Here is a 57,671-nt window from a genome sequence, read left to right as displayed (position 1 = left end):
AACACCTATCGTTATTACTGTAGCCAATCCTAGCGGCGGTATTATAGTCGTCCCTATCTCTACACCATCTAAAGACAGTGATCCTGATCAACTAGATGAAATCACGGTTACACTTAAAAATATCAACAATCCGAACGCATCGGACAAAGACATCCAGGATGCAATCAACACCGCATCTGAACAATTAAATCAAGTTTTAACAGGGCTATTTACGCTTACAGACCCAGATAAATCCAAGCAAGCCCTGCAGTCAATTCTGGATAATATCAATTTGATGGCTTCTGCGGCTTCTAAAGTGAGCGGCCTAAAGACTTCCTCCGCAATGACTGATAAAATTATACCTTTGGCTGGTTCTGTGAGAAAATTAACGAACGATCAGGGTCTACCCGAGGATCCAAAGCTTATTACAACTGTCACTGAACTTGCAAATTCAATCAATCAAAAAGCTGGAACCCTAGATTCTACGCAGTTAAAAATGGATACCAGCGGAAAAGAAACCAAGATTGTTGTGGACTCTGATGCTTTGCAGAAACAAATTCAAAGTACAGATGAAACGACAACGACACTTTCAAATTTGCTGAATCAAAATCATTTTTCAGATTTGGCCAAAAAATTGGAAAAACAAGTGATTGTTAATGTGCCTAAAGATACAGCAGTTGGAGACATTACGAATGTTACGCTTCCTTCCTCTAATTTAAGTGATCTGAAGACGAAGAATGTAAACTTGGTTGTCAACATTGATGGTGTCGTTTTAAAATTTAGCCCTGATTCCTTACCAGTTGTCGATTCCAATAAAGTGAAATCGATCGAAGTCAAAGTAAGTCAACCAACTGATTCTAAATCTTTACTAGATAAAAAGCCGACAAATGCAGATACGATAAATGTACCTGTGAATGATTTTAATTTATCTTCCACAAAGAATGACAATACCGAAACGCTGTTGAACAATCAGTTTGGCGATAAGGTTGTCGTCAGTATGTCGTTAGACGGAGTAGATAAATCAAAAGTAGACGTTAATAAAATTGCGCCGCAGTATTTTAACCCTACGACAGGGAAATGGGAACTTATTCCAGGCGGCAAGTATAATGAAAAAACGAATTCCATTGAATTTAGCGTCAGTCACTTCAGTACGTACACATTGATGCAAATTAATAAATCGTTTAACGATGTGAAGGGACGTTGGTCGGAAACTTACATTTCTCAAGCTTTTGCCAAAGGAATTGTAACTGGCCGCAGCGACTCATTATTTGACCCGGCGGCAAACGTAACCCGTGCTGAATTTGCGGTCATGCTGTCCAATACGCTTGGTCTTTCTTCTAGCTCTTCAACTGTGCCATTTAAAGATGTTGCAAAAGATGCATGGTATGCCAATGGAGTTGCATCCGTATATAAGGCCGGTTTCATTGACGGAATTACTTCAGAGCAATTTGCACCGAATGCAAAAATTACCCGTGAACAAATGGCAACAATGATCGGGCGTGCTTTGGAAAAAGTAAAAAACACAAAATCTGTGGCTAATACAGATTCATCAATAATACTGACTTCATTTAGTGACAGAAATGTAATTTCAGACTGGGCAACCAATTATATGGCACTTAGCGTACGGGAAGGCTTATTGAGTGGAACCTCTGATACGACATTATCTCCGTCCCAAGTGGCTTCTCGCGAGCAAGCAGCAAAAGTAATGTTGATATTATTTGAAAAATAATGGCTAATCGCTTAATTTGCCAGTAACTAGGTTCGAACGAAATTGCATATAAAGAGGAAAGCACCTACATCAGGTGCTTTTTTTCTTTTAGCGTAAAGGGGTATAAACTGCGGTTAGCGAATAGGTTGATAAGAGATGGAATAAGTTGAGAGGTGATACGGTGGTGTATAAACAACGTGAGCAGGTGCTCTCAAGTGTTGTCACGCCCAATGGAGAATTGAATGCTGCAATGATTATGGGGCGAGAGCCCGTGTATATAGGCAGAAATGGCAGGGTGATTGAGCGATTCTGGGTGGATATCGATGGTCAGCGAGAATCGTATATATTTAAGCCCGTAACGAATGGAACGACGACAGGTCGTGAGAAATGGATATACGAACAATTGCTAGGTTCTGTACCTGTGCGGTTTCCTAAGCTTTATGTTACTGCTGAGCAGGAAGATCCTGAAAAGTTTTGGACGATCTATGAAGATATGGGCGAGATGTCGCATCAATTAGCGGATGGTGATTATGTCGTTGCTGCCGCGAGTATTCCCTTATGGCATAGTCTTCCACTTCAGATGATACCTTCGCATTTCACAGGGGATAAACGAGATCTGACTAATTTGATGCAAGAGGTTTTGGATGGGTATCACAACACGGGTCAGCGATTGTTAACGCTATATTTAGATGGGGAAAAGATTGCAGCTATCAAGCAACTCATTACGACATGGAACGGAAGCTTAGCATCTGAAATTGTTATTTCACATGGTGATTATCATCAGGGGAATTTAGGTCGGAAAGAAGCTGAGTTTATTATTATAGATTGGGAGTTCGTACATCATAATTCCGTGTATTGGGACTTGTATTGTTTATTAGATATGATCCATCCTGATTTTCCGAAAATGATTAGCTCCACCACTCGTCTTGCAGCGCTGCAGGCGTATGTGAATCAAAGAGCTTCGCTAGGCTGGGTAGCCGATTCTGCGGCTTTCATTGCTGATTACCACCGTTATACGATTGTTCATTCGCTCTGGATGCTAGAATTAATCGAACAGGATTTACAAAAAGGACAGTGGGAAGCGTCCAAATTACTCCGCGCTCAACAAGAAACGATGCATTCCCTTGCAGAATGTTTAGCTTATTGTCAGGAAGTTTAATTAACTTCTGTGGAATTAGGACTTCTGACCCCGTCTTTACTTCCACTCCGAGGCGGAGGTATTACGAAGCCAACATTTGAATCCATTAAGGCGGATAAAGAAGCCCGATTGTCTCAGCTTCAGTCAGTAACAAGTATCGCGCTGCGAGCACTCTATGATCAATATCAGATTTCACATGATGCGAGTTTAATCTCGCAAGGTTTAACTAAACTAGCCCAAGTAGATAGTCAATTTAATCAAATTATGAGTGAAACAAGCGCGAAGCGCCCATTTTTTGGGCATTTGTTCACCGAGTAGGCATTCGCACACATACAGTATAGAAGAAAATCAAACTATACGAAGAATGTGAGTGATTCCGATATGACGAAGAAAGAAGATCAAGAATTACGTCCGCCGGTAGGAGGGCACGTTGGCGGTATTGGGCATGGACCGGGAGGTATTGGTCACGGCCCTGGTGGGCTAGGTCATGGTCCTGGCGGGATTGGGGGCATTGGAGGCATTGGAGGTCCAGGTCACTTCCCAGGTGGACCAGGCCACTTTCCCGGGGGGCATGGACACTTTCCTCACCACGGCGGTGGTTTTAATAATTTGCTGCCATGGGTAGTGGCCCCATTGTTATATGGTGCGGCGACACAACCTTACTATCCATATCCATACCCATATCCATATCCACCCTATAATACATGTCCATATCCACCCTATTGTCCACCCTATTATCCACCGTATCCAGTAGTCTAGGAACGGTTACGGATTTCAACAGAGTTAAACTCAGAGCTGTCTTAAAGTAGGAAATCACTACTTTCTAGGCAGCTCTTTCTTTTCCCTTATTTAGAATTATTATAAAATGGATTGACTTTCTATTTATTTTATTTATAATAATTATTATCTGATATCGATTATCAATGAAATGAAAGCCGTACGGAAGGAGTGCATCGCCATGTATGATGTCATTATAGTTGGAGCTGGACCCGCGGGAGCTTCTGCGGCGATTTATACAGCAAGAGGGAATTTGAAAACATTAGTTATCGACAAAGCACCGAATACAGGAGCTTTGGCCATTACTCACAAAATTGCGAATTATCCGGGTGTGCTTGGCGAGTTATCGGGTAAGGATCTGTTAGATACGATGCGCGAGCAAGCAAAAGGGTTTGGGGCCGAATTCATCCAGACGACAATTACGGATGTGGATGTAGAAGGCGAAACGAAGTACGTGTATACCGCAGATGGGATGTATGAAGGCAAGTCTATTGTCATTGCGACAGGATCGAAGGGACGCAATCGCATGCTGCCTGGCGAGGAAAATCTAATGGGACGTGGCGTAAGCACGTGTGCCACTTGTGATGGTGCTTTTTTCGAAGGGAAGACGGTCGCTGTGATCGGAGATTCCGAGGAGGCGCTGGAAGAAGCGCAAGCATTAAGTAAGTTTGCGAGTCAAATCCATTTTGTCGTACCGCGTCCTGAGCTGCAAGGCGTTCATCACGTTCCGGAATTGAAAGGCACGAATATCCTCTATAAAACAAAGCCGCTTGAAGTACTGGGAGACAAGCAGGTACAAGGTCTCAAAATTCGTACAAGCTCTGGCAGCGAGGAAGTGCTGGACGTAGATGGTGTATTCGTATTCCTATCTGGCAGTAAGCCAGGTACGGATTTCTTACAGGATCAAGTGCCGTTAGACGAAGAGGGCTTTATGATTTTAGATAGCTCGATGCAGTCGCCGGTTGCAGGTGTTTTTGGAGCGGGAGAAGTCAGACGTACACCAGTTAAACAAGCGGTTGTTGCCGCTGCGGATGGTGCGATTGCCGCCATGGCTGTTGATAAATTCATTAATAAACGGGCTCAATTGATTCCGCAATACAAATAATTCAAACCTACTAGGAGATGACCGCCAATGTCTAACGTTATCGTATATTCCAGTTCCAACTGCCCATATTGCCAACAGTTGAAGAAATATTTAACAGACCAGAGTGTCGCCTATGAAGAAAGAAACATCGATCTCAATGATCAATTTGGACAAGAACTGCACGATATGGGCTTAATGTCATTGCCTGTCACCGTAATCGGAGAACACAAAATTCTAGGTCTCAACGTCACCAAACTCAAAAAAGCACTAGCTGAAATCGCTAGCTAAATCACTCATATCCACAAAGGAGATAATACCATGACACAGCAACTAACCGTTCAATCCAACCATACCTTTGCTAAAATAGGGCTGCCTGCACCGAATTTCTCACTTCTTTCGACGAAAAATATGGAAACGCTCGAGGAAAAAATCTCGTTGGAGGACTACCGTGGCAGATGGCTCGTATTCTTCTTCTGGCCATTCGACTTCACATTCGTGTGTCCGACGGAAATAACGGCTTTCAGTGACCATTACGAGGCATTCCTTGACCTCGATTGTGACATCGTTGGCGCGTCGGTAGACAGTGTCTACACGCATCGTGCTTGGACACAAACACCGCGCGATCAAAGCGGGATCGGCCCAGTGAAGTTTCCTTTGGTCAGTGATTTCTCCAAAGAAACGGCACGTGCTTATGGCGTCCTAGACGATGAAACAGGTGCTGCGCACCGCGGCTTGTTCATCATCGATCCAGAAGGCGTGCTGCGCTATCAAGTGGTCACGGACATGAATGTAGGCCGTTCGGTTGACGAGACACTCCGCGTGCTTCAAGCGCTTCAAGCCGGAGGTCTGTGCCCAGCGAATTGGAAGCCAGGCGATCGCACATTGTAAGCTATTGAAGCCCCAATCGACGTGATGTCGATTGGGGCTTTCCTGTATTCTGACGCCCATTTGAAGTATAATATAACGACTACAGGTAGATAGTGAGGTCGGGTGCAGCATGGCGTCCATAGCGGACAAGGTTTTTATGGGTTCTTTGATTTTGATGATGGTATCCGTGGTGATCAGCGGGGTTGGTTTTCAATTCGTGAATTGGAAATCCCAAGTCACAGATGAGTTGGAAGAAGAAACGAAAACGAGCAGCAATCGGAAGAAATCCGTCATGGATCGCCAAGATAAAAGTCTGAAACGAATCGGTCGTTCCTACTTATTTTGGATATCTCTAGCGGGTATGCTAGTATCCATTGGGCTTAGTTATTTATAACTAATGATTGTAAGTAACGGACATAAAAGGCGTTATATAGGCAAAATGAGACGTTTTGGAAAGCTAACGGACACAGAAGATGCTATTTAGTAGAATTCAGTCGTTGATCATGTTGTTTTGCCCCAATAGAGGCGCTGATGTCCGTTAGCTTCTGAAAAGAACAATTTGGGCTGGAATAAGGTCCGTAGTGTCCATTAGAATATGCAGATGGTGGGAAGATAGACGGAATTGTAACATCAAAAAACACGCCGAATTCGGCGTGTTTTTTTGCTGTGGTCGAACCTATCCCCATGTTATCCAGAATCCCGTGCGATGAAGCGGGCGGATATGATGATTTTCTCCGTTTGCCTACCGGGGTGGTTCAGTCGGTATAGCAGTGTTTCTACGGCTCGAATGCCGAGGGATTCCTTACCTAACTCAATGGTGCTCAAGGGAGGATTCGCATAGGCGGCGGGTTCAATGTTGTCTAAGCCAATCACTTTAACGCGGCCTGGCACGTCGAAGCCATTGCGTTGTAAGAGGGGCATCAGAGCAAGTGCCAGATGATCGTTCGCACAAATAAAACCATTTGGTACGCTATCCTGCGTCAATGCCGCCACTTTGCGTTCCAGTTGGTGAAGCATGCGATGCTCGCCGTAAGCGATTTGCCATTTCTTTAAATGATAGTGCTCAGCCGGTCCGGCCATATCCTCTAATGCCATGCGGCAACCCCACCATCGCTCTTTGAAGCTAACGGCGAAATGATCGTCGCCAATGAAAATAATGCGTTTCGCTCCAGCGGATAGCAGGCGTTGACAGGCCATTTTGCCAGCATCCATATTATTATTCAGCACACTATCCACCTTGATAAGCGGTTCACTATGGTCAATGAGGACGAGCGGAATCCCACTTTGCTTCAACGAAATGACGGACTGCGCGGGAAAAGTTCCTGCTAACAGCTGTCCCATACAATGCGATGGATCGAGATAGGATGGCATTTGCAGTCCAGGCTGGTGGTTTGGTGCGATGGGGACGATGAGATGCTCGTAGCCTGACGCTTTGCTGGCTGAGGCAATACCGGTGAGAACCTTTCCCCAGAAAGGGTTGTCCTGCAAAGAGGCAGACTGAATCCAGACCAAAATATAGGGGGTAACCTCTGCCGCTATGTTCAGATCTTCGTTAGTACCCTGGCTGGCTGCATGAGGGATCTTCTGCATGGGTTGAGCATGAGCGTGTTGGACCCTATAGCCCATGGCTTTCGCCATCTCTTGAATACGAAGCCGATTCTCATCGCTAACGCCTGATTTACCTGATAAAGCTTGAGAAACGGTGAACTTGGACATACCAAGTCGGTCCGCGATTTGCTGCATCGAAACTTTTTTGCTCATCATAGACACCCTTTTATGTTGAAAATACGTTATTATCCTAATAAACCTAACAAATCTATTGTTCCTGATCAGAGAGAGATTGTCAATGTCCGCTTATCTAGTGGGTTTATTTAAAAAAATGATTGACCTCTAACAAGAAAGTGAGTAAATTATGTGCATGAATATTACTTGTTAGGCTAACAAAAATAACAAAATATTAAAAGTTGTCTTTATACCTACACACCCACTTGGAGGATGAGAGCATGCTTACTACGATTATTTTTTACGATGCCACGTTTCCTTACGAAGGAATTCGCCCTGATGACAAGGCTGTTGCACAGTTAAGAGAAATTGGACGATTGGTTGGGGCGAATGAGCTAGAAGATGCGCTGCAGCAAGGAGCAGATAACTTCATTCATTTACATGGACGGTACTTTCCGAAGTCAGCGTGGAATGCCATTCTTGCTCATACTCGCAAAGGCAAAGGATTGGTACATGTGGGCAGCGCCCCTTTCCGAGTACCGGCTTTCCTAGGTTCAGAAGGGTGGGAGTTGGAGATTGAACAGACGGCTTACCATCAGCAGCTTCAGATTCATGAAATACTGCCTGTTGATTCATCACCAATTGCTAGCTATTCCGCGCATGCGGAGTTACCGCTACTTGCTGGCAAGGAAAATCTCTTCCCAATTCAACCTACAGTTGGATTCGCATTGCATGTAACACGTGCCGATGATCACCCGGGTCAAATTGGTTCAAGCGGTCCCATGGATGCTCACATCACGCCTTTACTGAAAGGGATATCTAATGAAGGTCGTGAAGTCGCGGCACCTATCGTGCTGCTTGAGAATACGAAGGGCGCGTTCGCGGGGAGCCGCCTCATTTTCGCCAATGTGGTAACGGATGAAACTTTCTGGGGTAACGGAGGAGCCGCGTTAGTCGGAGAGTTAGCTGCGTTCACCAAACGTGGTGTTACGGAAATCTGGTTCAAGCCGAACTACGCTTGTTATGATCCCGGCGACCGTGCAGCCTTGACCGTTCAATTGCAGACGCTTGCGAATCGTACGGATGCTATTTCGGAGAATGTGTCATGGACGTTCCATGTTCAAGTGATGAAAGAGGGGGTTGTGACCCCGATCTGGACGACGGAATTCCAAATGAACGCATCACGAGAGCTCTCTTTTAAAAAGGTAAACCTACCTATTGATATCGAAGCGGGTTACTATACAGCGGTTTGTAAAGCGGTTGCCAACACGGGGGAAACGCGCACGTTGAACCAAGGATTTTGGGGTTACGATGCTGATCTGCTTCGTGAAGGAACGCCGATGTCCTGTGATCGCGACTACTTCTGGAAGGACGGACGTCCGCTTCCCATCGTTGGGATGACCTATATGACGAGTGATGTGGCGAGGAAGTTCCTGTTCTTGCCAAACGTTGCCGTGTGGGATCGCGATATCGCGCAAATGGTCAAAGCAGGCATTAATTTGCTGCGTACTGGCGTTTGGTCGGCGTGGCGCCAAATCATGTTCGTAGACGGGCACCCATATGAGGAAGTGCTGCGCAGCATTGATGCATTCATTTTGACATGTAAAAGACATGGCATTGAAGTCACTTTCAATTTCTTCTCGTTTACACCGGAGCTGTGGGAAGGCGTGAATCCGTATTTGGATCCACGCAGTGTGGAAGCGCAGAAACGGTTTATTTCCTCTGTGGTGTCCAGGCATAAAGAGACGACGAACGTGCATTGGGATCTGATCAATGAGCCGTCGATGTTTAATCCGAATAAGCCTTTTGCTGGGCCTCAGTCTGCTCATGATCCATTCGAACACGAAGCATACGTGGCGTGGCTAGAGCATCGTCATGGGGATATTCGCAAGCTGCAAGAGCGTTGGAATATGACGCCTACGGAGCTGCCTAGCTTTGCTAGTGTCCGTTTGCCGGATGTTTCCGAAGTGAACATGAACACCACGGAAACGGTGGAGAAAAAGGGTGCACCATGGCTGGACTACACGCTATTCACCATGGACATGCACAATCGTTGGGCGAAGGAATTGATTGCCACGATTCGCAGCATCAATCCAGCTCAGCTGGCGACCGTGGGCCAAGATGAGGGTTTGGGCGCGCAGCGGCCATCGCCTTTCTTTTACGCAGAAGCTGTGGACTATACAAACGTGCATACGTGGTGGTTGATGGATCAACTGGTGTGGGACGGGATTTTCTCCAAGGCGCCAATGAAGCCAAGCTTAATTCAAGAGACCGGCATTATGTACGTGGAAACGGCGGATGGGCGCGCGAAGCGTTCGGAGTACGAGCTGCGTAACATTTTGGAGCGGAAATATGCATATGCGTTCTCGACAGGGGGAGCGGGCGCTGTTCAATGGATTTGGAACATTAACTTCTACATGAACAATATCAATGAGTCGCATATCGGAGCGCTTCGTGCAGATGGGACGGAGAAGCCGGAGGCTGATGTATCCTATGATTTCGGTGCGTTCATGGGCGAGATTCGTGACCTCTTCGTGGGTCGCAAATTAGAGGATATCGTTGCTATATTCCCGTATTCAAATGACTTTTCCACGCGAAAATTTACCGCTGACGCAACGGCTAAGCTTACACGCACGCTAGCGTATGGGATGAACGTGCCGTTTCGCGGCTTGAGCGAGTATCACTTGGAGGCATTGGCGTCTGATCAGCCGAAGCTGATTATCGTGCCGAGTGCACATAATTTCAGCGATGCTGCCCTAGTGGAACTTACGACGCATGTGCGTGAAAACGGAGGAACGCTGCTCTTCACGGGTCCGCTTGGATTGAATGAATATTGGGCGCCGACAGCTCGATTGACTGAAGTTGTTGGCGAAACGGTGCTCAGCAATATTTTGCGGGAAGAGGCGATGGTTCTAGAGGGCGAAATGTACCCGGTGTCCTTCGGTGGTGCTCGCATCGCTCAGCTTAATAAAGAGGTTGCGCTTTCCGACGACGGGGGCTGGAACTCTCAGCATGGCGTTGTACGCAGCTATGAGCTGGGGAAAGGGCAACTGATCTGGTGCCCACTGCCGGTTGAGCTGAACGAGCGTGGCGATGTACTAGAAAAGCTGTATGCTTATGCCATGAAGCAGGCTGGTGTTGAGGCGGAGCTTACTTGGGCGAAGGGCGGACAGCTGCCTGGTGTTTACGGGCGTAAGCTGAGCTTCGATGCTGGCGCGTTGTTTATCTTCGTTTCGGAGTACGGCGTTGACACGGAGATCGAAGTGACCGATCCGGTAACGGGTCGCAGCTATGCCTTCGAGCTGGAAGCAGAGCGTACCGTGATGTTCGCAGCGAACAGTGCAGGTGAACTGTTGGCTGTGTATCGACCTGAGCAGGTTCAGGTGGAGCTGAAATAGCAGTAGCTGGATGAAATAGAGGCTAGGATGATAGCGAAGAAGATGAAATAAAGAAGAGGGCTGTCTCAAAGTAGCTATTTCTACTTTGGGCGGCCCTCTTTGTGTAGGGATAAGAGTGGTTTACCACTCTTATTATGAAGAATTAGCTGCTTTTGGGTGAAATAGAGGTGGTCAACCACTTCTATTGGTCGGACTTGCCCTAAATTTGCGCCTTCTCCTGATAGTTAAGAGTGGTTTACCACTCTTATTATGAAGAAATAGCTGCTTTTGGGTGAAATAGAGGTGGTCAACCGCTTCTATTGTGTGTCTATGAGGTATTATCCCCTTAAATAAAAAAAGGCGCCGTCCCTCGAGGTAAATTCACCTTTTGGGACGGCGCCTTTTTGTTTGCGTGGGGCCTGACCTCGCCAACACGGTCAATCCGGTTAAGTAAAATTTTCTTTACAGGATTCCTTCCGTTTGTTAAAATTGCAACAATCTATTGTTAACCTAAAATAATTATTTTTGGTTAACAATTAAATGAATGACGGATGGTGATACCTTTTGTTAACGGATTATGAACGGCTTGCTGCCTTGAATAAGGAACATTTATGGCATCCTTTTACGCAAATGAAAGACTACAATAACGCTGATCCGCTTATTATTGAGCGTGGTGAAGGCGTCAGGCTATATGATGTCCATGGACGAGCTTATTTTGACGGTTTTTCATCCGTTTGGCTCAACGTACATGGACACAATGTACCTGAGTTAAATCAGGCGATTACGGATCAGTTGGGTCGCGTCGCTCATTCCACCCTGCTCGGAATGGCCAATATACCAGCGATCGAGCTTGCGGAGAAGTTGGTGGGGATTTCGCCGAAAGGGTTAAACAAAGTGTTCTACTCTGATTCAGGAGCGACCGCTGTCGAGATCGCGATCAAAATGGCGTTTCAATACTGGCATAACCAGGGAGCGCGGGGTAAAACGAGGTTTATCACGATGAATCAAGCGTACCACGGAGATACCATTGGTGCGGTAAGCGTCGGTGCAATTCCTCTCTATCATGAGGTGTTCCGCCCTATGTTATTTCCTTCGCACGTCATTCCATACCCTTACGCTTATCACCATGAGGGCGATGAGAAGAAGGTATTGGAAGCTACGCTAACTGCTCTGCGTACATTACTTGAGACGCGGGCGGATGAGATTGCGGCGCTCATTGTGGAGCCCATTGTGCAAGGGGCAGGAGGCATCGTTGTCATGCCGCCGGGCTGTCTGCACGAAATGTCAGTGCTATGCCGAAAACATGGCGTACTGCTTATCGCTGACGAGGTGGCGACCGGTTTCGGTCGGACGGGTGCTATGTTTGCTAGTGATCTCGAAGGCGTGTCGCCTGACTTGATGGTGGTCGGGAAAGGGCTTACCGGCGGCTATTTGCCTGTAGCAGCGACGCTTGCGACGGATGAGATCTACAACGCATTTTATGCCGATTACCAAGAGCAGAAGACTTTTTTTCACGGTCATTCCTACACGGGCAACCCGCTTGGGTGTGCTGTTGCTTTAGCTAGCTTGAAGCTGATGGAGGAGCGCAGCATGATTGAAGGCGTAAGAGCAAAGGCAGCATTTGTCGAGCGTAAGCTCGCCGTCCTTAAGGATCGCCCGCACGTCGGTGAAATCAGGCAGAAAGGATTGATGATCGGAATCGAGCTTGTACGCGATAAGGCTTCACGCGAGCCATATGATTGGGCAGAACGAATCGGCGTGCGCACAAGTCTGCGTGCCAGAGAACTCGGAATGCTAACAAGACCGCTTGGCAATGTGATTGTCTTCATCCCTCCGCTTGCTAGTAATGAAGCTGAGCTTGATGCTATGACTGATATTTTAATAGAATCCATCATTAGCGTTACAGAAGGCGGTTCAATGACATGAGCAGAGTGAGGGATGAATCAATACGGGGTTTATTTGTGACCGGGACAGACACTAGCGTTGGGAAGACAATTGTCACTGCGGCCATGACTGCTGCGCTGCGCGCCGAAGGATTGAATGTCGGTGTCTGGAAGCCGGTTCAATCCGGCGCACGGCTTGGCAGTGGACTGACCGATGCTGAGCGGCTGCTGCAGATCACGGGGATCGCTGAACGACCCGAGACTGTGGCGCCATTTACATTCGAAGCTCCGCTTACACCGCTGCTAGCCGCTAGACAGGCGGGTGTGACCCTTACACTTCAGGAGCTGATTGCAGCAGGTATACCTCTCGCTAAACGTTACGATTCGCTGCTCATCGAAGGCGCAGGCGGTGTCGCTGTACCGCTTACTAACGACGACCTTATGGTGGACTTGATCTCAGAGCTTCGGATCCCTGCGCTGATTATAGCCCGTTCCAGCCTCGGTACGATTAACCACACGCTTCTGACTGTGTCATTCCTGAGGAATCGCGGAGTTCCGATTTCAGGTATTATCATGAATGACGGCGAATGGACGGAGCCGCCTGATGACCCGAGCATGGCTACCAATGCGGAGCTCATCGAACAGTACAGCGGTCTTAAGGTCTTGGGGAGGTTCCCCCGCTTGCCCGCCGATTCTAATTCAGAAATGTGGATACATATCGTTCGCCAAACCATACAATTGGGGCCTATCAGACAGGCATTAGCCGGTCAAAAGCTATAGATACTGCATATGAAGAAGGTTTTCTCACGGAAAACACTTAGGAGGATAATTGAAATGAACACAATTATTGTTGATTTGAAATGGCAATCACTTGCTCAAAAAGCGTTACAAGGAGAATGTTTAACCGAAGAGGAAGGGCTCGCTGTACTAGAAGCCGACAATGATGAGGTGCTGCTGCTGCTGCAAGCTGCCTTTCAGGTGAGGAAACATTTTTTCGGTAAAAAAGTGAAGCTGAACATGATCATCAATGCCAAAAGCGGCCTTTGCCCAGAGGACTGCGGCTACTGCTCGCAATCCATTGTTTCGACGGCACCGGTTGCCAAGTACACCCTGCTTGATAAAGATACGCTGCTTGCCGGGGCACGTGAAGCGTTGGCACGCAAAGCGGGTACCTATTGCATCGTAGCGGCTGGGAAAGGCCCGACAGACAAGGAACTGGATCAAGTCGTAGACGCAGTTAGAGAAATACGTGAAACGATGCCGCTCAAAATTTGCGCATGTCTGGGCATTCTGAAGGGCGATCAAGCCGAACGTCTTGCAGAAGCAGGCGTACATCGCTACAACCATAACTTGAACACCAGCAAAGCCAATTACGCATCCATCACAACGACCCACACCTACGACCAACGGGTTGAAACCGTGGATAAAGTAAAGACACAAGGCATGTCCCCCTGTTCCGGTGTCATTATCGGTATGGGTGAGACCAATCAAGAGATTGTTGAAATGGCTTATGCACTACGCGAACTCGATGTGGATTCGATTCCGATTAATTTCTTGAATGCGATTCCGGGAACCCCGCTAGAACACGCAGGCCGCACGCCTTCGATGAAAGCGTTGAAGGTACTGGCCCTGTTCCGTTTCATTTGTCCGTCCAAAGAAATTCGCGTAGCGGGCGGGCGTGAGGTCAACCTTCGCAGCCTACAGCCTCTGTCGCTGTACGCTGCAAATTCACTCTTTGTAGGGGATTATTTAACAACAGCAGGTCAAGATGTTTCGGCTGATCATCAAATCATTGAAGATTTGGGCTTTGAAATCGAATTAAACGCCCTTTAAGGTTGTGACGACCATGAAATGGATTGAAAAAGAACTTGAGTTACTAGCTGACGCCTCGTTGGAGCGCTCCTTGCGTACATGTAGTCCTGTATGCGAAGCTCCAGGCTACACAATGCGTGGCGAACGAAGGCTGCTCAACCTGTCCTCCAATGACTATCTTGGACTCGCGGGGCATCCTGCCATTATTGAAGCGATGCGCGAGAAGCTGCTCACAGAAGGTGCTGGCTCAGGCGCTTCGAGGCTTGTAACAGGCAATCGCCCGCCCTACGATCGGCTTGAAGAAGAGGTAGCCAACTGGCAGGACCGTGAAGCAGCGCTTGTTTTTGCAAACGGCTATATGGCTAATTCTGGTGTTATTGGAGCGTTAGTTGGCAGAGGCGATGTTGTTTTCAGTGATCAATGGAATCATGCGAGCATTGCGGACGGCATTATTTTGAGTCGAGCGGAGCACGCTAGGTACCGTCATAATGATATGGCACATTTGCGTGTGTTATTGAATAAGCACCGAGATAAACGACGAAAGTTGATCGTAACCGACGCTGTCTTCTCTATGGATGGCGATCAGGCGCCATTGCGTGAACTGGTCGCGCTTAAACGCGAGTTCGGAGCCATGCTGATGGTAGATGAGGCGCACAGTGGTGGGATTTACGGGAAGCGAGGAGAGGGATTATGCCATGAGCTCGCAATCCAGGATGATGTGGATATTCATATGGGGACGTTCAGCAAATCGTTCGGTGTCTACGGCGCATACATCTGCGGTAGTCGCACGCTAATTCGATGGTTGGTGAACAAAGCCAGGCCGCTCATCTATTCGACCGCGTTGCCTCCTTCTATTGTAGCTGGTATTTCAGAGGCGTTAGTATTGGTGCAAGCTGAACACTGTCGCAGAGAAAGGTTATACGCGATAAGCAGGTTATTTCGATCCTTGCTTGGGGTATCTGGTTTCCAAATTGGTACTGGCGACTCTCCGATTGTCCCCGTGATCGTCGGCGATAACGAGACGACCTTACGTTTCAGTAGTGAACTTGAAGAAGAAGGTATCGCAGCAGTAGCCATACGTCCACCAACTGTCCCTGAGGGCACTGCTCGTATCCGCTTCTCCTTGTCAGCCGCCCACACGGAAGAGGAACTGACGGAGGCAGCCGCACGAATCCGTAAGATCGGAGTACGACTAGGAGTGGTGAGGCTATGATGACATCAGAGATCCACGAAGTGAAAACTCGGAAAGAGAGAACTACTACCATCATGTGGCTGACAGGCTGGAGTATGTCGGATAAGATTTTCGATAGGATGCGAGAGTTATTACCTGACTTTCATCATATTTCAGTTGAATACAGTGAGGCTGGTTCTCCTGAGGAAATGCTGCTCCTGACTGAAACGGCCGCCCAAAACATCCTGTCTTCGAATGGATTAGCTCCTCTTACGAACGATGTTCGAGGCAGGCTTTTGGTCTGCGGTTGGTCACTCGGCGGACTATTAGCACTGAGATTAGCGGCCAAAGGTTACGGGGATGGACTTGTGTTGTTTGCGGCAAACGCTCGTTTCACCCGGCCTAAGGAAGAGATGGATCTAGGTTGGTCCGTTGCTTCCATTAGACAGATGATGATCGAGCTTAAGAAGAACCCGCAAGATGTTGAAACCAAATTTCGTCAGAACTTGTTTACAGAAGCTGAAAAGAGAGCCGGTCTTGGAAGTAGTCTCCCATTCATCGGTAGCTGGACAATCGCGGGACTCATTTCGGGTCTCCAGATTTTGCGAAGTGAGGAAGTCTTGTCTGCGCTGCCGACTATCGACTCTCCGGTTCTTGTTGTTCATGGCACTGCAGATAAGATATGTCCTTACGGCGCTGCGCTAGAGCTTCTAGCAGGCTTGCCTCAAGCAGAGTTACTTACAATTCCTGATTGTGGGCATGTACCGTTTTTGGAAAGGGAAGCAGACACAGCTGATAAACTGAGGAGATGGTGGCATGAGCGCTAGAATATCTGCGATTCAGCGTCAATTTAACCGTAGTTCAAGAGGGGCGTACGACAGTCATGCTCATGTGCAGCGTAGTATGGCAGACTTGCTTGTTAAATCCCTCGAAGGGTGGGTAGTCGATGGCGACACAGACGGGCTCAACCTTCTTGAGATCGGCTGCGGCACGGGTGCTCTGACCGAAATTTTGCTGAACGAGTGGTCGTCTTCAGTGTCTATTACTGCACTTGATATCGCACCTGAGATGATCAAAGTGGCTGAACAGCGAGTCCTATCTGGTGGTGAGGCAAACCATTTGGAGTCCTACAAAAGCCCTTCGGCTCGCTTGCAATTTCTTCATGCTGATGTTGAGGGGTGGGCGCCTGATGCTCCTTCGGCCTCATTTGATCTCATCGTCTCTAACGCCTGCTTTCAATGGCTGAGTAATCCAGGGCAAACGCTAGGCCATCTTCGGCGGCTACTTCGCCCTGGAGGCCTGCTTGTATTCACCACCTTCGGACCCGATACGTTTCATGAGCTGCACAAGTCATTTGATGAAGTTTATCGAGCTAGCGGCATGGAGCCTCAGCGACATGGCTTATCCTTTCAATCGGCTGATCAGTGGAAGGAGTGGCTTAAGGAGGTTGGATTTTCAAATATCCAATATGAACGTGAGGTTCGAAAGGAAAAGTATAGTTCCGTTAGAGATTTCCTCTTTTCGGTAAAAGCAATGGGAGCTAGCACTTCAGAAGCTGTTACCTTGCATGGTATCAGCACGCGACGGCTGTTCGCCAAGATGTATCAGGAATACGAGTATAAGTTCAGCATACAGGGCGGCATAGTCGCTAGTTATGAGCTTCTATTAATCCAAGCGTCGGCCGATGCGTAGAAAAGCAGGGTTCATGCTACGAAAAAAAGACCGCATCTATAATAGAAGTGGTCTCCTGGTATATTTCTGTTATTTGCTTAAAAAGGACTATCTGACTTACGCGAGCATTTAAACAATCTCATCAATGCAATGGCTGCAGACGAGCTTCCCTTTGAAATAGGTCATATCCTCGAAGTTACCACAAAAAACACAAGCAGGCATATACTTCTTCAGCGTAATACGCTCCGGATCCACATAGACCTCGATGGCGTCACCGATATCAATGTGTAGTGTTCGTCGCAGCTCAATTGGTAAAACAATCCGGCCCAACTCGTCTACTTTCCTTACAATTCCCGTCGATTTCACACGATAGCCTCCTTTAATCATTAACGAAGCAGCCTCACATCTGTGTAATGATGTATTCCACATTTGTACTCAAATACCTTTTATTTACTGCCAGTCATTTTGAAATAAAAGGTAAACTTTGCTTGCTTTCCATAGGATTCATATAATAGAGAAAACATCGTTAACTGGTTGTGGGTTACATGTTAGCAGGCAAAGGGGAGCCGTGTATGTTGAATCCAGTGAAATTCAGTTTGATCGGCGGAGCAGGCTTTCGAGCGCAATATTATCTTCGGGTTGCTCAAGCTCTTCCTGAACAGTTTCAAATATGCGGGATGGTGGTAAGAAACGAGTCCAAAGGTAGGGACATGGAAGCGAAATGGGGAACTGCTACCTATCGCACATTGGAGCAGCTTCTGGCAAATGAGAAACCAGATTTTGTCGTTGTATCCGTTAACGTTACAGAAGCCATGGACTATGTATGGCAATTAGCTGAACTAGGAATACCAGCCTTGCTTGAAACACCACCAGCTCCCGATCTGGCAGGACTAGAGCTGCTTCATCAGCAATTAACCCTGAACGATGCCCGAGTTCAAGTGGCAGAACAATACCAATTTCATCCAATTTAAGAAGCGCGGCATGCGCTGATTCAGTCGGGTCAATTAGGAAGAATTACGGAGACGACGGTGTCAATCTCTCATCTCTATCATGGGGTAAGCTTAATTCGTAGAATGCTAGGGGTTACCTTTGAGGAAGTTACAATTCGAGGGATGCGTTTTGAATCCAATTGGGTTCAGGGTCCTACGCGAAGCGGGCCACCGATGGAGGATAAACAGATCCCTTTACAAAGAGATTTGGCATGGTTAGATTTCGGCGATCGTCTGGGGATTTACGATTTCACAAGTAACCAGCATCGCTCATGGGTGCGTTCCAATCATTTATCGGTTAGAGGAGAGCGCGGGGAGATTTTCGACAACCGTGTCCTTATTCAACAAGATTCTTGCACGGAATTGCGGATGGAACTTCAACGAATGAACCGAGGAGAATTGGAAAACGCGGAGGGCTATTATCTAAAAGGTATCATTTGTGGAGAACGCTGGGTGTACGAGAATCCGTTTGCGCCGGCAAGGCTGTACGATGATGAAATTGCGATTGCGAGCTGCCTGCAGAAAATGGGGGCATATACACGGGGAGGGGCTAGCTTCTATAGTCTTGCTGAAGCGTCACAAGATCACTATCTAGGCTTGATGATAGAGAAGGCGATTCAAACAGGGGAAACGATTACAGCAGGGCCCCGCTGCTGGGCGGCTAACACATAGATGTGTTGCATGCCAGCAGCCAATGAACCCATAGACACGAATGAACTACTCCACTAATTTTACATCAACAATCACTTCTAAATCTTGTGCGCCCGAGCCCCGATAGACGCCTTTGACAGGTACGATATCGTTATAATCGCGACCGTGTCCTAGCTTGATATAGCGCCAATTAACTTCACAGTTGTTCGTTGGATCATAACCGAACCATCCTGCGCCAGGGATAAGACATTCCACCCATGCATGGGAGGCTTGTGTGAAATCTGCACTGCCTCCTTGCAGGTCGCCAACGAAGTGATAGCCGCTTACGTATCTGGCAGGAATGCCTTTGTCACGGCAAATGGTGATCATGAAATGAGAGTAGTCCTGACAAACACCACGACGAAGCTTCAACATCTCGCCTACGGTTGTCTGCACGGAGGTTGCCGAAACGTCATAAGTGAAGTCCCGATTGATGGTGGTATAAATGGTTTTGAGCAGATCATATAAAGCAACTCCATCATCGGAAATGGCGTCGGAATACACTTTCAACTCCGGCGTTAGTCCGGTATAGCTGGTGGGTAATAAATATTCGGCATATTCATTCTGGAAGTCATCTCCGAATCTCGAAGCTTTATCCTCATAGGAAGAAGGAACGGCTACAGGATTAGCATCGTTATCTTGCGTAACGACCGTGGAAACCATTTTGATCGTGAGCTCACGATGGAGCTTGTTGACCGTAAACGCATGGACGCGATTATGGAAATAATCCGAATAGGTGAAGAATGCGGACACAGGCTCGGTTGTGATCGCATGGTGGTAACAGGACTGCCGATTGTCCGTTAACGGGGTTAAGCGAATCTCATTGACACTGTCCTGTGCGGAATCGGTGTAGGAATAGCGAGTAATGTGCGTGATTTCCAGCTTCTTCATGCGATAACCTCCTCCCGAGAGGGAAAAAAGACTAGAGACATCCTAGACCCCATAAGGTTGCAGGAGTCGAGAAGTGTTTGTAATGTTGTTTCTAACTTGCCGGATTTGAGTTCATCCTCATCCATGCAGGCTAAGTTCGCCTTCACTTTCTCAGCTAGTTTGGCCAGCTTATGCACCGCGTTGTTGAGTTCAGGATCATCCAATTGAATCCCCTTGAAGGATCGCTCCAAGGACTGTATGGAGAAAGCGACCGAACGGGGAAAGGTCTCATTTAACATTAGAAATTTAATAATGCTGTTCAAATTTACCGTATCTGCGTATTCTTTTCGATACGATTCGTATCCACTTACGGATTTCAATACCGCAAGCATGAGCGGATAGGAAGAAAAGTCCTCCTTAGCATATTCCGAACAGAGAGATTGAATCAAGCGAAGTAGATTCTCTGCACGTTCTAGATAGCGGCCAGCTTCGACGAAATGCCATTCGTTCTGACGAGGCATGACGGAAGTTGCAGCACCTTGAAACATGGATAGTGTATCTCGGATAAAGCGATAGAACAAATGAGGCGAATCGTTGGTGATATCGCGGACTTCTTTTTCCTTCAGCCATAGATAGAGACCGTTCATAATGTCCCATAGCTCGGAAGGCATCTTCTCCCGAATATTTCGCAGATTCGCACGTGCATGGTTGGTACAGGCGAGTAACGAGTTTGCATTATTTTTGTCCAGCGTAATGTACTGAAGCACGTGTTGTTCGGTAAAGCTGCCATACTGCTCAATAAACGCAGCACGATCGCCAATTGTATCGATTAATCGACTCCAGGACTGTGTCCTGCTGTCTTCCATGTCCTCACGGATATGATAGTACACGTCGATCAGCCTCGCGTGATTCTCAGTTCTTTCCGAATATCTCCCGATCCAGAATAAAGCTTCCGCTGTACGTCCCATCATTACCATATCGCTTGGCCTCCATTCGAATTATACTTCACGATTAACGAATGACCCACGTATCCTTGCAGCCCCCGCCTTGCGATGAGTTAACTACGAGGGATCCTTCCTTCAAAGCAACGCGTGTAAGTCCGCCTGGTATGACTTGAATGTCTTCACCTGCGATGACGAAAGCCCGCAGATCAATATGTCTAGCTGCCATCTGACCATCCATGATCACTGGCGCTCTGGATAGCTGAATCGTCGGCTGTGCGATATAGCGATCCGGATTGGCTATAATTTTGAGGCGGAAATCAGCGATTTCACTCTCAGAAGCTGACGGTCCAATGAGCATCCCGTAGCCTCCCGAAAGGGAGGTTTCTTTGACGACCATTTCATGCAAATGATTCAGGACATGCTCACGCTCCTCAGGTCGCGAAAGAATATACGTGGGCACATTGTTTAGAATAGGCTCCTCATTTAAATAGTAACGAATCATATCTGGCACATAAGCATAGATGGCTTTGTCATCGGCAACTCCAGTACCCGGTGCGTTCACAATGTTGATATTACCTGCGCGATAAGCGTTCATAATACCAGCAACACCCAGCATGGAGCTCGGATCGAAAGCGAGAGGATCCAAGAAATCATCGTCAATACGGCGGTAGAGAACGTCGATTTGGCGAAGACCCTTGATCCCGCGGATGTATACCTTATGATCAATGACGACGAGGTCGTGCCCTTCAACCAGCTCTAACCCCATTTGCTGAGCGAGGAACGTGTGCTCGAAGTATGCGGAGTTATAACAGCCTGGTGTCAACAGTCCGATAACCGGATCTGATTTGCGAGAAGGACTCAGTTTACGAAGTGCGGTTAGAAATACATTTAAGCTATGCTCAATATCTTGAATGGAATGACTGAATACGAGTTCAGGGAATAAGTGCGTCATGATGGATCTGCTTTTATATAAGTAAGAGAAGCCCGAAGGGGAGCGCAAATTATCCTCAAGAACGAAGTATTCACCATGTTCATCTCGAATCAAATCAATCCCAGAGGCCGTAACGTAGACATCATTAGGAATGGAAAGGCGCATCATCTCAGGTCGAAAATAACAATTAGAAAGTACCATTTTCCTGGGGATAATCCCATCTTTCAGGATGGCTTGCTCATGATAAATATCTTTGAGAAACAGATTAAGCGCCTTTACGCGCTGTTTAAGTCCCCGTTCGAGCTTAAGCCACTCATCCTGCGGAATAATTCTAGGGATGGGATCGAAGGGCAGTGTGCGCTCCAGAGCTTCATTTTGATCAGGGCTATAAAGGGTGAACGTAATGCCTTCTTCCATCATTCGTTTCATCGTCGCTGACTGACGTTTGCTTAGATCACCTGCTTTCATCGACATGAATTGAAGGAAGGTACTTTGATAATGAGGGCGAACCGAGTATGCGTTCATAAACATTTCATCAAAAAAAGGACGAGGATCATAAGGGGTAGTGACCAGATTCTCAGGTTTAGACATCGCAGCTCCCTGGTTTCATCAATATGCTTTCGGAAGCTACTTGAAGCTGATGGCCCGAAGCAGAAACCAGGCCTCCTTTCTGATCTAAGTTCTTTATTTGTTAGATAATATAACACTGGAATGACGAAGAGTTCTTGTTTTTCTTATATTGTAAATTTTTCAGAAAATTATGTCAATATAACTAACATATAAAAATACCGACATTCCTCGTAATATTTTTGTAAATGTTCGGAATTTTCACGAAAAATTCAGTTATTTGTCTTGCTTTGTCTCAGGATTCACTATAAAATTGTCGAATATGACGAACGTTAAATAAAGTCACATCAAATGTGATAAAGGGGTGTTGTGGTATGTTTGATTGGCTGGGATTTAAAAAAGGTCTGCCATTATGGTGGTCGTACAGACTAAATCGTCATATCAAAGAGGATGTTGAGCATATTTTCGAAGGCATTGCTCATACGAGAACGGAAATTTTACGTGGCTGGGCCCTTGCCTACTGGTCCAATTTGGACCGTTTGCTTGAACAGTTAGCATTGGCTGAACCACTAACAGAAGCGTTGCCGAAAGACGCATCGTTGGCTGGAAGAATGCTGGCAGCAACAATGAAGAGTGGAACTGATTTCTCGGAAGTATTTATTTTGAATGAAAAAGCTTCTGTCGTTTACTCTACACACCCCGAACATGTAGGAAGATCCTATGGGGCGGGGGGCGTCCTAGGGAAAGGGCTGGATGAATCGAGAAAAGGTGTAAAATGCTTATTCGGGCCATTCTCTGACCCGCTTACGCTCCAAATTGGTCCAAGCACTTCGCCATTTCATGATGCCATGACGATTGCTTTTATCGCGCCTATTATGGTAGATGGGCAGTGGAAAGGAGCGGTCTGCGGGCGAGTGCCGAACGATGTGCTCGGGGATTTGATTCAGCGTGAATCGGGACATGTGTATCCGGATTCGGGTGATAACTATTTATTTATGGCGAAGCCTGTTTTAAATAAACAGATCATTCCTGGTACTGCCTTATCGCGAAGCCGTTTCGAAGATTTGACCTTTACGCACGGGGATAATTTAAAGGATGGGGTTCGAACGGATTATGGTATCGTAGGTGTCAAAGAGCACACCGAGCTGGAACTCGTTTTCACGGATCCTGCGACGGGACAACTGCATCCAGGCGTAGCGGGAACGATTGCAAAGGGAAATAATTTATTCGTGGAATACCCAGGTTATTCCGATTATCGGCATATTTCTGTTATTGGAAAAGGTGTGACCTTCCAGCTGCCTCATTGTCCCGATGTGTGGGGGATGATGTGCGAAGGAGATTTGGAAGAGGTCTATCGCATTCGTTCTATTGATTGGAAAATGTTCAGCTTGCAAATTCGGTTTATTGCCCTCTTTATGATGCTATCGGCTGGAGGCTTCTGGCTGCTAAATGGACAAGTTTCCAATGTTCTGGGCTCTTCTATCATGGCAGGTGCCAGTTTACTCTTCGGTGGGATGGGTGCAAGCTTTATTAGGCGTAAAGGAAGTAAACCAATCACAAGACAGCTTGCTCAAATCAATAAATTTATCCGCATTAACGCAGAGGGTAAAGGGGATTTGACACAGCGTCTGAAGGTAGACGAATTCGCTGGTGATGAGACGCGAGATTTGGCCAAATGGATCAATAATATGATCGATTCCTTGGAAGGCATCATGCTGCAAGTGAAACAAGCGGCTGCTGAGGTACAGGTCAGTCAAGAACGGATGAATGACTCGACAGGCTCTACCGAGCAATCGACTGGACGGATGAGCACGAAGATCCATGATATGATTCGCTCGCTGCGGGGGCAGTTGAAGGATATTGATGTCGCGAAGGATGTTACGCAAAATATGAGCGGAACCTTACGCGAATTGGAACAGAAAGCTTCAGGTCAAATAGCTGTCGCTCAGGACGAGGTTGAACGAATCGGTCAAAAGATGACGGATATTTCCGCGAAGGTCGAGGAAACGAATCAGACCATTCAAACGTTCCTGCAAACGACGCAGGAAATTCCTAGGCTGCTCAAGGTCATCGAAGAAATTTCCGCTCAGACGAATTTGCTGTCCCTGAATGCGTCCATTGAGGCTGCGCGTGTAGGTGAGCATGGCAAAGGCTTCGCGGTCGTTGCTGGCGAGATTCGGAAGTTGGCTGATTTAACGAAGAAATCAACAACGGAAATTAATGAGACAATCGAGCACATTGAGCGTCATGCGAATGAAGCTTTCATCTCGATGGAAGAAGGCACGAAAGTCGTTCTGGAGGGGACGCAGATTGTAGCTGCAGCTTCTGAGATTCTCAGCAGTGCCAATGCCCACGATACCATGAAAACCCAGGTCGTGGAGGAAGTGGTCGCGCTGATGGAGAAGATTGCGGCGGTCAGCAAGGAGAACCGTCAAATCTCAGCGGAGGTTGAGCAAACTGTGAAGGAGCTTCTGCAGGACATGCATCATGTGCGTCAAACGACGGGCGATGTAGGGGCAATCACACAGTCTATGCTCTTGCTTGTGAATCAGTTTCATTTGACGGAGAGCCGTATTCGTTAAAAGGTTAATATTAGACATTCTTTCGCATGTTCATAGCCCCATCCCGCATACAATGATAATGCGGTATGGGGCTTTTTCTGCCACATACAAAGTGATGACGAGGAAGTAAGTTTTCTAACGAAAACTCGGAGCTAATGCTTACGAAGCGAGTTTCTAAAGAAACTTTAAGGAGGATGTCGAATGAATGACCGTTTGAGCATTCAAACGAATCGGGCAGAAAATGTGAGTCCTAGTGAATTTAGAATGCTAGCCCAGCGTTTGAAGGAGGAGCATGTGCAAATGCGTGAGCAGCTCTCCGACATTCGAACGCTGGCTGCGGCTTTGTACACCCTTGATGATTGCTCAATTGGAATGTGTCGGCTGATCGAACTTCAGGACGGAATACTATCCCTGGTGGAGGAGTTGGAGCAGCATTCAGAATGGGAGGAGCAAGTCTTATTCCCGAGTCTGCAGACCTATTTACATCCGACGATGGCCATCTCAGTGTCGCGATCCATGCACGTGCTGGAGCAGGATCATGATTTGGCCAAAAGAGTCGTACAGTCATACGTCAACGGTGTTAATGCTATGAGCGTGCCCATCGATATGGATTTCGTCCATGTGATGGCCTCAGAGCTATTAACCGCGTGTCTTATCCTGCTGAAGCACTTCACGTTGGAAGAGGAGCTTGTTTATCCGCTGATTGATCGGATTGTGGAACAGATAGCGGAGTAGAATTGGCGAGTAGCATGAACTGGAATAATGGGAAATCGTATGGAGTTGGTAAGAGAGCAGATTTGTTGGAGTGCGTTAAGGAGTAGGAGTAGCGGGAGTAATTGGAGCAGCAAGAGGAGCAAGAGTAGTGGGAGTACAAGAGTACTTAAGTAGCTAGACACATCAAAAATAACGCATCAAGTCAGTTGACTTGATGCGTTATTTTGAGTTGGCAAGAGGTGGAGAGGTGGTACCCTCACTCCAACGGAGCACCTAGCCGTAATTGTAATAACTAGAACATATACAGCTCCCCAATTTCTGCCTTCGGGCGCACACCCTCTAAGCCTCCAACGTGCTTAACGTTTTCTCCTCGCATTCCTTGGAACAGAAGCTGTCATGCTCCTCTTCACAAGCCTCGCAGCAAACATGCTTCAAATGGCAGGCATCGTTGGCGCAGTTAATATAGCGATCCTCTGCGGTTCCGCAGTGGTAGCATTTGCCTACAACGATATCTTCGTCTGTTCGGTTAATGGGCACGGAGATGCGTTCGTCGAACACATAGCACTTACCATCGAAGAGGCGGCCTTGCACGTCCTCGTCTTTGCCATAGGTGACGATACCGCCATCCAGCTGATAGACCTCTTTGAAGCCTTCGTTGATGAGGAAGCCTGATAGCTTCTCACAACGGATGCCGCCTGTACAGTAGGTGAGAATGGGCTTGTCCTTAAATTCCTGCAGATTGTTGCGAATCCACTCAGGGAATTCCTTCGTTGTTTCGACCTCAGGACGAATGGCGCCACGGAAATGTCCGATATCATACTCATAGTGATTGCGGCCATCGAGAACGATGACATCTTCATTTTTGAGTTTCTCATAAAATTCCTTTGGCTTCAGATGCGTACCCGTCAACTCATTCGGATTCACATCTTCCTCTAGACGGAAGGTGACGAGCTCCTTTTTCGGACGAACAAAAAGCTTCTTGAAGGAATGCCCTTCATGCTCATCAATTTTGTAAACCATATCTTTAAACAATGGCATGAGATTCATCATCGCCATGTAGGCTTCTGTTTGCTCTACGGTCCCAGATAGGGTACCGTTAATGCCTTCAGGAGCAATTAGAATGCGTCCTTTCACACCGAGCTTTTTGCAATAAGCCAGATGTTCTCGCGCCAATGCTTCGTGATCAGCAACAGCGACGAATTTATAATACAACAAGATGCGGTATGGAGCGCCAAGTTCAGTCATAACAATTAACCACCTATACGTATAAAATGACACACTCCATCAAGATGGAGTATACGCATATAGTGACATAAATTCATGTTTTTTTCAATCCAGTAGCAATTTTTGGATCGTTTGAAAAACGACCTTCACCTCATGCTTCAACGTTTGAAGCATATGGATCATACGGGAAGGATCCATATCAGCTCCTTGCAGCTCCCCTTGATCCTTTACATAGTCATCCAAAACAGTCGCCGCGGCGAAAACACCATTTGCGGAAAGGTTGCTGGATGAACCGCGTAGTCCATGTAACAGCCGCAAGGTTTCCTCGGTATTCCGTAAATGAATGGCAAGAGTCAATTGCTCCATGAGTGGTGCCGTTTGCTCTTGGAATTTGCGCAGCATCTCGCGGTAAATCTCCGTTTTGCCTCCAATGCGTTTGAGCGCTTCCGCGATATCGAGACCAGGCGCCCTGCGATCAGCGTGCAAATAGAGCATTTCTTCAATCACAGCCATCAATCGTTCGGGAATGATGGGTTTGGAAATCATTTCGTTCATGCCAGCCTCCATGCATGCCAATCGATTGTCTTGTGTCGAATCCGCTGTTAACGCGATGATGGGAATATGCACCCACTTCGGCTCAAGACGAATGCGTTTGGTCGTTTCAATCCCGTCCAACTCAGGTAAGTGGATATCCATCAGGATTAAATCAAACGTATTATTTTCTAAATCGTTTAGCGCTTCGAAACCGTTCCCAGCCAATTGGATGCGGCAGTTCAGCATGCTCTCCAAGAGAGAACGTGCAACGGTTTGGTTAATTTCATTATCCTCAACAATCAGAATGCGGAGAGGAGTACCTCCCATTCCAGCTAAAGGGAATAAAGATGATGCCATCTCACTGTCCTGCACACTTGGCTCCTGCGAATGAGAATGAGGATAAGCATAGGGATGATCCATCTCCTTTTCAGCATGAAGTGACTCTACCGTCCTGTATAACAGACTTCGAGAAATAGGCTTGACCAGAATGGCATCTGGGGCTGCTTCTACAGGAAGCTGCTCAAGCGCATCTCTACCGGATAAAGAGGTATAAATAATGGTTCTTATTCCCATACGTTTACAAGCTGCCAACATCGTCAGCCAAACGTCCTCCCCATACATATCATCCGCCTCCATATCAAGCAGGACGAGGTCACAAGGAATATGTTCAATGACTTGGAGAGCTTCCTTCCACGAATAAACGCCAGCAGCGTCCATGCATATGGACTGAAGGCTTTGGACAAGCACCTTATTGAGTGCAGGATGATCTTCGACAACAAGCATTGAAAGCGGCAGGGGCGTCAATGATTTGGTGCTGATCGGTAGGTATAAAGTGAAAGTGAGCATGACCTGAAATTCACTCCCTGTGCCCTGCATACTGGAAACAGCAATCGAGCCTCCCATGTTCTCAATAATGTTTTTGGAAATAACAAGCCCGAGCCCGGTTCCCCCATATTTGCGACTAGAGACTTCATCTCCTTGGACAAAAGGCTGAAATAAATTGGCCAGCTGCTTCTCATCCATACCAATTCCAGTGTCTGTGATACTGAAACGCAGGGTAACCTCACTCTCCTGCTGCATCTCCACTTGAACGCGTAAAGTGACCGTCCCTTGCTCCGTGAATTTGATCGCATTGCTGGATATATTCAAGAGCACCTGATAGAGTCGCAATGAATCACCGATAAGTCCGAGTGGAACTTGGTCAGGGATGTCGCAGATGAAATCGACCGGCTTGTGACCTAACAGTACGCTGAGTGTTTCACATACGCGATCAATCGTCTCGTCCAGCTGAAAAGGGTGATGCTCAATCACCAGCTTATCTACTTCCAATTTCGAGAAGTCCAGAATGTCGTTAATAATATGTGAAAGGGAGAGAGAGGAGCGTGAGATTTTACGGATATAATCCTTTTGTAATTCGGTCATGGCGGTTTTCTCAAGCAGATAGGAAAGCCCGACGATGCCATTGAGAGGCGTACGTATTTCATGACTCATCCGCGCAAGGAATACGCCTTTGGCCAAATTAGCCTCATCCGCTTCCTGCTTCGCTAGAATAAGTTCCTCTTTGGCATACACTTGATCTGTAATATCTCTCGTAATCGCCGAGAAATACAACTCCCCGTTATCTAGTGGGACATGGGGCACGATGATAAGCGAAATGATGATGCGTTGTAGTTTCTTGGTAATGATCTCTGCTTCGAACTCCCAGAAGCCATCTTGGATAGCTGTTTGAAGACCTGCCTCGAAATTAATGTCATTCACGATCTCGACTAACTCACGGAAATGAGTTCGCGTATACTGCGTATCATCTAACCCAATTGAATGCATGCCTGCTGGATTTATATAGAAAATATAGCCATCTTGATCAAAAGTGAGAATGGCATCCCGTGCGCTCTCCACGATGGTGAGCAGTCGTTCTTTCGTCTCATTGCTTTCCTTAATGTCACTGATATCCCGTGCAATTAGGACGTACCCTTTTAACTCACCATTCGGATGCGTGATGCAACTAACACTAGCTTGCACATAGATCCGAGTACCGTCTTTGTGATACCAGGTCCATTCCAAATCCTCTTTTAGGTGGCGCAAGGAACGGATCACAAGTGTCGTACAGTCGGCGGGGATCGATTCTCCTAGCTCTGCGGAATACTGTGCTGCTCTTTCGGCGAGCTGACTTCGATCTAACCAGAGCAAAGGAGAAGCGATTTTATGCACATCAGCTAACCGATACCCTAGCATTTCAGTGGCTCTACCATTGAGGTGGTTAATGAGAAAATTCGGTTCCAGGACGATCATGGCATATTGATTATGACGAATAAAAGCTTCAAACGGCTCGAAGAGCTCGCGGATATTCTCCATCATGCCATTGACAGAAAGGGCCAACGCGCCTAATTCGTCCTTACTGGTAAACACGATGGGCTTCGTGTGGAAATTACCGGCAGCGACCGCCTCGGTCACTTGAAGGATTTGTTTAATCCTTTTGATAATCAGGTTGTTCGTTGTGAGGTAAATAAGGAAGAAAATGATAAGCGCTGCCATCAGGATTAATCCCATTGTACACCAAAAGAGAGGGCTTGTAGGGGCTTCGATGACCGTAATCGGCATGGAATAGGCAAGAAACCAGTCTAGCTCCGGGATACGTGCATAGAACCATCTTGTTTTTTGACCGTCCAGAAAAGCTTCATCAATAAAGCCAGTTCCATTTTGTAATGCTTTTTGATATTCATTTTTGAGTTCAGGATATTCGGTGAAAATGTTCAATTTTAGAATGGTAGACGGATCGGTATCATAGAGGGTTAGGCCATTCCGATTGACGACCAGCTGCTCTCCATTTTCCTGCGGAGCCAGCAAATGTTCCTGAAAAGCAGGCGCTGCCTCCAGTGAAACATCGATGATACTAACGACCTTATGCTGATCATCAAATATGGGGGCCGTAATGGAGATGACGTAGATGCCATTCATTTTGCTTAAATAAGGATCGGAAATAAAGGTTTTCCCTTTCAGCGCTTGCTGAAATCGGAGCTCGTCCGAGATGGAGCTCGTAGTACCAGATGTAAATTGAAGGTTACCTGCTAGATCACCAATAGCCATGGTGTGATAGCGATTCCCATCTGTTTTTAATTCCTGCGTAAGGAATTGTAGACGTTCCGCTTGTGTGCCCTGTTTCATAATGCTTACCCGGCTTATGAGCTCGACTTCCGCTAAACGGATGGACAAGAAATCATACAAGTTTCGTGCGGAGTTCGATACGGAGGCTATGGATTGTTCGTTAATTTGCTGAAGAAGCTTATTACGCGAGAGTGTATAGTTAGTAATCCCTACGACGGCAAGAGAGACCGAGGTGATAAGAACGAGCCAGGCGACAAGTTTAAAACGTAAAGATGATGACATAAATAGCCTCCGGAGCATTGTAATTGTTAAAAAACCACATAGTTAATAATGAAATAGCGCAGAACAAATTGAATGAATTTAACCAATGATATATCCAACAGATGAAGGGTGTATACACAAGACTTAATTATATCATACATTTTATAGGGGGAATTCTGAAGTGCAGTTGACCGTTATTCAGACTTTTCTGAGGGCTGGTGCGTCTAGTTAGCGTGAAGGTTAGAACAAGAGAGAAAAACACGATAACTTAGAAGGAGCGAATAGGAAATGAAGAAAAATCCGTGGAACATGTTGAAAATGGGTGTTGTTGGTTGTGCTTTGCTTGTGGGTGTGAGCGCCTCTGTATGGTCAAATGCGAGCGTTGTTTCGGCAGATACTGTTGTAGCTATTTCTGCAACTACCGTTGCGCCAGTTGTCATTAAAGAAGTGGTGCTTACTTCTTCGAGTACAGATCTAACGACCAACATCAAAGTGCCACAGCTAACAGGTATGCTCGATACGAGATATCAGGATGAGCTGAATGACATGATCCTATCGCATGCGAACAAAGATTTGGCGGCATGGGAGAAGGATGCTTCAGAAGCTGCTGCAGCAGCGATAGAGAAGGGATATACGTACCACCCTTATGGACTTACGATTGTCTATACATTGAAATCTGATGGCACTGGCAATCCTTCGAGCGTTGTCTCCTTTACAGTGACTACGTACGGCGAAACTGGCGGCACGGGTATGCCGAGAGTAGATACGTATAATGTGCTGAATGCGGCAGCGGCTCAGCGTGTAACGCTACAGGATTTACTTGGTTCAGACTATAAGGCAACAATCGATACAGGCGTAGTAGCCAAAATGGATGAGAATTCACAATATTTCTTTAAAGATCAATTTAAAGGAATCAGCGAAGGGCAAGGCTTTTATGTGGAAAAAGGAGAAGCCGTTGTCGTGTTCCCGAAATACGCGATCGCAGCTGGTGTTGCAGGATCGCCGGAATTTCGCTTTAGCTTGCCTGAGAATTTGACGATTAAGCCAAATCCTGTTCCACTCCCTGGTTCCGAGAAAGTAAAGGTCGACTTACTGGGGAGCGAGGTTGTTGTAAATGCGGATGATGTTTCACTCGTTCCTTTCCGTAAAGTAGCGGAAGGACTTGGCTACACAGTGAAATGGAATCAAGATACGTATTCGGCCGAACTGACGAAAGGTGCGCAATGGACGAGTGTGAGTGTGGGGAAAGACAGCTATTTCTTCGCGAAAATGGCACCTGTTGCGCTTGGGGCTGCTCCAGTCATTCTCAACGATTCCTTGTATGTGCCTGTGAAATTTGTTACTGATATTCTTAAAGCTGATGTGACAACCGGTACAACGGGTCTTCATATCGAACAATAAGTCGTACCGGAAAAGTAAGTGAATCAAGGACGGTTGGTTGGTCATTAGACTAACCAACTTTTTTTATCGTATAGGAAAGTTATCCCTATTCAAGGGTGAATTATATATGATTTTAGGTGAATCGGAGGCTTTTCTCATACACGTATTTGTAAGCGTTTGCATATACTGTAACAACATGCGTGTAGGAGGTGTAATCGGTATGTATCTCAAAAATAGTTTGTCAGCACTCTTTGGCCTATGGTTTCTGCTCAGCCCTTGGGTATTCGGATTTGGAGATGTAACCAATGCGCTTTTCAGCTGTGCGCTGCTCGGAAGTCTGCAATTCGTAAGCTCGATGCTAGCTTTAGGTAAGACTGGGAAGCATATGTGGCAGAACTGGCTTTGTGTCGCCACAGGTGCTATTTTTATCGTATTCCCCAATGTCTTTCATTTGGATATCATGGCATTTTTCTCATTCGTTGCGCTCGGGTTTATGACTGTTCTCCTCAATTACGCCAATCTATTTCCGGACTCGCAATAAATGTGTAATCGTCCAGTTGAAAAGTGAAATTAATTATGTCATAATGAGTTTATCGAAATGATGTTATTGAAAATTGCCCTTTGGAAGGGCCTCTCTTTTTAACTTTTGATATTGTCATTATGATAAATTTAAATATACAATATAAGGAGTGGTGGACATGAGAGCGCTCATTCTTATTGATTACACGGTAGATTTCGTGGTGGGTAGACTTCCTTGTGGGGATCCCGCAGTTGCCATTGAAGCTCGTATGTGTGAGTTAACTGAAAGCTTTGTGAAAGAGCAGGACTTTGTCGTAATGGCTGTTGATTTGCATGAGGAAGGTGATCCTTACCATCCCGAAACGGACTTGTTCCCCCCACACAATATACGTGATACAGAAGGACGGGAGCTTTATGGCCGTTTAAAAGAGGTGCATGAAGATAATGCTGCATCCATTTATTGGATGGACAAAACGAGATACAGCGCCTTCTGCGGAACGGATCTTGAGCTAAAGCTTAGAGTTAGAGGGATTCAGGAGCTTCATCTAGCGGGTGTGTGTACAGATATTTGTGTCTTACATACTGCGGTAGACGCGTACAATAAAGGTTTCTCTCTCGTTATTCATGAGGATGCGGTCGCTAGCTTTGATGAACAAGGCCATGTGTGGGCACTAAAGCATTTTGTACATACACTAGGGGCTAGGGTTGTTAAAAATTGGAAAAGGTAACTAATACGCCATTGGATGAACTAATGGGCTAGTGAGAGGATGAATGCGATGAATTGGCATACCATGAACGCAATGACGAACTTGACGCTGCACACCGATAAATATCAAATTAACATGATGTACGCGCATTGGCTGCAAGGAACGCATAGGGAAAAAGCGGTTTTCGAGGTGTATTTCCGCAAGCTGCCTTTCGGTGGTGGATATGCCGTATTCGCAGGTTTGGAGCGGGTGGTTCATTATATACAAAACCTGCATTTCGGAGAGGAAGAGATCGCTTATTTGCGGATGCAAGAGGAGAACTACAAGGAAGAATTTCTTGATGCGCTTCGTGCGTTTTCGTTCAAAGGTGATATACAAGCCATTCCGGAGGGAACGCTTGTATTTCCGAATGTGCCGCTGGTTCGGGTTGTCGGCAGTATTTTCGAAGCGCAGCTGGTTGAGACGGCGATACTCAATTTCGTGAACTTCCAGACACTCATCGCGACCAAAGCTTCGCGCATGAAAGGCGTCGCTCCGCACGACGTGCTGATGGAGTTCGGCACTCGCCGCGCCCAAGAGGCTGATGCCGCCGTTTGGGGCGCAAGAGCGGCCTATATCGCGGGGTTCCACGCGACATCGAACCTCAGAGCCGGGATGCTGTTCGGCATCCCGACCAAAGGCACGCACGCGCACGCGTGGGTGCAGGCCCATGACACGGAAGCGGAAGCTTTCCGTGCGTATGCTGAGGCCCTGCCCGAGCAGGTGACGCTGCTCGTGGACACCTACGACACCCTGCGCAGCGGTGTGCCGAACGCCATTGCAACGGCGCGGCTGCTCGCGAGCCGCGGCAAGCGCTTGAACGCCATTCGCCTCGACAGCGGCGATTTGGCGTATTTATCCCAGCAAGCGCGGCGCATGCTGGATGAGGCGGGCTTTCCCGAGGTGAAGATTGTGGCATCCAATGACTTGGATGAGCACATCATCGCGGGGCTGAAAGCCCAAGGGGCTAAGATCGACAGCTGGGGGATTGGCACCCAGCTGATTACAGCCGCCGACCAGCCCGCGCTGGGAGGGGTGTATAAGCTTGTTGCCCGTGAGAAGGACGGCGAGTTCGTGCCTGTCATTAAGATATCGGGCAACCCGGAGAAGGTTTCGAATCCAGGCTTCAAGGAAGCCTACCGGATTATGAACAAGACGACCGGCAAAGCGGAGGCGGATTATTTGGCTCTGCAGGATGAGGTGGATATTCGGGAGGGGAAACGGATTAAGCTATTCGACCCCATCCATCCGTATTTGTTTAAATATATCGAGGATTATGAAGCGATTCCGCTCTTGAAATCGATTTTTGAGGAGGGGAAGTTGGTCTATGAGCTTCCAACCTTGGATGGTATTCGTGACTACCATGCGCAGCAAATGCAAACCGTTTGGCCGCAATATGTGCGCATGCTGAATCCTGAGGTGTATCGTGTCAATTTGAGCGCAGCCTTGTGGCAATTGAAAATGGATTTGATTCATACGCATCAGAGTTAAATCGGTGAGTCGTCTGTTGTCTGCCTGCTATTCCTACAATTTTGTGATACCCGACTTCAATGCTATGATTAGATGGAAAGAGCTACACGGTAAAGATGCGCTCATTCTAATCTTATTCCGATGGAGGTTGTTAGCAATGTCTACGAAAGCGAATCAAGCATTTACAGCTGGGGTGACGCTCAACAACGGTGTACATATGCCTTGGCTGGGTCTCGGTGTTTATAAAAGGAATGAAGGTCAAGAGGTTATCGGAGCGGTTCAAACCGCTTTGCAATTAGGCTACCGAAGCATTGATACGGCTGCGGTATATCGCAATGAAGAAGGCGTTGGCCAAGGTTTGCGCCAAAGCGGCGTGCCGCGTGAGGACATTTTCGTAACCACGAAGGTGTGGAACGCAGATCAAGGGTATGAATCTACGCTGCAAGCATTCGAAGCAAGCCGTAAGCGGCTTGGTTTGGAAACAATTGATCTCTACTTAGTGCACTGGGCTGTGTCCGCGACTTACCGAGAAACTTGGAAAGCGCTCGTCCACCTCTACAAAGAGGGGCATGTTCGTGCAATTGGCGTGAGCAACTTTCAAATCTCTCATTTGGAGCACGTGATAGAGGATACCGGTGTTGTTCCTGCGGTCAATCAAGTGGAGTATCATCCGGAGCTATCGCAAAACGAGCTGCTCACGTTTACACGTGAACAGGGCATCCAGTTAGAAGCGTGGAGCCCGCTTATGCAGGGTAAACTCGATCAACCCGTATTGGCGCAGCTTGCGGCTAAATACGGGAAATCAGCTGCACAAATTGTGCTGCGCTGGGATATCCAGCATGGCGTCGTGACGATTCCGAAGTCGGTGACGGAGCATCGCATTCGTGAGAATGCGGACATTTTCGATTTTGAGCTCAGCGGTGAGGATATGGCTTTGGTTGATTCTTTGAATGTCAACCAACGTATTGGTCCGGATCCGGATAATGTGACGTTCTAAATTCTCGAAGAAATATCAAAGAGGAAACTCCCGCTTTCGTGGGGTTTCCTCTTTTCTCTGCTTAGGAAGGGATTACCTCCCTCCACTTATTTCAACAATGCTATCATTTGATACACCTCACGGTGATCGCCTGGCAGTAAGAAATTCGCGACCTTCAGCTGCGAGGAACCATCGCCGTCAAGGAAAAGCCCGTCAACCAGCTGATTCTCCCCTACCTGCTCTTGTACCGCTGTCCGGAACTCCTCACCTGTACAAGGGGTAGGCGCTACAACGAGATATACGTTGTTCATTCGATCATACACGATGCCAGAGCGCATGCGCTTCTCGTTAATCACAGGCATTTCTTCAGAAATGGCTTGCTCGGCCCAGCCAAATGGATTCGTAAGCCCCATGCTTACGCCTCCCTGTGCCCAATAACGCGTGCGATCCATCACCTTCAGCTCGCTCGCATTTTCGACAACTTGGACGGTAAAGGTATGCGCCTTCTCGTCCCACACCAGCGTTCCTCGTTTCCGATCCGTATTGTACCAGCCCGAGCCGTAATCACCAGGTTGCCCCTTTACAGGCAGATCATTGGTCACCGCGATGCTCAGCAAATACCCCTGCCAGAAAAAACCGCCATTAATCCCGTTGTCCTGCCGATCGGTCACATTTGCTTTAATCGCTTTGAGTCCAATGTTCTCTGGCGACGTTTGGATCACATGAAGAAGGACGCCATTCGTAGCCGGTTTGATGCTGTACTCGGTAGTTATTCTTGGAGGCGGTTGAGAAGCCGTATGAAGACCCCAGATTAAGGTCCATACGAAGCTCGTTATCATGATGAGAAGATAGATTAGTAGCTGAGCAGCACGATCTTTGAAAAAGCGGATGACGTACATAGCGTTCTCCATCCCAGCTGTAGTGGTGTTTACCACATTAGAAAGTATAAGTTTTCGGCTCCCGAAAACTGCTTTCTAATTGGCGATAATACTTACCTCTTAACGCGGTCTCTCATCTTTGAATGGCCTCGATAGAAGTATTCTCATTTCTATTAGTCTATGAAAAGAGAAGAGTTTATATGCCTATTTGTCTACGAAAAAAAACGCTTACGAAGGAATCTACCATTCGTAAGCGTTTGGTCATACATCATCTATGTAACGAAATGCGTTAGAAAATCGGAATACGTGCTTTATTTCCATCTTTGGCATATAAAATGGCTTCCGAGCTAAATAAATCTACACGCTCTACGGAATTAACTAAATTCATGGTTGTGAATTTGTTATGGCGAAGTGCGTTGATCAAAGAGGGAATTAATTTGTGGTCCGTGCCGACGAAATTAACAGAAATCGGCTTCTTATTAAATAAAATATTCATTCTCACTTCAACACATCTCCTTCGGAATTGATTATTAAGTAGATATTAAGATTATCATATCCTTCTCAATAAGTTCGTCGATTGGCGGTGTCGGAATTCCACTAGTTCTGTCAGCAAGAATTTGAGATTTTGTTGGCAGTGTGTTCCTCCATGAGAAAGTATAACTGTGAGATCATTTGTTATATGATAGGAGGAGTTACGTAAAATTTGGAAACGGAGGGGGCTAGCGTTATGGAGTCTTCACACATTGTTATTGAAGCGGATGGCTTAATCAAAAATTATGGATCCTTCCAGGCTGTGCGAGGCGTTAACTTTCAGGTCTATCAAGGCGAGGTATTCGGTTTGCTCGGTCCTAATGGCGCTGGAAAAACCACTACAATGGAAATGATCGAGGGGCTGCGGAAGCCTGACGGGGGACGCGCCATTGTGGCTGGATTTGACACACAAAAGGACTTAAGCAAAGTAAAGGAAGTTATCGGGGTTCAGCTGCAATCGACATCCCTATTTGAACTGTTGACCGTTGAGGAAATTATGAAGATGTATGCCAGCTTCTACCCGAGTTCAGTTCCGATTAAGCCGCTATTAGAGGATATGACGTTGATTGATAAAAGAAACGGCCGTGTGAAGCATCTATCTGGCGGGCAAAAGCAGAGGCTTGCCATTGGGCTTGCGCTTCTGAACGATCCAAAAGTCATTTTCTTGGATGAACCTACGACAGGGTTAGATCCAACAGCAAGACGAACGCTGTGGGAGATTATTTTGAAGCTGAAGGAGCGAGGCAAAACGATCGTGCTCTCCACGCATTATATGGAAGAAGCGCATGTGCTTTGCGATCGTATTTGTTTAATGGATCAAGGGAAGGTCGTTGCATTGGATACGCCGCGTAATCTGGTGAGCAGCTTGCAATCAGATAGCGCGATCGAGTTCAGACTGCAGGACTTGGAGGAAGCGGATAAGGAATCAGTTCTTCAGGAGCTTCGCGATATCCGTGAAGTAAAGGGAATCGACGTGCGTAAGGACGTATTCGTCCTCTATACAGATAAGCTGCAAGAATCCTTAATCGACCTCATTGAGAAAAGCGCAGGCGGTAGATTGCAAATGGCAGACTTACAGACACGTACGGCTACGCTGGAAGATGTGTTTATTTCCATGACCGGAAGGAGCTTGAAAGAAGAATGAATGCCTATATCCAATTGACGTTAAGTCAGCTCCGATTTTTTGTGCGAAATCGACAAGTGCTCGTGTTCACCTTGTTCATGCCGCTCTTCTTCATGATTATGCTCGGTTCCTTTCTCGGTAAGGGAAATGATATTACTTTAGACGGCGTTGTTATTGACCAAGATCATAGCACGGAATCTAGTATCATGGTGGAGGCACTTCAAGCAAATAGTATTCTGAAGCTAAAGCCCTCCGATGACTTGGATAAGTCGCTGGAACAACTAAAGCATGGTGATCAGAAGCTAGTTGTTATTATTCAGAAAAATTACGGTGAAGCTGTTGCGAAAAAGGGAGCAGATAGCTCCAAGGCAAGCTTCTTGCAGGTGTATTATGATCAGACGAACCAACAGAGTGCGCAGATCGGACTGCAAACGGTTAGTCAGGTGGCGGATGGTGTTTCCAAACAAATCTCGAACTACGTCCCCATTGTGAAGATCGAACCTGTGGGTGTGCAAGCTTTGCAGCTTAGGTACATTGATTTCCTCGTACCGGGCATTCTCGCGATGATGATCATGTCCAACAACTTAAATGGTGTCTCGGGGCAAATTGCTTCCTGGCGGGAGCGGGGTGTGTTACGGCGCATGCAAAGTACTCCGCTGAAGGCTTCGACGTTCATTGCTGCGCAGATTACCGCGCGCCTCGTGATGAACACGGCCCAAGCCTTGATCGTTTTGCTTGTAGGCGCCTTGATTTTCGGGACGCAGGTTAACGGTTCGTGGTGGCTGCTCCTGCTGTTTGTCGTCATGGGTACATTGACGTTCATGTCTATCGGCTTTATCATCGCCGGCGTGGCCAAAACGCCAGAGAGCGCCGGGCCGATAGCTGGACTGATTTCGTTCCCGCTCATGTTTCTGGGCGGCGTGTTCTTCTCTGTTTCCAGCATGCCGGAGTTCTTGCAGCCGATCGTGAAATCGATCCCGATTACCCAGCTGAGCACCGCCATTCGACAGATTATGAACGTGGGAGCGGGATTCGGGGAGCTGTGGCAGGAAGGGCTGATGCTGGCCATCTGGCTGGTCGTGTCGTTCATTGTGGCGACATTTACGTTTAAGTGGGAGTAAGATGAGGGATGAGTTTCAGCGGTTGATCCGTCTTGAAAACACGGCGACTGAACGTCATTATTTGACTCATTGGCTGCCAAATGCACCAGTTCATGCTTGAGTTGGGATCTATGTTGCCAAAGGGAACGTAGATCCCTTATTTGCCCTCAAAAGCCGGCATTCGGAGGTGAAAGGGAACGAGAGGGCGCTATTTCCGCAAAATAGGGCGTTCTCCACCAAATTTGCGCAAATAGCGTATCTACGTTCCGTTGGCTCATAGAAATGGCGGATATCAAGCAAATAGCGCACTGACGTTCCGCATGAAGGTGGCTAACTCCATCTTCATGGGACATCAGAACCTAAAGACAGCCCAACCTCATCCGAGAGGTTGGGCTTTTGTTGAACCCCTGTATAAGAATAACTTGGATGCAGGTTACATCTACTTTTATTCGGGTTATACTGATTTAAAGAGGTTATTTAGCAACAACTTGCTTGAACATGTTACAATAAATAAAGGCAAGCTCACAATCAGAAGGAGGCCCGACATTATGTCAAATCCGGATGAGAAGAAAATCCACAACTATCAAGATTGGCAGACATGGGACGGAACGTGGGAGTTAATTGATGGCAAAGCTTATAATATGTCACCTGCACCGACCTCCTTACATCAATATATTGTTGGAGAACTGCATTTCGCTTTGAGGACATTTTTTCAGAATCGGAGTTGTTACGTATTCGTGGCTCCATTTGATGTTTTTTTTAGCGAAAGTGAAGAATATGATTCTCCTGATCATGTCACACAGCCTGATCTCTCGGTTGTTTGTTCCAAGGATCAGATCTCAAAAAGCGGCTGTCAAGGTGCTCCAACTATCATCATTGAAGTACTTTCCCCATCAACCGCATTGAAGGACTTTAATGAGAAATTCAACTTGTATCAGAAGTATGGCGTGCAGGAGTACTGGATTGTCGATCCAGGGAATCGAACGGTGCATGTTTATTCGTTACTGGAAGGCAGTTATCAGGTACGTCATTTGTATTCAGAACAGGAAATGATCCAGTCTTTTGTTTTTAAAGATTTACAGGTGCCCCTGAATAAGCTGTTTAGCTTAGAATAAATGAACACTCAAAAGCCCAACCCCACAAGGGTTGGGCTTCTCTCACAAAAACCGACGATGATGCTTCTTTCCATCAAAACTAAACAAAACCGGCTTATCCTCCACAATCGTATGCATATGAATAGTCTTGCCCCACAGCTTATAAATATAAGGCAGCGTTCGCTCCACATATTTCAAATCCAACTCCACGCCTTCAAAAGCGTGCTTCAAATACAACTCCCCGTTGCGCTGATAATCGCCATCCTCGACAACGATATAAGGGAAGCCGCCGTTAACACGGGAGTAGATGAGTTGATCTCGCGTATTTTCCCACGTTTTATCCGTGATTTTCCACTCCGGGCCTTTCTTCTCAAACACGTACAAATCTAATTCTTCAACCAGTGGTTTATTCAAATAGTTGCGGATAAACGATGTATCGGACTCGTATTCGCGTACTTCAAAGATCTTCTTCCTGCCTTGCCCAGGCGCTCGCCCGAATCTGCGAATTTCTTCGTCTGTAGGTGCATCCCAGTGCTTCTCGATATCTTCATAAATTTTCAACCCAAGATAATAGGGATTCAAAGAATGGCGGGACGGAACAACGACGGAGGAGTTCAGTTTGGAGTATTCGATCGTTTCTTCCTCAGTCAAATCCAATTCCCGCAGGATATGCTGATGCCAATAGGAAGCCCAGCCCTCGTTCATGATTTTCGTTTCGAGCTGCGGCCAGAAATACAGCATTTCATCGCGCAGCATAGTTAAGATATCTCGTTGCCATTCTTCCATATACGGGGCATTTTCTTCTATAAAAAGGAGAAGGTCCTTTTCAGGCTTCGGCGGAAAACGCTTCGTATCTTCTTTATCCAGAGAAATAATAGGTTTATTTCGGCTATCTAAGTCCCATAAGTCTTCATACCCGTATGTTGCTTCCGATCGCACTGCTGGTGTAGCGGCTTTGTTATTTTCTTGGCGTTTGCGAGTTTGGCCATACGATAGAGTTAGTACAGGATCAATGTGCTCTTGGATGGCAAGTACGGCATCTATGAATTGTTCAACCTCATCGATCCCATGCTCGATTTCATATTGGCGGATGCGTTCGGCCGTGGCGGACATGCTCTCCACCATATTGCGATTCGTTTTGGAGAAGCGCGCATTATTTTTGAAAAAGTCGCAGTGTGCCAACACGTGCGCAACGATAAGTTTATTTTGAATCAGGGAATTTCCGTCTAAAAGGAAGGCGTAGCAGGGGTCCGAATTAATGACCAATTCGTAAATTTTACTGAGTCCAAAGTCATATTGTGTTTTCATGCGATGAAAATTTTTACCAAAGCTCCAGTGACTATAGCGCGTCGGCATCCCATAGGCACCGAAGGTGTAGATGATTTCTGCCGGACAGATTTCGTACCGCATCGGAAAGAAGTCGAGCCCAAAGCCTTTCGCGATCTCCGTAATTTCATCAATGGCATATTCCAGCTTTTGGATTTCGGATTTACTCACTGTGCAGGCACTCCTTCCTTTTTGGTAAAAAAGGTTTTCAAAGCTTTGTACACTTCGCCTTTTTCACGGATGACGTAATGCAGGAATTTCGGGTTATTAATATGGCGGAAGGCGGACATCAGCGTAGAGCTGCGGTTATATTGATTCACTTCCCCGTAGCCAAACATGTTCGAGCGTTCCATTAATTGCGTAATCAGCTTTACACAGCGCTCGTTATCTGAGGTTAAATTATCGCCATCTGAGAAATGAAATGGATAAATATTAAACTGAGAAGGGGGGTACCTCTTATCAATAATATCAATGGCTGTTTGGTAGGCCGAAGAGCAAATCGTCCCCCCGCTCTCACCTTTGGTGAAGAACTCTTCTTCCGTAACCTCCTTAGCCTCTGTATGGTGCGCGATGAACACAATTTCAACGTTCTCATATTTCGTGCGCAAGAAGCGGGTCATCCAGAAAAAGAAGCTGCGGGCTATGTACTTCTCGAAAGAGCCCATGGAACCAGAGGTATCCATCATGGCAATAATAAGCGCATTGGAATGCGGTTTCTCGATTTCCTCCCATGTTTTGAAACGTAAATCATCCGGCGAAATATGATGAATACCTGGCGAGGTGGATCGAGAATTGCGACGCATATTTTCGAGGATCGTACGCTTCTTATCGATGTTGGACATGATCCCTTTTTTACGAATATCGTTGAAAATGACTTCGGTGGTCGTCATATTCCGCTTCTCTTTTTGCTGCAAATTCGGCAGCTCCAGCTCTGAAAATAACATCGCTTGCAGCTCTTCCATACTGACTTCAGCTTCGTAATAATCCTCGCCGGCTTGATCTCCCGCGCCTTCGCCTTTGCCTGGACCCTGTGCCGGCTGTGGGTCTGTTCCCAATACATCGCCGACTTGTGAGTCGCCGTCTCCCTGACCGACATGTTTGCCTTTGTTGAAGTTATAGCGGAAGCGGTATTCGTCCAAGCTTTTTATAGGTACTTTCACGACTTGTTTACCATTGGACATGACAATGCTTTCATCTGTAACCAGATCAGGAAGGTTCTGTTTGATGGCTTCTTTGACCTTCTCTTGATGCCTGGTTTGATCTTGGTATCCTTTGCGGTGGAGTGACCAATCCTCTTTGGAAACGATAAATAAGGGCTCTGTCATGGGGACACCTCCTTGGCGTTTATGATAAGCGGAATGCTAATCAGACATAGGGAAATAAAGCTTGTTATTAAATATATTCAAGTGCGCGGGGGATATGTGGTGAATTGCTGAGGGAATTTTAGCTAAGAAAAGAAGGCAATATTTTCAATATCATTACTTAAACTGTTGAGAAGTTAATTTCTGATATAATAGAAACATCTCTCTCAAACCGAGATGTTGAGAACAGTTATGCGAAAGATGCGATTGATACACTGGCTTCCAAATATGTGCTACCGGATATGAAGATGGTAGCTTTAAGCCAACTAAAACGGTGACTCGTGCCGAGTTTATCACGATGCTTACGAGAGCGCTCGGTGTCACCCCCGATACAAATGATAGTCAAACCATTTTTAAAGACGTGAAGTCCAGCGATTGGTTTGCGCAATCCGTTGGGACTGCGGTAAAAGCACATCTGATCAGTGGTTACGCCGATGGAACCTTTAAACCGAATGTAGAGATAAGTAGAATGGAAATGCTTCAAATGATCTACAATGCAATGTATTCGACTGGAATGTGGAAGGAGACTGTATCCCCGGAGGATATCGACAAAATTCTCTCCCCCTATGCCGATCATGACAAAATTCAAGGCTGGGCGAAAGAAGCGATGGCCGTAGCGATTAAAACAAGTATTACAAGCGGTGTGGCTGATGGCCAACTGGCACCTGCCATGAATGCAGACCGCGCTCAGAGTGCATCATTTTTGTATCGTATGTTAAAGAATTTAAACCTAATTAACTAATTCCGTCGCGATTCCGGCTGGGACGCAAATTACTGTTCCCGCCGGATGGGACGGGACTATTATCACGGATTCGATGATTGACAAACAATAAGTTAAGGAACTAAACTATAATTATGAATAAGAAAAATGTCTCTCCGTCACTTAGTAGGAATAGAGGAAGTCGTAATCTTGGAAGGTTGATCATGCAGCTTAGGCGGCTCGAACGCCATCCTCAAACTTTTGGAAACGCGGGATCCCTTACTCCGAGTGAAATTCACACGATCGAGGCGATCGGTTACGCGGGTGCCGTATTAATGAGTGAGCTCGCTGCCCGCCTGAGCGTTACGAAAGGCGCTGTATCACAGCTTATCGTCCGTTTGGAAGCTAAAGACTTGGTTACGCGTGCGTCGCATCCACATGATTCGAGAGGGATTGTGATTTCACTTACCGAAAAAGGGAAGGAGGCTTTTACGGCCCACGAAGAAGTGCATGTCGATTTTTACGATCAACTTCGTACTCAGGTAAGCGAGCAAGAAATCGAAATATTTGAGAAATGCATAGAAAAATTAAACGAGTTTTTACAGAAATAAATTTTTTTGCCTACTTAGTTTAGTAACTATACCATTTGGTTAATGGGAGAGAACTTTATGAAGAATGATATTGTGGTGGTTGGCGGATATGGTCATGTAGGAAGAATGATCTGCAGGGATCTGGGGGAGTTATTTCCAGGTAAGGTTTATGCGGCAGGGAGAAGCTTTAGCCGTGCTGAGCAATTCAGCAGCACAACCAATGGGATGGTAAGGCCTTTACAGCTAAATATCAAGGAGGCAGTCGATACGGACATTTTGAAAGACGTCAAACTGGTCGTGATGTGTCTGGATCAGGCGGATGCTGCTTTTGTTCGGACTTGTTTCGGAAGCGGAGTTCATTATGTGGATGTTTCTGCGAACGATTCGTTTCTATCACAATTGGAAGGATTGCAAGCGGAAGCCGCTGAAAATCATGTAACGGCCGTGCTGAGTGTTGGACTCGCTCCGGGGCTGACAAATATGCTGGCTCTTCGCGCCAAACAACTGATGGATCAGACGAATGCCATAGACATTTTCATTATGCTGGGATTGGGGGATCAGCATGGACAAGCCGCTATCGAATGGACCGTTGATAACCTGGGCACGGATTTTGGCGTAGTAAAGGATGGAAGCAGGGTTGTCGTATCCAGCTTCACGGACGGTAAAAAAACGGATTTTGGATCAGAATTGGGGCATAGAAAGGCATATCGGTTTAATTTTTCTGACCAGCATGCACTTACGCGAACGCTTGGTGTGCCATTCGTTTCCACACGTCTCTGTTTCGATTCGATTGCGGTGACCGGTTTGCTGGCGTGGTTGAGAGCATCGGGATTGTTCCGATTATTGCGAATAAAGACGATTCGTAATGCCGCCATTCAATTATTCGGTAAGATGCGATTCGGAAAAGAGATGTTTGCCGTAAAAATCGATGCCTGGGGAAAAAGGGGACAGGAAGATGTGTTGGTTGAGTGCTTATTACAAGGAATAAATGAAGCCAAGATTACCGCAAAGGTGGCCGCTTCTGTGGCGGATATGGTTTACCGCTCGGCGTTACCGCATGGCGTATATCATATTAATCAGTTGTTTGAATTGGAGAACATACTTCCTTCCCTTCCCTCGGAGGCAACCATTGAAACCCGGATCAACGGCAAGAGGTTTTATTGACTTTTCACTTGTACAAAAACCAGGTTCGTAACCTCTCTCCTTACACAAATATGCATTGAACTATTAAACAAAAACTAAGATAATGAACTCACTTACTTCATGTGGGGGGAATTAATGTGATTAGGATGATTATTGCTGATGATGAGCCGATCACTCGAATGGGCTTGCAGTCTTTAGAATGGGAAGAAGAAGGCTTTGAGTTGGTAGGGCTGGGGGCAAATGGCTTGGAGGCTCTAGAGCTGATTCGGGCTGTTCATCCTGATCTGGTATTGACCGATATTAAGATGCCGGGTCTAGACGGGCTAGCCTTAATGGAGCTGATACAAGCAGAGAATCCATCCATCAAATGGGTGTTTATTACGGCCTACCATCAGTTGGATTACGCGATGACCGCGATCAAATTGGGAGCCGTTGGTTTTGTACTCAAGCCTACGGATCCGGATGAAATTATGCAGGCTTGCAGAAAAGCCAAACAAGTGATTGAAGAGGATCGCAAGCGAAATGAGTTAGAGCTTGGTCTGCGGCATCAGTTGAAGGAATATTCGTTTACACTGCAAGGCATGTTGGTACCGGAAGGTGAAATATCCAAGCTGAATGAAGTGATTGCGCAAATCATGGAATACATAGAATTGAATTACATGCAGGAAATGACCATTGCCAAAGTAGCGGACATGCTTCATTATCATCCAGACTATTTGAGCCGCTTATTTAAAAAGGAAACGGGAGAAAACTTCTCAGATACACTCACCCGAATTCGTATGCAAAAAGCTGTGGATATGCTAGCAGACCCGCAGATTAAAGTATTTGAAATAGCCAGTCGGGTTGGAATTCGAGATTCCAGGTATTTTGGACAAATGTTTAAAAAACATTACGGACAAACGCCAAACGATTTTCGTAAGCAGTTATTTTCAAGACATGATGAACGAGGTGGGCACTTAAATGATACGTAACCAGCCAGTAAGCAGGTTGCGGCAATGGATACTAGACATGAAGATTAAAAAAAAATTACTAGTATCCTTCCTCATTTTGAACCTTATTCCATTAGCTGTGATTGGCACGTTAACTTATCAAAAATCCCGATCGCTCATACAGGAAAAAACAAACGCTTACACCACCGATTTATTAACCGAAGTAAGCAAAAATATTGAGTTCAAGATGAAGGAAGTCAAGCGGTTGTACTATTCCCTTTTTACCAATAAAGAAATAAGGGATGCACTAAAAAAAGCCAATCTAGGCTTTCATAGTCAGGTGGAATATTTAGATGAAATGAACAAAATTATGCTCTTGTTGGATGGTGCTATCATTGATAGCGAAGACGTACAGGACATCAGCCTCTATGCTTTAAGTAACGATGTTTTTTCGTCGGGAAATGTCTTGAAATCCAATGATATGGATACGCACGATTGGGATGTACTGAAAGAGAATGAGGGCAATTTAGTTTGGATGAATACGAATCCCGAGCTGCTAACAATTACAGCTAGAAGTTCTATGTTTGATGTGGGAAACCTGAAGAAAATCGGATATTTTGAACTTCATCTTAAAGAAGACGCTTTATATTCGGTTTTTGCGCAGACGAAATTAAACAATGAAGGCGAAATGTATATTATCAATCAGAATGGAAGGATCATTTCACATTCGAATAAATCCTTGATTAATACGACCCCCGATTACCCGTATATAAGTCGCGTGTTACATGGTCCAGAACAAGATCATACTAGCGAGAAGATGGACGGGATTAACTATATCATTACTTATCATGCCATCGGGAATACCGATTGGAAGATCGTCAGTGTCATTCCGGATGCTACATACTCCCAAACGTCTATTGAATTGAAAAATTGGATGTTCGTTATCTTTATTATCTGTATTGTCGTTGCTTTATTTATCGCCTATTTTGTGTCGAACAGTATATCTAAACCCATTCGTCAGCTCTCCGCGATGATGAAAGACGTGGAGAAAGATCGCTTTGATATTCAATTTAACTACAATTCCCGCAATGAGATAGGGGTTATGAGTCGAAACTTTAACCGGATGATTGATCGTATTCATCATTTAATCAACACCGTTTATCAAGAGGAATTGTTGAAGCAGCAGTCGCAGTTAAAATACTTAATGTTCCAAATTAACCCTCATTTTCTCTTTAATACACTAGAAACAATAAATTGGCTTGCGCGCATCAAGAATGTTCCTGAAGTGGGGAAATTATCCAAAGCATTGGGTGATTTAATGCGGGAAGGAATCAAGGGAAAAGAGTACATCCCCCTCCACAAGGAATTGGATAACGTCAATAAGTATGTCTATATTCAGCAACATCGATATGGAGATAAAATTACCATTTCTATCGACATAGATACGATGGCGCTGCCCTTGTTAGTTCCGCGATTTATTCTGCAGCCTTTGGTGGAAAATGCGATTATTCACGGTATGGAAATGAAGATTGATCAAGGGCTTATTGATATTCGCGGTTTTTTTGAGGATGATTTATTTCTCATCACCATAAGTGATAACGGAAACGGTATCGAGGCTGAAAGACTGGCGCAGATTAGGGGGAATTTGCAGGTGACTATTGATGATTCAGGTATGGGGATTGGATTGATCAATGTACATCAACGGGTTCAATTGCATTATGGAAATAGATACGGGTTGCAGATTGATAGCGTCGTAGGCCAGGGTACAGTGGTCACATTAACCTTACCTCGCCAAGATGAGAAGAGGTCGGCAGATTCAACCATGAAGTAAGGAATATCGCATACCCGTTTGAACCCATTTCATCTAAGCTAAGATAGTACAACATTATAGAGGAGGGTTTAAATGAATAAGGTTAAAAGCATTTCAGCATCAATCACCGCTATTTTTGCAATCACGGCTGTATTGTCTGCTTGCGGGACCGAGAAAGCAAGTGAGGCACCCAAAGCTACTGATGCTCCAAAAGCAACGGAAGCGGCTGCAAAGCCCAAAGATAAGATAAAAATGAAAGAATTTGATTGGTTAGAACCGGAAAACAAGGGGATCAATATCCAGAAAGATCTGCTTGCAGAATTTAATGCAAGAACAGATGTGAACGCGACTTTCGAAGTAGCGCATCTCCCTAGTACAGCTTTTTATCCGAAATTAAATGCTCAAATCGCTGGAAATGAAGCGCCGGATGTGTTCACTCTGCATGCTGCTGGAAAATTGAAAACGTATGCGGATTCAGGAAAAGTGCTGGCGCTTAATGAATACCTGGATAAAGATCCAGCGTGGAAAGATCGCTTTATCTCTGGCGCGTTTAATTTATTAACGTTCAATGACAAAATTTATGGTGTTCCGGTTAATTTCGCGGCAGCTACCATGTACTACAATAAAGACATTTTCAAAAAGAATAACCTTGAAGTACCTAAGACGTACGATGAGTTAAAGCATGTGATTGATGTGTTGGTTAAAAATAAAGTGACACCGATTGCAATGGGTGCCAAAGATGCTTGGGTTAGTGCCTTATTTAGTGAGTTTGTAGCCAATCGGATTGGCGGCGACGCACCGTTTAATGCATTGATGGAGGGCAAAGGAACTTGGCTTGATCCTTCTTACATCGAAACAGGCCGTGTATTGCAGGAATTAACAAAAATGAAGGCATTCCCAGAAGGGTTCCTTAGTATTGATAATAATGCAATGACGAGCATGTTCCAAAATGGTCAAGCGGCCATGATGGTTACTGGCAGTTGGGCAATCAATACGTTGGTAAATACCGATTCCAAGGTGAAGGATGTCGTGGGCATTGCTAAATTCCCAACATTTCCGAATGGAAAAGGGGATATTGACACTTGGTTGGGTCAACCTGCATTTAACTTAGTGATAAGTTCAACGGCTAAAGACAAAGATGCAGCTGTTAAATATCTGAAAGTATGGTCCGAGGACAAAACACAAAAACGTGTTGGTGAAGAGCAAGGAGACATTCCAGCTACGAAAGTTACTTTAGATCCAGCTAAAGTGCCAGGGTTAAGTAAAGATTTAAAAGATCAAATGTCCACAATGAAAGGGATGTTCATCTTTTATGATGTGGGACTGGGTGCGAAGATTGGGGACGAATATAACAACACCATCCAATCTATCTTAGCAGGCAAATCACCGGAAGATGCGTTCAAGAGCTTGCAAGCTTATACGGAGAAAAACCGCTAAACCAATAACATTTTCTTATGGAGGGAGAAGATATTCTTCTCTCTTTTTTCATCAAAACAATAATGGAGTGGTTGTTTATGGATAAAATGCTGAGAAAAGGCTCGACCATTGCATTCTTTATAACCCCTGCCCTGTTTCTATATTCGGCAATCGTCTTCATCCCTATCATCGCATCGATTTATTTAAGTTTTTTTGATTGGGATGTTCTGAATCCGATGAAGTTTATAGGGTTGGACAATTATATGCGGATGTTTTCAGATGATGATGTGTTTTTTGTTACGATCCGTAACGTGTTATTTCTCTTAGTGACAAGTTTGGCGATTCAACTGCCATTTGGTTTTTTTCTAGCCTTGATTCTGACTGGAAACGTGCGAGGGAAAGATTTCTTTAAGCTTGTTTTCATTATGCCAGCATTCCTATCGAGTGTCGCCGTGGGTATGATGTGGACATTTATTTATCATCCGCAGATCGGTATTATTAATAATTTACTTGATTGGCTGGGGCTAGATTCACTAAAGCACCTGTGGTTGTCTGAACCCAAAACGGTGATGTGGGCAGTTACAGCGGTTGTATCTTGGCAATTTATTGGGTATACCATGATCCTGTTCATTGCAGCGATACAGAATATTTCCGAGGAAATTTTTGAGGCCGCACGTCTTGAAGGCGCTATCGGATGGAAATTGGTATGTCATATCACCATACCATTGCTTAAACCTATTATTAAAGTAAATACCATTCTCATTTCTATTGGTTCCTTACGATTTTTTGATCTTGTTTATGTCATGACGGGCGGGGGGCCTGCCAATGTATCACAAACACTGGTCGGATATTTGCAAAAACGTTCCTTTGGTCAGTTGGAATATGGCTACGGTAATTCATTAGCTGTCATCTTACTCGTTATGTGCTTAATCGTTACGTTTGCTATTAATAAATTAATTCCTACCAAGGATATTGAAGATTGAGGAAGGAGGTACGCGTATGGAGCAAGGTTCAAGAATGATTCGTCCCATTCAAAAGCTGTCCACTTATTTATTTTTGGGAGTAGGGACGCTTGTCTATATTTATCCTCTGTTTTGGCTTATTGTGAATTCACTCAAGAAAACGCCGGAAATTTTTGAACGTCCCTGGGAACTTCCGCTGCATTGGCTGTGGGGAAACTACATAAATGCATGGATCACAGGGGGAACAGGCCGTTATTTTTATAATTCGGTACTCGTTACGACTGTCACATTACTTCTAGTCTTACTAATAGGTTCAATGGCCTCTTTTGCGATTATTAAATTAAAGTGGAAAGCATCGAAAGGCACGTTAGTTTATTTTCTGATCGGTTTGATGGTTCCGCTGCAAGCAACACTCATTCCTTTGGTTATATTCTTCTCTAAATTAAATCTGATGAATTCGCAAATCGGCTTGATTCTTATTTATGTTGCCTTTGCTTTGCCTACATCGGTACTGGTGCTAAGCGGTTTTATGAGTTCGATTCCCAAAGAAATTATGGAAGCGGCCATTATTGATGGCTGTTCGGTTTACGGTGTTTATTGGCGAGTTTTAATGCCTTTATTGATACCTGCGCTTATGACGGTAGGCATTATGAACTTTGCCGGTATCTGGAATGAACTACTGGTTGTACTAACTTTCATTAACGATGCCAAAAAGATGACACTTCCGATAGGACTATTGAATTTTCAGGGTCAATACGCAACGGATTTTGCGCCGATGTTCGCGGCCATTGTGATGACAACCCTTCCGTCGATCCTTGTCATCTCCATTTTCAATAAACGGATTATTTCTGGTATAACGGCGGGATCTCTTAAAGGGTAGAAAGCAGATTAGGTATTCAGAAAGGAACGATTCTTCATGTCATATTTGAATCCTGTGATCAGTGGGTTTCATCCAGATCCAAGTATATGCCGAGTAGGGACGGATTATTACTTGGTCACGAGTTCATTTGAATACTTTCCGGGGGTACCCATTTTTCATAGTAAGGATCTTGTTCATTGGCAGCAGATTGGACATTGCTTAACCCGCAAGAGTCAATTAGATCTCCATCAAACGATGAGTTCGAAAGGTATTTTTGCCCCGACGATTCGCTATCATCTGGGTCGGTTCTATATGGTCACGACGAACATGACGGTGGGTAGAAACTTTTATGTATGGACAGAGGATCCTTCTGGAACATGGTCGGAGCCGATTTGGTTGGAACAAGAGGGTATTGATCCATCGTTATTCTTTGATGTTGATGGCAAAGTCTATTTGACGAGCAGTCTACCTGATCTGCAGGGCATTTGTCAGAGTGAGATTGAACTTGAAACCGGAAAGTTTCTAACGGAGCCTCGTTTGATATGGTACGGAACCGGGGGCTCATATCCGGAGGCTCCGCATGTATATCGCATTCACGGTCACTATTATTTGATGATTTCCGAAGGTGGTACAGAATATGGTCATATGGTGACGATGGGGAGAAGCGACAGTCCGTTTGGTCCGTTCGAAAGTCATCCGCATAATCCCATCCTTACACATCGAAGCCTGCTCAGTCCGATCCATGCTACGGGGCATGCCGATCTAGTTCAAGCTCATGATGGAAGCTGGTGGGCCGTATTCTTAGGTATTCGGCCTGTAGGTTATCCGAACCGCCACCATCTTGGACGGGAAGTCTTTTTATCTCCTGTGAAGTGGTCGGAAGACGGATGGCCTGCCATTGGACATAACGGACGTGTCGAAATGGAAATGGATGTGCCAACGCTTCCTCTTGAAGAAAGTGATATAAGGCCCATAAGAGATGATTTTAATGATCAACAATTGGGTTATGATTGGAACTTTTTACGTAATCCGAACGAGCAGGATTGGTCACTTGCCCAACGTCCCGGTTGGTTGACTCTGCATGGCTCAAATGTTACTTTGAATGACTTGGATTCGCCTGCTTTTATCGGCCGTAGGCAGCAGCATTTTCAATGTAAGGTATCGACACTGCTTGAGTTTGCTCCAGGTGCAGATGGGGAGGAAGCGGGATTAGCCGTTCTGATGAATGAACGATTTCATTATGAGATCGCTCTAATGCTAATAAAAGGGAAGCAAAAGGTAATCTTTAGACGACGACTTGGCACTCTGTGGAAAATAGAAAGTGAAGTGGACTACGATGGCGATCAGATTGTGCTCAGCATTGAGGCAGATGCTGCTTCCTATACCTTCACATTTTCAGATTCTAAGGGTGTGTCAAAGGTATTGGGAGTCGGGGAGTGCTGCATGCTTTCAACCGAAGTGGCTGGAGGCTTTACAGGCGTTTATTTTGGGTTGTATGCAACTGGAAATAGAGAGAAAACTAAATCTTCAGCCTATTTTGACTGGTTTGATTATGTTTCTTCCGAAAGATAAGCTTCTGAAACGACAACAAAATCTCAAAATTAGAAAAGACGCAATAACCGGGTGTTTACCTGGTTATTGCGTCTTCTTACGCATATCCGCTTAGTTGTTATCGCTCAGATCAATAAATTTCCTTCATTAATCGCTACCAATCATATGTAGGATTTAGAATCAACGCCTTTTTGTGTGATGTAAAATAACATTAATCGACTTTTTCTTTCTCAACTGAATGAAAACGACAAATTAACTCATTTAATGTTACATATGTTGACATAAAATTCGAGTGTCGACTATAATGTTATTATTATCATAGGGTGTGATAGTAATCTAATCTAGCACAATATCGTGCTAAATCGGCAAAGAAGCCGCGCTGACATCTCATTTCAAACGGGTGCCTTGTGGCTTTTTGTGTTTTCGTAATATTGAAATTACTAATAAATACATTTATGGAGGTTTAGCTCATGATCAAGCTATTGAACTTAGCTGAGTATAATCAAATTGAAAGCAGTCTGAGCAAATTGGCGGACGGCGACTTCCGTGTGAATAGTGACGGAGTGGCTATCAAAGAACGATCTACCATGCTGCCGATTTTGAAGAGAACGATCCGAAGTTTAAAATCACTCGTGCGAGTGGTTGACCATTCTTCCAGAGAACTCCATATCAAGATGGAGGACACAAGCGGCAAATCTGCGATGATGTCTGAACAAGTAGAAGGAGTTACCAGTACGATCCGTGAAATTGCAGTCGGCATGCAGGATGCATCGGAGCATGTTTCCGACATTGCAGATGAAATGAATAAAATCCATCACTTTCTTCAGGAAGTTAAAGGGAAGAACGGATCAATTGTAGGTTCGTCGGAAGGATTGTCAGAAGATGTTTCTTTGGGGAAAAGGGAAATGTCTTCCGCTATGGAACAAATGCGCTATATTTCGGGTGAAAGCGTTCAGGTGCAAGAACGGATGAATCGGCTTGGTCAGGCGATTGAGAAAATCGCCGATATTACAAGGCTAATTGAAGAAATAAGCTCTCAAACCCAATTGCTCGCATTAAATGCGAATATTGAAGCAGCTCGTGCAGGGGAACAAGGGAATGGATTTGCGGTTGTCGCAAAAGAGATTACCAAGTTAGCGGTTCAAACCAAGCAGGAAACCTTAGGTATACAAGAACTGATTCGGACTGTGACTCAAAGTGCTGATGTATTGGGAGAGTCTATCAACAAGATAGACGTTACGATAGGAACCGGTGTTCAAACACTGGAAACAGCTGTTGACAAATATAAAAAGGTTGAGACGTTTCTCGTACAAATCGTTGGCGAAATGAGGGAAGTCGACGGAAGACTAGAAGGGATAACTGGCAGCACGTTATCGATTACGGATTCTGTCAATCAAACTTCCGCGATGATCCAGCAAGTAGCTGCCGGTAGTGAAGAAGTATTGGCATCCGTTGAAGTGCAACAACAAAACTTGTTGGATATTAATGATAATATTCAGGAATCGGCTCTAAAAAGTCTGTCACTTCGTTCGTCGGTTTCCCAATTCAGACTACCCTCGCAGCATGACACTCACCCCATACAAAATGAAATGGACCGTTGGATGGAAAGTGCTATGGCTATCCGTGCCGTGATGGTTTCCATGATTGAGTCGCGTGAGATCGAGAAGATCAGAGCGTGGCATCGAAAAAAAGAAATGAACGAGGCTCAATTAGAGATTTGCTTTCAAAACATTGAAGCAAAAGTGAAAACAGAAAAGGATCGTCATTATTTTGATGCGTTGTGTACAATTTGGGGAGAATTCGATCTCATTAAAGAGCAAAATGCTAAATGGATGTTAGAAGGAGAATATGACAACGCGAAGCAAGCATTAATAACAAAAGGGAGAACCTGCTTTAAGAAGGCCATGGACTTAGTGACTGAGTGGATGGAGGGGGAATAACGCAAAAACCTTAGAGAGAGTTTGATAGAGAGAGAGTGTGGAGAAATGGATACCTACTTGTTTAATTTGCTTCAACGTGAAAAGATAAAACAAGAAAAAGCCAACTTTAAACTGATAAGTGAATTGTCTCAAGCCAAAAGTGTTCTCCAGAATCAGGTTCTCGCCAATCAAAAATTGGTCGAAGGGATCGTTGGCGCATTAATCAACGCTTTGGAGGCCAAAGATCCTTATACACAGGGGCATTCTCAGCGTGTTAGCATGATGGCTGCAGAAACTGCCAAAAGTATGGGGTTGCCTCCTCGCAAGTGCGAACAGGTTCGTCTTGCTGCATTATTTCATGATATCGGTAAAATTGGTATTCAAGATTCTATTCTACTTAAAAGGGAACCCTTAACAGACAAAGAATTTGATTTGATCAAGCAGCATCCCGTCTATTCCGTCAAGATCCTGAAACCTGTAGATCCGTTCAATAAAGTGCTCAGGGGCGTACTTTATCATCATGAAAATTGGAACGGGAGCGGCTATCCGGAAGGTTTGAAGGGAGAAGCCATTCCACTGAGCGCGAGCATTATTCACGTAGCGGATTCTTATGACGCCATGACATCGAAAAGATCTTACCGTGCGCCATTAAGCGCATCGGCAGCCTTGGCGGAATTGCAACGATTTAGCCAAGTTCATTACCATCCAGAAGTGGTTCGGTATTTTTGTTCAAATATCAATAACATCTTGAACATCGTATACTCGGATGCACAATAAAAAGATAGGATATGTCCAATGGTTCTCTTCACAGGAGCAGAAGCGGGAGAGGGGATTCTTTTTTGCGGGGAGATATGTAAATGAGCGGAATTCTCTTTTCAGCAGTTAGCATCATGAAGCGGCTAAAATATTGGCAAAAGTTTTTATTAATCGGCACCCTGTTTTTACTACCGATCATGCAGACGGAATATTTGCTATTTTCTGGTATCGCAAAGGACATTCGTTTCGTTCAGAACGAGAGATTGGGAATCGAATATACCAATCATATTCGTACGCTTCTGGAAGCTCTTCAACAACACAGGGGGATCGTTAACGCTTATTTGTCCGGAGACAGATCTTTTCAGGATAATATCGTTCGACAGCAGACCAAAATAGAGGAAACGATCATCGAAATCGACAAGGTTGATCAAAAACTAGGCAGTAGTTTTCATACAACAGCACAATGGAACGCCATTAAGGCTAAGTGGTTTACATTAAAAAGCAGCTTATCACACTTGCAACCGAAAGAAAGCTTCGCTTTGAACAGTGATATTATTAAAGAAAGCTTCGAATTACATACTTCAATTGTATCGAACTTGCTTGCTGTAATCGGAAATATTAAGGATTGGTCCGGCTTGAAAGTTGACCCTGAACATGACAGCTATTATCTCATGGACACCCTCATCATGAAGCTTCCCTCCATCATTGAAACCGTAGGACAGACAAGAGGTATCGGAGTAGGTATTGCTGCAAAGCGAGCTATAATGGAAGATGAAAAAACACAACTTATTATTCTGTCTGGCATCATCCGCTCATCGATGAACGGATTAGCCGATACCCCCGCTGATTTCGGACATTCCAAGCTGAACGAAGAGCTTACTATGCATATCCAGGAAAACGTTTGGGAAACAACATCATTTTTAAAATATCTTAGCAATCAAATTATAGATACGACCCGAATTACCGTACAGCCGTCCGAATTTTTTGAAAGGGCAACAAAGGTGATCGATTCCGGATTTAGACTCTACGATTCAGAATCTCCCGTGCTTGATCGCTTACTTCAAGAGCGTTTGCATCAGTTGAATGCAAAGAAAGATTTTATAACCCTTTTTTCGTGTGTCATCATCTTGTTGCTGCTCTACCTTTTTGTCGCGTTTAATGTTTCCGTGCTCCAAACTGTTCTAGCGTTAAAGAAAGCTGCTATACGGATTGTCGGGGGAGACCTGACAGCGCGATTAGACATTGATTCCAAGGATGAACTAGGGCAAGTTTCGATGGCCTTTAATAAGATGATAGACGCGTTCGATGAGATGATATCTGAACGTACACGGCATGAGAAGCAAATCGAAAGGCTTGCGTTCTACGACGCACTAACCGGGCTGCCCAACCGTGTTTTGTTCAACGATCGACTCGAACTTGCTATAGCAACCGCGGAAAAATGTCGTCAAATGTTTGCCGTGATGTTTCTGGACTTGGACCGCTTCAAAAATATTAACGATACATTGGGACACGATGTGGGTGATCTATTATTAAAAAAGGTTGCTGATCGACTGAAGGAGTGTCTGTGGGAAGAAGATACGATTTCAAGGATAGGAGGAGACGAGTTTTTACTGATTATTCCTAGGATTAGCGGCACCAACAGTGTCAGTAAGGTTGCGGAAAAAATGATTAATCGCTTTTCCGAGCCGGTAGTGATAAATGGGCATGAACTTGTTGTTTCACTAAGCATAGGCATTAGCTTGTATCCGTTCGATGGAAAAAGCCTTGAAGTTTTGATGAAAAATGCAGATACGGCGATGTATTATGCGAAAGGCGAAGGCAGGAATAATTTCCAGATTTACAACAGTGAAATGAATGCGCTGTCAGATGAACGATTGCGTATGGAGGTAAATCTGCGAAGAGCACTCGAGCGCAACGAGTTTACGGTGTACTATCAACCACGTATTACCTTAATAG

General features: G+C 45.6%; 50 protein-coding genes (2 of these 50 only partly in view). 39 read left to right on the top strand and 11 right to left on the bottom strand.

All coding sequences use genetic code 11. The annotated features are described in order from the left end of the window. The 8 genes from AC58P7_RS11925 to AC58P7_RS11890 all read left to right on the top strand — a co-directional run. On the top strand, window positions 1-1,708 hold the 3' portion of the coding sequence (locus tag AC58P7_RS11925; RefSeq protein WP_497343002.1) for an S-layer homology domain-containing protein. 296 nt of this gene lie to the left of the window's left edge; only the last 1,708 of its 2,004 coding nucleotides appear in the window; its start codon lies beyond the left edge, outside the window; the stop codon is at window positions 1,706-1,708. Between the two features lie 163 nt (window positions 1,709-1,871). Continuing rightward, window positions 1,872-2,846, top strand: coding sequence for a phosphotransferase (locus tag AC58P7_RS11920; RefSeq protein WP_497343000.1), 975 nt, complete (start codon window positions 1,872-1,874; stop codon window positions 2,844-2,846). Between the two features lie 9 nt (window positions 2,847-2,855). Next, a complete protein-coding gene (locus tag AC58P7_RS11915) occupies window positions 2,856-3,143 on the top strand; it encodes a hypothetical protein (protein WP_497342998.1) in 288 nt (95 codons plus the stop codon). A gap of 63 nt (window positions 3,144-3,206) precedes the next feature. Further along, window positions 3,207-3,584 carry a hypothetical protein gene (locus AC58P7_RS11910; RefSeq protein WP_497342996.1) on the top strand — a complete coding sequence of 126 codons (378 nt, stop codon included), beginning with the start codon at window positions 3,207-3,209 and terminating at the stop codon, window positions 3,582-3,584. A 199-nt stretch (window positions 3,585-3,783) separates the two neighbouring features. After that, the gene (locus tag AC58P7_RS11905) at window positions 3,784-4,707 is read left to right on the top strand and encodes an NAD(P)/FAD-dependent oxidoreductase (RefSeq protein ID WP_497342995.1); all 924 of its coding nucleotides are present in this window, start codon (window positions 3,784-3,786) and stop codon (window positions 4,705-4,707) included. A gap of 27 nt (window positions 4,708-4,734) precedes the next feature. Next, entirely contained in the window at window positions 4,735-4,974 is a 240-nt protein-coding gene (locus AC58P7_RS11900; RefSeq protein WP_497342993.1) for a glutaredoxin family protein, read from the top strand. A 30-nt stretch (window positions 4,975-5,004) separates the two neighbouring features. Further along, the gene (locus AC58P7_RS11895) at window positions 5,005-5,574 is read left to right on the top strand and encodes a peroxiredoxin (protein WP_497342991.1); all 570 of its coding nucleotides are present in this window, start codon (window positions 5,005-5,007) and stop codon (window positions 5,572-5,574) included. A gap of 109 nt (window positions 5,575-5,683) precedes the next feature. Continuing rightward, complete coding sequence (locus tag AC58P7_RS11890; protein ID WP_497342989.1) at window positions 5,684-5,947, top strand: hypothetical protein; 264 nt, start codon at window positions 5,684-5,686, stop codon at window positions 5,945-5,947. A gap of 293 nt (window positions 5,948-6,240) precedes the next feature. Here AC58P7_RS11890 and AC58P7_RS11885 read toward each other — a convergent pair whose 3' ends face one another. Next, a complete protein-coding gene (locus AC58P7_RS11885) occupies window positions 6,241-7,314 on the bottom strand; it encodes a LacI family DNA-binding transcriptional regulator (RefSeq protein WP_497342987.1) in 1,074 nt (357 codons plus the stop codon). Between the two features lie 242 nt (window positions 7,315-7,556). Between AC58P7_RS11885 and AC58P7_RS11880 the strand changes: the two genes are divergently transcribed. The 7 genes from AC58P7_RS11880 (at window position 7,557) to bioC (ending at window position 17,210) form a co-directional block, all read left to right on the top strand. After that, the gene (locus AC58P7_RS11880) at window positions 7,557-10,673 is read left to right on the top strand and encodes a beta-galactosidase (protein ID WP_497342985.1); all 3,117 of its coding nucleotides are present in this window, start codon (window positions 7,557-7,559) and stop codon (window positions 10,671-10,673) included. 543 nt (window positions 10,674-11,216) lie between these two features. Then, window positions 11,217-12,578, top strand: coding sequence for an adenosylmethionine--8-amino-7-oxononanoate transaminase (bioA, locus tag AC58P7_RS11875; RefSeq protein ID WP_497342983.1), 1,362 nt, complete (start codon window positions 11,217-11,219; stop codon window positions 12,576-12,578). Further along, entirely contained in the window at window positions 12,575-13,315 is a 741-nt protein-coding gene (bioD, locus tag AC58P7_RS11870) for a dethiobiotin synthase (protein ID WP_497342981.1), read from the top strand. Before bioA ends, bioD begins: the two co-directional genes overlap by 4 nt. Before the next feature lie 54 nt (window positions 13,316-13,369). Then, window positions 13,370-14,368, top strand: coding sequence for a biotin synthase BioB (bioB, locus tag AC58P7_RS11865; RefSeq protein WP_497342979.1), 999 nt, complete (start codon window positions 13,370-13,372; stop codon window positions 14,366-14,368). Window positions 14,369-14,381: 13 nt separating this feature from the next. Continuing rightward, window positions 14,382-15,560 carry an 8-amino-7-oxononanoate synthase gene (gene bioF / locus AC58P7_RS11860; protein WP_497342977.1) on the top strand — a complete coding sequence of 393 codons (1,179 nt, stop codon included), beginning with the start codon at window positions 14,382-14,384 and terminating at the stop codon, window positions 15,558-15,560. Next, window positions 15,557-16,345 carry an alpha/beta hydrolase gene (locus AC58P7_RS11855; protein WP_497342975.1) on the top strand — a complete coding sequence of 263 codons (789 nt, stop codon included), beginning with the start codon at window positions 15,557-15,559 and terminating at the stop codon, window positions 16,343-16,345. The genes bioF and AC58P7_RS11855 overlap by 4 nt, the downstream gene beginning before the upstream one ends. Further along, a complete protein-coding gene (gene bioC / locus AC58P7_RS11850) occupies window positions 16,335-17,210 on the top strand; it encodes a malonyl-ACP O-methyltransferase BioC (protein WP_497342973.1) in 876 nt (291 codons plus the stop codon). Before AC58P7_RS11855 ends, bioC begins: the two co-directional genes overlap by 11 nt. Window positions 17,211-17,318: 108 nt before the next feature. On the opposite strand, the gene AC58P7_RS11845 is transcribed toward bioC, so the two are convergent. Further along, complete coding sequence (locus tag AC58P7_RS11845; RefSeq protein ID WP_497342971.1) at window positions 17,319-17,576, bottom strand: AbrB/MazE/SpoVT family DNA-binding domain-containing protein; 258 nt, start codon at window positions 17,574-17,576, stop codon at window positions 17,319-17,321. Between the two features lie 185 nt (window positions 17,577-17,761). On the opposite strand from AC58P7_RS11845, the gene AC58P7_RS11840 reads away from it, so the two are divergent. Together AC58P7_RS11840 and AC58P7_RS11835 are read left to right on the top strand one after the other, a co-directional pair. Then, window positions 17,762-18,160: a Gfo/Idh/MocA family oxidoreductase gene (locus AC58P7_RS11840; protein WP_497342969.1), complete on the top strand. Its 399-nt coding sequence runs from the start codon at window positions 17,762-17,764 to the stop codon at window positions 18,158-18,160. A 57-nt stretch (window positions 18,161-18,217) separates the two neighbouring features. Continuing rightward, window positions 18,218-18,850, top strand: a complete 633-nt coding sequence (locus tag AC58P7_RS11835) for a hypothetical protein (protein ID WP_497342967.1) — start codon at window positions 18,218-18,220, stop codon at window positions 18,848-18,850. Between the two features lie 45 nt (window positions 18,851-18,895). On the opposite strand, the gene AC58P7_RS11830 is transcribed toward AC58P7_RS11835, so the two are convergent. The 3 genes from AC58P7_RS11830 to AC58P7_RS11820 are packed head-to-tail and all read right to left on the bottom strand — an operon-like array spanning window position 18,896 to window position 22,204. Beyond that, the gene (locus AC58P7_RS11830) at window positions 18,896-19,759 is read right to left on the bottom strand and encodes a transglutaminase family protein (RefSeq protein WP_497342965.1); all 864 of its coding nucleotides are present in this window, start codon (window positions 19,757-19,759) and stop codon (window positions 18,896-18,898) included. Continuing rightward, window positions 19,756-20,715: an alpha-E domain-containing protein gene (locus tag AC58P7_RS11825; protein WP_497342963.1), complete on the bottom strand. Its 960-nt coding sequence runs from the start codon at window positions 20,713-20,715 to the stop codon at window positions 19,756-19,758. The genes AC58P7_RS11830 and AC58P7_RS11825 overlap by 4 nt, the downstream gene beginning before the upstream one ends. A gap of 34 nt (window positions 20,716-20,749) precedes the next feature. Then, window positions 20,750-22,204 (bottom strand): circularly permuted type 2 ATP-grasp protein, encoded by a 1,455-nt coding sequence (locus tag AC58P7_RS11820; protein WP_497342961.1) that lies wholly within the window; start codon window positions 22,202-22,204, stop codon window positions 20,750-20,752. 350 nt (window positions 22,205-22,554) lie between these two features. Between AC58P7_RS11820 and AC58P7_RS11815 the strand changes: the two genes are divergently transcribed. Both AC58P7_RS11815 and AC58P7_RS11810 read left to right on the top strand, forming a co-directional pair. Then, window positions 22,555-24,762, top strand: a complete 2,208-nt coding sequence (locus tag AC58P7_RS11815) for a methyl-accepting chemotaxis protein (RefSeq protein ID WP_497342959.1) — start codon at window positions 22,555-22,557, stop codon at window positions 24,760-24,762. Between the two features lie 180 nt (window positions 24,763-24,942). Next, the gene (locus AC58P7_RS11810) at window positions 24,943-25,476 is read left to right on the top strand and encodes a hemerythrin domain-containing protein (protein ID WP_497342957.1); all 534 of its coding nucleotides are present in this window, start codon (window positions 24,943-24,945) and stop codon (window positions 25,474-25,476) included. 318 nt (window positions 25,477-25,794) lie between these two features. On the opposite strand, the gene trhO is transcribed toward AC58P7_RS11810, so the two are convergent. Together trhO and AC58P7_RS11800 are read right to left on the bottom strand one after the other, a co-directional pair. After that, window positions 25,795-26,700 (bottom strand): oxygen-dependent tRNA uridine(34) hydroxylase TrhO, encoded by a 906-nt coding sequence (gene trhO, locus AC58P7_RS11805; RefSeq protein WP_497342955.1) that lies wholly within the window; start codon window positions 26,698-26,700, stop codon window positions 25,795-25,797. Between the two features lie 84 nt (window positions 26,701-26,784). After that, the gene (locus AC58P7_RS11800) at window positions 26,785-30,597 is read right to left on the bottom strand and encodes a response regulator (protein WP_497342954.1); all 3,813 of its coding nucleotides are present in this window, start codon (window positions 30,595-30,597) and stop codon (window positions 26,785-26,787) included. A 267-nt stretch (window positions 30,598-30,864) separates the two neighbouring features. Between AC58P7_RS11800 and AC58P7_RS11795 the strand changes: the two genes are divergently transcribed. The 5 genes from AC58P7_RS11795 (at window position 30,865) to AC58P7_RS11775 (ending at window position 35,688) form a co-directional block, all read left to right on the top strand. Continuing rightward, a complete protein-coding gene (locus tag AC58P7_RS11795) occupies window positions 30,865-31,977 on the top strand; it encodes a stalk domain-containing protein (RefSeq protein ID WP_497342952.1) in 1,113 nt (370 codons plus the stop codon). 199 nt (window positions 31,978-32,176) lie between these two features. Continuing rightward, window positions 32,177-32,497 carry an SPW repeat domain-containing protein gene (locus AC58P7_RS11790; RefSeq protein WP_497342950.1) on the top strand — a complete coding sequence of 107 codons (321 nt, stop codon included), beginning with the start codon at window positions 32,177-32,179 and terminating at the stop codon, window positions 32,495-32,497. A 157-nt stretch (window positions 32,498-32,654) separates the two neighbouring features. Then, a complete protein-coding gene (locus AC58P7_RS11785; protein ID WP_497342948.1) occupies window positions 32,655-33,203 on the top strand; it encodes a cysteine hydrolase family protein in 549 nt (182 codons plus the stop codon). A 48-nt stretch (window positions 33,204-33,251) separates the two neighbouring features. Next, window positions 33,252-34,712, top strand: a complete 1,461-nt coding sequence (locus AC58P7_RS11780; protein ID WP_497342946.1) for a nicotinate phosphoribosyltransferase — start codon at window positions 33,252-33,254, stop codon at window positions 34,710-34,712. A 136-nt stretch (window positions 34,713-34,848) separates the two neighbouring features. After that, entirely contained in the window at window positions 34,849-35,688 is an 840-nt protein-coding gene (locus AC58P7_RS11775; protein ID WP_497342944.1) for an aldo/keto reductase, read from the top strand. 86 nt (window positions 35,689-35,774) lie between these two features. Here AC58P7_RS11775 and AC58P7_RS11770 read toward each other — a convergent pair whose 3' ends face one another. After that, window positions 35,775-36,602 carry a hypothetical protein gene (locus AC58P7_RS11770; protein ID WP_497342942.1) on the bottom strand — a complete coding sequence of 276 codons (828 nt, stop codon included), beginning with the start codon at window positions 36,600-36,602 and terminating at the stop codon, window positions 35,775-35,777. Between the two features lie 232 nt (window positions 36,603-36,834). Next, window positions 36,835-37,047: a hypothetical protein gene (locus AC58P7_RS11765; RefSeq protein WP_497342940.1), complete on the bottom strand. Its 213-nt coding sequence runs from the start codon at window positions 37,045-37,047 to the stop codon at window positions 36,835-36,837. A gap of 225 nt (window positions 37,048-37,272) precedes the next feature. On the opposite strand from AC58P7_RS11765, the gene AC58P7_RS11760 reads away from it, so the two are divergent. From AC58P7_RS11760 to AC58P7_RS11750, 3 genes are all read left to right on the top strand, one after another. Next, window positions 37,273-38,220 (top strand): ABC transporter ATP-binding protein, encoded by a 948-nt coding sequence (locus tag AC58P7_RS11760; RefSeq protein WP_497342938.1) that lies wholly within the window; start codon window positions 37,273-37,275, stop codon window positions 38,218-38,220. Continuing rightward, window positions 38,217-39,320: an ABC transporter permease gene (locus AC58P7_RS11755; protein ID WP_497342936.1), complete on the top strand. Its 1,104-nt coding sequence runs from the start codon at window positions 38,217-38,219 to the stop codon at window positions 39,318-39,320. Before AC58P7_RS11760 ends, AC58P7_RS11755 begins: the two co-directional genes overlap by 4 nt. A 527-nt stretch (window positions 39,321-39,847) precedes the next feature. Beyond that, window positions 39,848-40,414: a Uma2 family endonuclease gene (locus AC58P7_RS11750; protein ID WP_497342934.1), complete on the top strand. Its 567-nt coding sequence runs from the start codon at window positions 39,848-39,850 to the stop codon at window positions 40,412-40,414. Between the two features lie 42 nt (window positions 40,415-40,456). On the opposite strand, the gene AC58P7_RS11745 is transcribed toward AC58P7_RS11750, so the two are convergent. Continuing rightward, on the bottom strand, window positions 40,457-41,890 hold the full coding sequence (locus AC58P7_RS11745) for a SpoVR family protein (RefSeq protein ID WP_497342932.1): 1,434 nt from the start codon (window positions 41,888-41,890) through the stop codon (window positions 40,457-40,459). Continuing rightward, window positions 41,887-43,044 (bottom strand): sporulation protein YhbH, encoded by a 1,158-nt coding sequence (gene yhbH, locus AC58P7_RS11740; protein WP_497342930.1) that lies wholly within the window; start codon window positions 43,042-43,044, stop codon window positions 41,887-41,889. Before yhbH ends, AC58P7_RS11745 begins: the two co-directional genes overlap by 4 nt. 262 nt (window positions 43,045-43,306) lie before the next feature. On the opposite strand from yhbH, the gene AC58P7_RS11735 reads away from it, so the two are divergent. From AC58P7_RS11735 to AC58P7_RS11680, 12 genes are all read left to right on the top strand, one after another. Further along, window positions 43,307-43,822 carry an S-layer homology domain-containing protein gene (locus AC58P7_RS11735; RefSeq protein ID WP_497343033.1) on the top strand — a complete coding sequence of 172 codons (516 nt, stop codon included), beginning with the start codon at window positions 43,307-43,309 and terminating at the stop codon, window positions 43,820-43,822. Between the two features lie 182 nt (window positions 43,823-44,004). After that, a complete protein-coding gene (locus AC58P7_RS11730; RefSeq protein WP_497342928.1) occupies window positions 44,005-44,391 on the top strand; it encodes a MarR family winged helix-turn-helix transcriptional regulator in 387 nt (128 codons plus the stop codon). Window positions 44,392-44,448: 57 nt separating this feature from the next. Next, window positions 44,449-45,534, top strand: a complete 1,086-nt coding sequence (locus tag AC58P7_RS11725) for a saccharopine dehydrogenase family protein (protein ID WP_497342927.1) — start codon at window positions 44,449-44,451, stop codon at window positions 45,532-45,534. A gap of 125 nt (window positions 45,535-45,659) precedes the next feature. Beyond that, entirely contained in the window at window positions 45,660-46,484 is an 825-nt protein-coding gene (locus AC58P7_RS11720; RefSeq protein WP_497343031.1) for a response regulator transcription factor, read from the top strand. Next, window positions 46,474-48,273 (top strand): cache domain-containing sensor histidine kinase, encoded by a 1,800-nt coding sequence (locus AC58P7_RS11715; RefSeq protein WP_497342925.1) that lies wholly within the window; start codon window positions 46,474-46,476, stop codon window positions 48,271-48,273. The genes AC58P7_RS11720 and AC58P7_RS11715 overlap by 11 nt, the downstream gene beginning before the upstream one ends. Before the next feature lie 72 nt (window positions 48,274-48,345). Then, the gene (locus AC58P7_RS11710) at window positions 48,346-49,689 is read left to right on the top strand and encodes an ABC transporter substrate-binding protein (protein WP_497342923.1); all 1,344 of its coding nucleotides are present in this window, start codon (window positions 48,346-48,348) and stop codon (window positions 49,687-49,689) included. Between the two features lie 77 nt (window positions 49,690-49,766). Then, on the top strand, window positions 49,767-50,651 hold the full coding sequence (locus tag AC58P7_RS11705) for a carbohydrate ABC transporter permease (protein ID WP_497342921.1): 885 nt from the start codon (window positions 49,767-49,769) through the stop codon (window positions 50,649-50,651). A 16-nt stretch (window positions 50,652-50,667) separates the two neighbouring features. Then, window positions 50,668-51,510, top strand: a complete 843-nt coding sequence (locus tag AC58P7_RS11700) for a carbohydrate ABC transporter permease (RefSeq protein WP_497342919.1) — start codon at window positions 50,668-50,670, stop codon at window positions 51,508-51,510. 36 nt (window positions 51,511-51,546) lie between these two features. Continuing rightward, window positions 51,547-53,061 (top strand): glycoside hydrolase family 43 protein, encoded by a 1,515-nt coding sequence (locus AC58P7_RS11695; RefSeq protein WP_497342917.1) that lies wholly within the window; start codon window positions 51,547-51,549, stop codon window positions 53,059-53,061. A 449-nt stretch (window positions 53,062-53,510) separates the two neighbouring features. Continuing rightward, window positions 53,511-54,980, top strand: a complete 1,470-nt coding sequence (locus AC58P7_RS11690; protein ID WP_497342915.1) for a methyl-accepting chemotaxis protein — start codon at window positions 53,511-53,513, stop codon at window positions 54,978-54,980. Window positions 54,981-55,025: 45 nt separating this feature from the next. Then, on the top strand, window positions 55,026-55,736 hold the full coding sequence (locus AC58P7_RS11685; protein ID WP_497342913.1) for an HD-GYP domain-containing protein: 711 nt from the start codon (window positions 55,026-55,028) through the stop codon (window positions 55,734-55,736). Window positions 55,737-55,816: 80 nt separating this feature from the next. Continuing rightward, window positions 55,817-57,671: the 5' portion of an EAL domain-containing protein gene (locus tag AC58P7_RS11680; RefSeq protein ID WP_497342911.1), read on the top strand. 701 nt of this gene lie beyond the right edge of the window; only the first 1,855 of its 2,556 coding nucleotides appear in the window; it begins with the start codon at window positions 55,817-55,819; its stop codon lies beyond the right edge, outside the window.

This window comes from Paenibacillus sp. J22FR5, from assembly GCF_059691975.1.
This window is presented reverse-complemented; position numbering and strand designations above follow the sequence as displayed.

Excerpts from the sequence above, each read along its gene's own strand:
- bioC (WP_497342973.1), top strand. The coding sequence starts at position 16,335 with ATGAGCGCTAGAATATCTGCGATTCAGCGTCAATTTAACCGTAGTTCA.
- AC58P7_RS11705 (WP_497342921.1), top strand. The coding sequence starts at position 49,767 with ATGGATAAAATGCTGAGAAAAGGCTCGACCATTGCATTCTTTATAACC.
- AC58P7_RS11695 (WP_497342917.1), top strand. The coding sequence starts at position 51,547 with ATGTCATATTTGAATCCTGTGATCAGTGGGTTTCATCCAGATCCAAGT.
- bioB (WP_497342979.1), top strand. The coding sequence starts at position 13,370 with ATGAACACAATTATTGTTGATTTGAAATGGCAATCACTTGCTCAAAAA.
- AC58P7_RS11910 (WP_497342996.1), top strand. The coding sequence starts at position 3,207 with ATGACGAAGAAAGAAGATCAAGAATTACGTCCGCCGGTAGGAGGGCAC.
- AC58P7_RS11715 (WP_497342925.1), top strand. The coding sequence starts at position 46,474 with ATGATACGTAACCAGCCAGTAAGCAGGTTGCGGCAATGGATACTAGAC.
- bioD (WP_497342981.1), top strand. The coding sequence starts at position 12,575 with ATGAGCAGAGTGAGGGATGAATCAATACGGGGTTTATTTGTGACCGGG.
- AC58P7_RS11890 (WP_497342989.1), top strand. The coding sequence starts at position 5,684 with ATGGCGTCCATAGCGGACAAGGTTTTTATGGGTTCTTTGATTTTGATG.
- AC58P7_RS11845 (WP_497342971.1), bottom strand. The coding sequence starts at position 17,576 with ATGATTAAAGGAGGCTATCGTGTGAAATCGACGGGAATTGTAAGGAAA.
- AC58P7_RS11855 (WP_497342975.1), top strand. The coding sequence starts at position 15,557 with ATGATGACATCAGAGATCCACGAAGTGAAAACTCGGAAAGAGAGAACT.
- AC58P7_RS11840 (WP_497342969.1), top strand. The coding sequence starts at position 17,762 with ATGTTGAATCCAGTGAAATTCAGTTTGATCGGCGGAGCAGGCTTTCGA.
- AC58P7_RS11815 (WP_497342959.1), top strand. The coding sequence starts at position 22,555 with ATGTTTGATTGGCTGGGATTTAAAAAAGGTCTGCCATTATGGTGGTCG.
- AC58P7_RS11830 (WP_497342965.1), bottom strand. The coding sequence starts at position 19,759 with ATGAAGAAGCTGGAAATCACGCACATTACTCGCTATTCCTACACCGAT.
- AC58P7_RS11730 (WP_497342928.1), top strand. The coding sequence starts at position 44,005 with ATGCAGCTTAGGCGGCTCGAACGCCATCCTCAAACTTTTGGAAACGCG.
- AC58P7_RS11800 (WP_497342954.1), bottom strand. The coding sequence starts at position 30,597 with ATGTCATCATCTTTACGTTTTAAACTTGTCGCCTGGCTCGTTCTTATC.
- AC58P7_RS11810 (WP_497342957.1), top strand. The coding sequence starts at position 24,943 with ATGAATGACCGTTTGAGCATTCAAACGAATCGGGCAGAAAATGTGAGT.
- AC58P7_RS11905 (WP_497342995.1), top strand. The coding sequence starts at position 3,784 with ATGTATGATGTCATTATAGTTGGAGCTGGACCCGCGGGAGCTTCTGCG.
- AC58P7_RS11895 (WP_497342991.1), top strand. The coding sequence starts at position 5,005 with ATGACACAGCAACTAACCGTTCAATCCAACCATACCTTTGCTAAAATA.
- AC58P7_RS11880 (WP_497342985.1), top strand. The coding sequence starts at position 7,557 with ATGCTTACTACGATTATTTTTTACGATGCCACGTTTCCTTACGAAGGA.
- AC58P7_RS11795 (WP_497342952.1), top strand. The coding sequence starts at position 30,865 with ATGAAGAAAAATCCGTGGAACATGTTGAAAATGGGTGTTGTTGGTTGT.
- trhO (WP_497342955.1), bottom strand. The coding sequence starts at position 26,700 with ATGACTGAACTTGGCGCTCCATACCGCATCTTGTTGTATTATAAATTC.
- AC58P7_RS11685 (WP_497342913.1), top strand. The coding sequence starts at position 55,026 with ATGGATACCTACTTGTTTAATTTGCTTCAACGTGAAAAGATAAAACAA.
- AC58P7_RS11900 (WP_497342993.1), top strand. The coding sequence starts at position 4,735 with ATGTCTAACGTTATCGTATATTCCAGTTCCAACTGCCCATATTGCCAA.
- AC58P7_RS11780 (WP_497342946.1), top strand. The coding sequence starts at position 33,252 with ATGAATTGGCATACCATGAACGCAATGACGAACTTGACGCTGCACACC.
- AC58P7_RS11690 (WP_497342915.1), top strand. The coding sequence starts at position 53,511 with ATGATCAAGCTATTGAACTTAGCTGAGTATAATCAAATTGAAAGCAGT.
- AC58P7_RS11720 (WP_497343031.1), top strand. The coding sequence starts at position 45,660 with ATGATTATTGCTGATGATGAGCCGATCACTCGAATGGGCTTGCAGTCT.
- AC58P7_RS11760 (WP_497342938.1), top strand. The coding sequence starts at position 37,273 with ATGGAGTCTTCACACATTGTTATTGAAGCGGATGGCTTAATCAAAAAT.
- AC58P7_RS11775 (WP_497342944.1), top strand. The coding sequence starts at position 34,849 with ATGTCTACGAAAGCGAATCAAGCATTTACAGCTGGGGTGACGCTCAAC.
- AC58P7_RS11820 (WP_497342961.1), bottom strand. The coding sequence starts at position 22,204 with ATGTCTAAACCTGAGAATCTGGTCACTACCCCTTATGATCCTCGTCCT.
- AC58P7_RS11710 (WP_497342923.1), top strand. The coding sequence starts at position 48,346 with ATGAATAAGGTTAAAAGCATTTCAGCATCAATCACCGCTATTTTTGCA.
- AC58P7_RS11785 (WP_497342948.1), top strand. The coding sequence starts at position 32,655 with ATGAGAGCGCTCATTCTTATTGATTACACGGTAGATTTCGTGGTGGGT.
- AC58P7_RS11825 (WP_497342963.1), bottom strand. The coding sequence starts at position 20,715 with ATGGTAATGATGGGACGTACAGCGGAAGCTTTATTCTGGATCGGGAGA.
- bioF (WP_497342977.1), top strand. The coding sequence starts at position 14,382 with ATGAAATGGATTGAAAAAGAACTTGAGTTACTAGCTGACGCCTCGTTG.
- AC58P7_RS11725 (WP_497342927.1), top strand. The coding sequence starts at position 44,449 with ATGAAGAATGATATTGTGGTGGTTGGCGGATATGGTCATGTAGGAAGA.
- AC58P7_RS11700 (WP_497342919.1), top strand. The coding sequence starts at position 50,668 with ATGGAGCAAGGTTCAAGAATGATTCGTCCCATTCAAAAGCTGTCCACT.
- yhbH (WP_497342930.1), bottom strand. The coding sequence starts at position 43,044 with ATGACAGAGCCCTTATTTATCGTTTCCAAAGAGGATTGGTCACTCCAC.
- AC58P7_RS11790 (WP_497342950.1), top strand. The coding sequence starts at position 32,177 with ATGTATCTCAAAAATAGTTTGTCAGCACTCTTTGGCCTATGGTTTCTG.
- AC58P7_RS11755 (WP_497342936.1), top strand. The coding sequence starts at position 38,217 with ATGAATGCCTATATCCAATTGACGTTAAGTCAGCTCCGATTTTTTGTG.
- AC58P7_RS11750 (WP_497342934.1), top strand. The coding sequence starts at position 39,848 with ATGTCAAATCCGGATGAGAAGAAAATCCACAACTATCAAGATTGGCAG.
- AC58P7_RS11885 (WP_497342987.1), bottom strand. The coding sequence starts at position 7,314 with ATGAGCAAAAAAGTTTCGATGCAGCAAATCGCGGACCGACTTGGTATG.